This is a genomic window from Nostoc sp. LEGE 12454, assembly GCF_056620565.1.
The window spans coordinates 346,029-403,699 of the sequence record NZ_JBWQXL010000001.1; the positions used below are offsets into that span (position 1 = coordinate 346,029).

Annotated in this window: 46 protein-coding genes and 3 pseudogenes (2 of these 49 cut by a window edge); 31 read left to right on the forward strand and 18 right to left on the reverse strand. The window is 41.3% G+C overall.

Features of this window, described 5'->3' with window-relative positions; genetic code table 11:
• Nucleotides 1–1,199, reverse strand: the 5' portion of a protein-coding gene (gene ppk1 / locus AC1F2U_RS01520; RefSeq protein WP_480259526.1) for a polyphosphate kinase 1. The gene continues 973 nt to the left of window position 1, outside the view; only the first 1,199 of its 2,172 coding nucleotides appear in the window; its start codon is at nt 1,197–1,199; its stop codon lies beyond the left edge, outside the window.
• A gap of 836 nt (nt 1,200–2,035) precedes the next feature.
• On the opposite strand from ppk1, the gene AC1F2U_RS01525 reads away from it, so the two are divergent.
• Nucleotides 2,036–2,449: a hypothetical protein gene (locus AC1F2U_RS01525; RefSeq protein ID WP_480259527.1), complete on the forward strand. Its 414-nt coding sequence runs from the start codon at nt 2,036–2,038 to the stop codon at nt 2,447–2,449.
• Nucleotides 2,450–3,115: 666 nt separating this feature from the next.
• A complete protein-coding gene (locus AC1F2U_RS01530) occupies nt 3,116–3,547 on the forward strand; it encodes a hypothetical protein (protein WP_480259528.1) in 432 nt (143 codons plus the stop codon).
• A gap of 383 nt (nt 3,548–3,930) precedes the next feature.
• Here the strand turns inward: AC1F2U_RS01530 and AC1F2U_RS01535 are convergent, their stop codons facing one another.
• Nucleotides 3,931–6,789 (reverse strand): hypothetical protein, encoded by a 2,859-nt coding sequence (locus AC1F2U_RS01535; RefSeq protein ID WP_480259529.1) that lies wholly within the window; start codon nt 6,787–6,789, stop codon nt 3,931–3,933.
• A gap of 1,175 nt (nt 6,790–7,964) precedes the next feature.
• Between AC1F2U_RS01535 and AC1F2U_RS01540 the strand changes: the two genes are divergently transcribed.
• From AC1F2U_RS01540 to AC1F2U_RS01555, 4 genes are all read left to right on the forward strand, one after another.
• Nucleotides 7,965–10,538: a GAF domain-containing protein gene (locus AC1F2U_RS01540; protein ID WP_480259530.1), complete on the forward strand. Its 2,574-nt coding sequence runs from the start codon at nt 7,965–7,967 to the stop codon at nt 10,536–10,538.
• The gene (locus AC1F2U_RS01545; protein ID WP_292814634.1) at nt 10,523–10,972 is read left to right on the forward strand and encodes a response regulator; all 450 of its coding nucleotides are present in this window, start codon (nt 10,523–10,525) and stop codon (nt 10,970–10,972) included. Before AC1F2U_RS01540 ends, AC1F2U_RS01545 begins: the two co-directional genes overlap by 16 nt.
• A gap of 5 nt (nt 10,973–10,977) precedes the next feature.
• Complete coding sequence (locus AC1F2U_RS01550; protein WP_480259638.1) at nt 10,978–13,260, forward strand: PAS domain-containing hybrid sensor histidine kinase/response regulator; 2,283 nt, start codon at nt 10,978–10,980, stop codon at nt 13,258–13,260.
• A 129-nt stretch (nt 13,261–13,389) separates the two neighbouring features.
• Nucleotides 13,390–13,542: a hypothetical protein gene (locus tag AC1F2U_RS01555; RefSeq protein WP_480259532.1), complete on the forward strand. Its 153-nt coding sequence runs from the start codon at nt 13,390–13,392 to the stop codon at nt 13,540–13,542.
• 43 nt (nt 13,543–13,585) lie between these two features.
• On the opposite strand, the gene ychF is transcribed toward AC1F2U_RS01555, so the two are convergent.
• The 3 genes from ychF to yidD form a co-directional block, all read right to left on the reverse strand.
• Nucleotides 13,586–14,677, reverse strand: coding sequence for a redox-regulated ATPase YchF (gene ychF, locus AC1F2U_RS01560; protein WP_480259533.1), 1,092 nt, complete (start codon nt 14,675–14,677; stop codon nt 13,586–13,588).
• A 45-nt stretch (nt 14,678–14,722) separates the two neighbouring features.
• Nucleotides 14,723–14,950 (reverse strand): hypothetical protein, encoded by a 228-nt coding sequence (locus AC1F2U_RS01565; protein ID WP_196508711.1) that lies wholly within the window; start codon nt 14,948–14,950, stop codon nt 14,723–14,725.
• 203 nt (nt 14,951–15,153) lie between these two features.
• Nucleotides 15,154–15,390 (reverse strand): membrane protein insertion efficiency factor YidD, encoded by a 237-nt coding sequence (yidD, locus tag AC1F2U_RS01570; protein WP_179068601.1) that lies wholly within the window; start codon nt 15,388–15,390, stop codon nt 15,154–15,156.
• 61 nt (nt 15,391–15,451) lie between these two features.
• Between yidD and AC1F2U_RS01575 the strand changes: the two genes are divergently transcribed.
• Complete coding sequence (locus AC1F2U_RS01575) at nt 15,452–16,153, forward strand: diacylglycerol/polyprenol kinase family protein (protein ID WP_480259534.1); 702 nt, start codon at nt 15,452–15,454, stop codon at nt 16,151–16,153.
• Nucleotides 16,154–16,308: 155 nt separating this feature from the next.
• Here the strand turns inward: AC1F2U_RS01575 and AC1F2U_RS01580 are convergent, their stop codons facing one another.
• From AC1F2U_RS01580 to AC1F2U_RS01595, 4 genes are all read right to left on the reverse strand, one after another.
• Nucleotides 16,309–19,185, reverse strand: coding sequence for a BPTD_3080 family restriction endonuclease (locus tag AC1F2U_RS01580; protein ID WP_480259535.1), 2,877 nt, complete (start codon nt 19,183–19,185; stop codon nt 16,309–16,311).
• Between the two features lie 153 nt (nt 19,186–19,338).
• A complete protein-coding gene (locus AC1F2U_RS01585) occupies nt 19,339–20,079 on the reverse strand; it encodes an AAA family ATPase (RefSeq protein WP_480259537.1) in 741 nt (246 codons plus the stop codon).
• Nucleotides 20,080–20,104: 25 nt separating this feature from the next.
• Nucleotides 20,105–22,474, reverse strand: coding sequence for a site-specific DNA-methyltransferase (locus AC1F2U_RS01590; RefSeq protein WP_480259538.1), 2,370 nt, complete (start codon nt 22,472–22,474; stop codon nt 20,105–20,107).
• Between the two features lie 655 nt (nt 22,475–23,129).
• A complete protein-coding gene (locus tag AC1F2U_RS01595; protein WP_480259539.1) occupies nt 23,130–24,029 on the reverse strand; it encodes an alpha/beta fold hydrolase in 900 nt (299 codons plus the stop codon).
• 448 nt (nt 24,030–24,477) lie between these two features.
• On the opposite strand from AC1F2U_RS01595, the gene AC1F2U_RS01600 reads away from it, so the two are divergent.
• From AC1F2U_RS01600 to AC1F2U_RS01625, 6 genes and pseudogenes are all read left to right on the forward strand, one after another.
• The gene (locus AC1F2U_RS01600; RefSeq protein WP_480259541.1) at nt 24,478–25,032 is read left to right on the forward strand and encodes a thioredoxin family protein; all 555 of its coding nucleotides are present in this window, start codon (nt 24,478–24,480) and stop codon (nt 25,030–25,032) included.
• Between the two features lie 71 nt (nt 25,033–25,103).
• Nucleotides 25,104–25,832 (forward strand): UMP kinase, encoded by a 729-nt coding sequence (gene pyrH, locus AC1F2U_RS01605; protein WP_094348577.1) that lies wholly within the window; start codon nt 25,104–25,106, stop codon nt 25,830–25,832.
• Entirely contained in the window at nt 25,819–26,367 is a 549-nt protein-coding gene (gene frr / locus AC1F2U_RS01610; RefSeq protein WP_322708852.1) for a ribosome recycling factor, read from the forward strand. Before pyrH ends, frr begins: the two co-directional genes overlap by 14 nt.
• Nucleotides 26,368–26,562: 195 nt before the next feature.
• The gene (locus AC1F2U_RS01615) at nt 26,563–27,684 is read left to right on the forward strand and encodes a geranylgeranyl reductase family protein (RefSeq protein ID WP_480259542.1); all 1,122 of its coding nucleotides are present in this window, start codon (nt 26,563–26,565) and stop codon (nt 27,682–27,684) included.
• A 54-nt stretch (nt 27,685–27,738) separates the two neighbouring features.
• Nucleotides 27,739–28,164, forward strand: coding sequence for a hypothetical protein (locus tag AC1F2U_RS01620; RefSeq protein WP_480259543.1), 426 nt, complete (start codon nt 27,739–27,741; stop codon nt 28,162–28,164).
• Nucleotides 28,165–28,429: 265 nt separating this feature from the next.
• Nucleotides 28,430–28,982: pseudogene (locus tag AC1F2U_RS01625) on the forward strand (transposase family protein); the annotation flags it as partial.
• Nucleotides 28,983–29,083: 101 nt separating this feature from the next.
• Here AC1F2U_RS01625 and asnS read toward each other — a convergent pair.
• Complete coding sequence (asnS, locus tag AC1F2U_RS01630; RefSeq protein WP_480259546.1) at nt 29,084–30,475, reverse strand: asparagine--tRNA ligase; 1,392 nt, start codon at nt 30,473–30,475, stop codon at nt 29,084–29,086.
• 2 nt (nt 30,476–30,477) lie between these two features.
• Nucleotides 30,478–30,840 carry a sll0565 family protein gene (locus AC1F2U_RS01635; RefSeq protein ID WP_480259547.1) on the reverse strand — a complete coding sequence of 121 codons (363 nt, stop codon included), beginning with the start codon at nt 30,838–30,840 and terminating at the stop codon, nt 30,478–30,480.
• Nucleotides 30,841–30,884: 44 nt separating this feature from the next.
• Here AC1F2U_RS01635 and AC1F2U_RS01640 point away from each other — a divergent pair, with 44 nt between their 5' ends.
• On the forward strand, nt 30,885–31,160 hold the full coding sequence (locus AC1F2U_RS01640) for a DUF6439 family protein (protein ID WP_480259548.1): 276 nt from the start codon (nt 30,885–30,887) through the stop codon (nt 31,158–31,160).
• Nucleotides 31,161–31,238: 78 nt separating this feature from the next.
• Here the strand turns inward: AC1F2U_RS01640 and AC1F2U_RS01645 are convergent, their stop codons facing one another.
• Together AC1F2U_RS01645 and rlmD are read right to left on the reverse strand one after the other, a co-directional pair.
• On the reverse strand, nt 31,239–31,688 hold the full coding sequence (locus tag AC1F2U_RS01645; protein ID WP_322660494.1) for an ATP-binding protein: 450 nt from the start codon (nt 31,686–31,688) through the stop codon (nt 31,239–31,241).
• Nucleotides 31,689–32,079: 391 nt separating this feature from the next.
• Entirely contained in the window at nt 32,080–33,486 is a 1,407-nt protein-coding gene (gene rlmD, locus AC1F2U_RS01650) for a 23S rRNA (uracil(1939)-C(5))-methyltransferase RlmD (protein ID WP_480259549.1), read from the reverse strand.
• Between the two features lie 198 nt (nt 33,487–33,684).
• Between rlmD and AC1F2U_RS01655 the strand changes: the two genes are divergently transcribed.
• From AC1F2U_RS01655 to purF, 3 genes are all read left to right on the forward strand, one after another.
• Nucleotides 33,685–34,170: an allophycocyanin subunit alpha-B gene (locus AC1F2U_RS01655; RefSeq protein ID WP_094348587.1), complete on the forward strand. Its 486-nt coding sequence runs from the start codon at nt 33,685–33,687 to the stop codon at nt 34,168–34,170.
• An 867-nt stretch (nt 34,171–35,037) separates the two neighbouring features.
• Nucleotides 35,038–37,437, forward strand: coding sequence for a phosphoribosylformylglycinamidine synthase subunit PurL (gene purL / locus AC1F2U_RS01660; RefSeq protein ID WP_480259550.1), 2,400 nt, complete (start codon nt 35,038–35,040; stop codon nt 37,435–37,437).
• Between the two features lie 377 nt (nt 37,438–37,814).
• A complete protein-coding gene (purF, locus tag AC1F2U_RS01665) occupies nt 37,815–39,314 on the forward strand; it encodes an amidophosphoribosyltransferase (RefSeq protein WP_480259551.1) in 1,500 nt (499 codons plus the stop codon).
• A gap of 121 nt (nt 39,315–39,435) precedes the next feature.
• On the opposite strand, the gene lysS is transcribed toward purF, so the two are convergent.
• Nucleotides 39,436–40,959: a lysine--tRNA ligase gene (gene lysS, locus AC1F2U_RS01670; protein ID WP_480259552.1), complete on the reverse strand. Its 1,524-nt coding sequence runs from the start codon at nt 40,957–40,959 to the stop codon at nt 39,436–39,438.
• A 144-nt stretch (nt 40,960–41,103) separates the two neighbouring features.
• On the opposite strand from lysS, the pseudogene AC1F2U_RS01675 reads away from it, so the two are divergent.
• Together AC1F2U_RS01675 and AC1F2U_RS01680 are read left to right on the forward strand one after the other, a co-directional pair.
• Nucleotides 41,104–41,415 (forward strand): annotated as a pseudogene (locus AC1F2U_RS01675) (Uma2 family endonuclease); the annotation flags it as partial.
• A 36-nt stretch (nt 41,416–41,451) separates the two neighbouring features.
• Nucleotides 41,452–41,685, forward strand: a complete 234-nt coding sequence (locus AC1F2U_RS01680) for an EF-hand domain-containing protein (protein WP_334939127.1) — start codon at nt 41,452–41,454, stop codon at nt 41,683–41,685.
• A gap of 220 nt (nt 41,686–41,905) precedes the next feature.
• On the opposite strand, the gene AC1F2U_RS01685 is transcribed toward AC1F2U_RS01680, so the two are convergent.
• Complete coding sequence (locus AC1F2U_RS01685) at nt 41,906–42,679, reverse strand: Rpn family recombination-promoting nuclease/putative transposase (RefSeq protein WP_480259553.1); 774 nt, start codon at nt 42,677–42,679, stop codon at nt 41,906–41,908.
• 153 nt (nt 42,680–42,832) lie between these two features.
• On the opposite strand from AC1F2U_RS01685, the gene AC1F2U_RS01690 reads away from it, so the two are divergent.
• From AC1F2U_RS01690 to AC1F2U_RS01715, 6 genes and pseudogenes are all read left to right on the forward strand, one after another.
• Nucleotides 42,833–43,309 (forward strand): chemotaxis protein CheW, encoded by a 477-nt coding sequence (locus AC1F2U_RS01690; RefSeq protein WP_480259554.1) that lies wholly within the window; start codon nt 42,833–42,835, stop codon nt 43,307–43,309.
• Between the two features lie 21 nt (nt 43,310–43,330).
• Nucleotides 43,331–44,611 (forward strand): CheR family methyltransferase, encoded by a 1,281-nt coding sequence (locus tag AC1F2U_RS01695; protein WP_480259555.1) that lies wholly within the window; start codon nt 43,331–43,333, stop codon nt 44,609–44,611.
• Nucleotides 44,612–44,851: 240 nt separating this feature from the next.
• Nucleotides 44,852–45,304: a hypothetical protein gene (locus tag AC1F2U_RS01700; RefSeq protein ID WP_480259556.1), complete on the forward strand. Its 453-nt coding sequence runs from the start codon at nt 44,852–44,854 to the stop codon at nt 45,302–45,304.
• Between the two features lie 71 nt (nt 45,305–45,375).
• Nucleotides 45,376–45,840, forward strand: coding sequence for an MCP four helix bundle domain-containing protein (locus tag AC1F2U_RS01705; protein WP_480259557.1), 465 nt, complete (start codon nt 45,376–45,378; stop codon nt 45,838–45,840).
• Nucleotides 45,841–46,074: 234 nt separating this feature from the next.
• Nucleotides 46,075–47,187, forward strand: a pseudogene (locus AC1F2U_RS01710) (methyl-accepting chemotaxis protein); the annotation flags it as partial.
• Nucleotides 47,188–47,196: 9 nt separating this feature from the next.
• On the forward strand, nt 47,197–47,913 hold the full coding sequence (locus tag AC1F2U_RS01715) for a chemotaxis protein CheW (RefSeq protein ID WP_480259558.1): 717 nt from the start codon (nt 47,197–47,199) through the stop codon (nt 47,911–47,913).
• Between the two features lie 94 nt (nt 47,914–48,007).
• On the opposite strand, the gene AC1F2U_RS01720 is transcribed toward AC1F2U_RS01715, so the two are convergent.
• Nucleotides 48,008–48,217, reverse strand: coding sequence for a hypothetical protein (locus AC1F2U_RS01720; protein ID WP_480259559.1), 210 nt, complete (start codon nt 48,215–48,217; stop codon nt 48,008–48,010).
• 77 nt (nt 48,218–48,294) lie between these two features.
• Here AC1F2U_RS01720 and AC1F2U_RS01725 point away from each other — a divergent pair, with 77 nt between their 5' ends.
• The gene (locus AC1F2U_RS01725) at nt 48,295–50,553 is read left to right on the forward strand and encodes a hybrid sensor histidine kinase/response regulator (protein WP_480259560.1); all 2,259 of its coding nucleotides are present in this window, start codon (nt 48,295–48,297) and stop codon (nt 50,551–50,553) included.
• 105 nt (nt 50,554–50,658) lie between these two features.
• Here the strand turns inward: AC1F2U_RS01725 and AC1F2U_RS01730 are convergent, their stop codons facing one another.
• Complete coding sequence (locus AC1F2U_RS01730) at nt 50,659–51,060, reverse strand: hypothetical protein (protein WP_480259561.1); 402 nt, start codon at nt 51,058–51,060, stop codon at nt 50,659–50,661.
• A gap of 271 nt (nt 51,061–51,331) precedes the next feature.
• On the opposite strand from AC1F2U_RS01730, the gene cheB reads away from it, so the two are divergent.
• The 3 genes from cheB to AC1F2U_RS01745 all read left to right on the forward strand — a co-directional run bounded on the left by cheB (nt 51,332) and on the right by AC1F2U_RS01745 (nt 54,468).
• Nucleotides 51,332–52,324 carry a chemotaxis-specific protein-glutamate methyltransferase CheB gene (gene cheB, locus AC1F2U_RS01735; RefSeq protein WP_480259562.1) on the forward strand — a complete coding sequence of 331 codons (993 nt, stop codon included), beginning with the start codon at nt 51,332–51,334 and terminating at the stop codon, nt 52,322–52,324.
• A 182-nt stretch (nt 52,325–52,506) separates the two neighbouring features.
• On the forward strand, nt 52,507–53,901 hold the full coding sequence (locus AC1F2U_RS01740; protein ID WP_480259563.1) for an ATP-binding protein: 1,395 nt from the start codon (nt 52,507–52,509) through the stop codon (nt 53,899–53,901).
• 258 nt (nt 53,902–54,159) lie between these two features.
• Nucleotides 54,160–54,468, forward strand: a complete 309-nt coding sequence (locus AC1F2U_RS01745) for an NIL domain-containing protein (RefSeq protein ID WP_480259564.1) — start codon at nt 54,160–54,162, stop codon at nt 54,466–54,468.
• A gap of 77 nt (nt 54,469–54,545) precedes the next feature.
• Here AC1F2U_RS01745 and AC1F2U_RS01750 read toward each other — a convergent pair whose 3' ends face one another.
• Entirely contained in the window at nt 54,546–55,223 is a 678-nt protein-coding gene (locus AC1F2U_RS01750; protein WP_012407592.1) for a response regulator transcription factor, read from the reverse strand.
• Between the two features lie 1,105 nt (nt 55,224–56,328).
• On the opposite strand from AC1F2U_RS01750, the gene groES reads away from it, so the two are divergent.
• Together groES and groL are read left to right on the forward strand one after the other, a co-directional pair.
• Entirely contained in the window at nt 56,329–56,640 is a 312-nt protein-coding gene (gene groES / locus AC1F2U_RS01755) for a co-chaperone GroES (protein ID WP_100898362.1), read from the forward strand.
• A 103-nt stretch (nt 56,641–56,743) separates the two neighbouring features.
• A protein-coding gene (gene groL, locus AC1F2U_RS01760; protein ID WP_480259565.1) for a chaperonin GroEL crosses the window boundary here: on the forward strand, nt 56,744–57,671 show its 5' portion. 707 nt of this gene lie beyond the right edge of the window; 928 of the gene's 1,635 nt are visible here — the first part of the coding sequence; the start codon lies at nt 56,744–56,746; the stop codon falls past the right edge of the window.

Sequence of the window (57,671 nt, forward strand, 5' to 3'; positions counted from 1 at the left end):
GCTAACACATTCGAATCGTAGGCAGCATGGGTAATAAAGCGCACTACTGTAGCCGAAAAGGATTGATAGGGATGGTGTACTAGTAAATCCTTTTCTCGAATTACAGCAAAAAAGTCTTTTCCTTCGTCCGTCTCCAGCGCATCTGGGTCTAAACTCGGTTCTCTCAGCCTTTGCAGGCGTAACGGTACAACAGATTGGCGTGGTGGATCTTTTAGTTCCGGCAATGGTAGGGACATAAAGTACATTAAATCCCGCAGTCCCAAAAGACCATCTACCTCGTAAACATCACTTTCTGTTAATTCCAAATCATGCAATAATCGCGATCGCACTATTTCCGGAGTCTGGGATTGAATTTCTAGCCGGACTGGACTTCCACCCAGGCGCCGTTTTCGCAATTCCTGTTCGATCGCTAACAACAAATCATCTGCTTCATCTTCTTCTAAGACCAAATCGGCATCACGGGTAATGCGGAACGGATGATATTCTTGAATGTTCATCCCCGGAAATAGTGATTCCAAGTTATGAGCGATCGCCTGTTCTAAAGGTACTCCAGTCCAGTGGGCAGGTTTTTCGCTGTTCTGATCTCCCAACTCAGACGGTATCGGTAAAAATCGTGGTAGAACGCTAGGGACTTTGATTCTGGCAAAAAATTCTTCTTCGGTGTCTGGGTTCTTGACCACAACAGCCAGATTTAAACTGAGATTAGAAATAAACGGAAAGGGATGACTAGGATCGACAGCCAGAGGAGTCAAAACTGGAAAGATTTGTTCCTCAAAATAGCTGTTGAGATGAGTCCGCTGCTTTTGATTTAAATCTATGTAATTCAGAATATGAATGCCATGATTTACTAGGAGAGGACGAAGCACTTCCTCAAAATGTTGGTGCTGTTTATTGACATGGGGAGTGAGCGTAGACCTAATATCGTCTAGCTGTTGTTGTGGTGTGCGACCATCGGGAGTTAACAGGCTAACTTTTGCCTCTACTTGTTGCTTTAAGCCAGCAACGCGCACCATAAAAAACTCATCTAAATTAGAGTTAAATATTCCCAAAAACTTAAGACGTTCCAGAAGTGGGGTGCGATCGTCACAGGCTTCATGTAATACCCTGGCATTAAATTCTAACCAGCTTAACTCTCGGTTAAGATAATATTGTGGATCGCTGAGATTGATGGGGGTAGCGCTTTTCTTAGATTTTGCCATAATGACCTAATGCCAGGCAGATGTAGCCCATTGAACTGGGGGACAATAAATATAGTAGGTTAAATGGTGCTTGAGGTTAACGCTAAGGCAATTTTTTGCTGTGCTTACGATCTACCTCGCTACTGGGAAAGGACAGATATTATAACTTTCAAAAATCTATTTGTATTTAAATAACTTTAGTCAAAGACTCAAAAATCAACTTGTGTAGACACGAAAGCCAACATTCTTAAAAAATTTTTGGGTGCTTTGCGCGATCGCCTTGGGTATCTTCCAGATAACCACCCTATCCACTTAACCTATAACTAGATTTTATAGCCGTTTTCAATTTTGTGGAATATGGTATTGGCGTATAGTTATCTGCCCTTTCAAAATATTGCATCCATAGAATAACTGCGATCGGACTGGGATTCAAATCGTTGCCCACAGCATATTACCTATAAAGATGCACTTAAGATTTAGTAAAGATATGACTATGTCATATCTGACAAGTTTTAACGAATTATTAAGCAGTGTTTACAGGGGATTGGGGCATTGTAAGCAGTCTAAAGGCTTACCTCCAAGACTTTATGGATTTAGCTTTCCAAAACTCAAAGTTTGGTAGTCATTGCCACAACCCTCATACAGACATTTATTGGGCACAAGCCTTACTGCAACTCTATTTTTATGAGGCATTTGAAGCTTTTATTCAGAGCCACACCAATACTTCCATCCATTAGTTTTTTTAATTTATGACCTCTGCAATTTGTCAAAACTTCAGTATTATTTCTGAGAGGTTTCTGGCAGGCAATGGTTATATTGAGAACGTAAAGAAAAACAACACGGGGAGTTTGTTAATCATGAAAATTTCTGCAATTGTCAAAGGAAGCATCTGCTTGTTGGGTTTGGTTGGCGTTGGTAATATCCTGGCTGCGCCAGCAAGTGCAGATCAAGGGCAAGCTTCTGCTCGGGGTGCGGTTACAATAGTTAGACCATCAGGTTCTTCTCTCAGCATCAGTGCTGAGTTAGTTGCAGCTCCGGGTACAGACTTTACCGCACTAGATGTTGTTGTTAATGGTGGTGCTGATATGGGTACAAACCAAGAAGTTGCCACAGGCCTGACATTAACCCCAACTGCTGGAGCAGTTTCAACCACACCTCCCACCACAATTTCAGCAGCTATTGCAGCAGCTATTGCAGCCAATGCTCCTACAACTGTTGAAGACTTAGCAGCCCTTGTCAGAGCAGCTGGTGCTGGTGGCGGTCTAGACTAAATTGAATTTATTGCCTCGTAAGTACTTACAAAATTTTTAACAACTGACGCAACAGTTGAATAAATTAATAGATCGTAGGGAGGAGAAATAGCAATGCTATATCTGTTCCCTATATTTATTTTGTGGCTCAGATTCCCGGCTTCTTAAAAAAGTCGGGAATCTTGTTGTATGGGTCTTTCGTAGGGGCGTATAGCTGTCATTGGTGTCAATCTAACGTTAAAAGGACAGTTAGAAACCGTGTCTACACGAGGGTTTATCCACCTCCGTAGGTTCAAAGCCTTAATTTTTCCTTAGTCACCGAGGACGGACTTTGTTTGTGTAGCCGTGAATTCTATTCGCTGGGACTTAACTTAACATCAATGCACATCTATGTGTACCTACTGAAAATGCTCCTTATGATGCCTTTACATAACTCTAATGATATCAATATAAACCCTGAAACTCTCACTGAATAATGAGTAGAGAGCTTGCGTAAAAATACGAAGCCTCAAAATGTCCATCTTTAACAAAACCCCTCACAACAAAGGTTCTATATTTTTCTACACTGAAAAAATAAAAGCAAGAAAAAAGGTTCTTTCTCTACTTCTACTGGGCGATGCATATTCTGCAATGCCAAGCAAAATTTGGGAACGAGCTTAAGACGAAAACATGAGGGGTTTATAAAACATGAATAATTTTTCTAATAAATTATCTATACTTCTTCGGGGAACTATCTGCTTATTAGGTATATCGAGTGTGGGAAATTTTCTAGCCACGCCAGCAAATGCACAGCAAGCCAGTGCTCGTGGTGCTGTTACTCTGATTAGACCTTCTGGTAGTTTTCTCAGTGTGACTGGGGAGTTAATTTTACCTTCTGGCTCGGATTATAGCGGAGGCATCACAATTGCACCAACTTTTGGAGGCATAGCAGGTGGAAATGATGAAACCATCACTAGTCTGACTATAACCCCAGGAGTAGTTAAAACTACTACACTCTCTAGCCCAAACTCATTGATTGATGCACTAACAATTTCGCCAAATAATAGTCTTTCCATTGAAGATACAACAACTCTAATCCGAGCAGTTGGTGGTACTAATAGCTTAGGTGCTTTAGATTAAACTGATTTTTTCAATCGAAAGGTTTACTTCCCGGACTTCTTTGAAAAGTCGGTGAGCTTCCACATTTTTCTAACAGTGGTAGTCGTAGGGTGTGTTATGCTGTTAGGCTAACGCACCGTTTTTATAATCTATTGCGGTGCGTTCGCCTAACGCTATAATGTACTCTATTGGTTAATTTCTCTACTGTATCAATTTAGGGTTGTTAGGCCACTACAAAATTGGATATTTTTTAATTAACAGCGACTAAAAACTTGGGTGGCGTTACATTAATATTAGGTAAATCCAAAAAATAAATTATCCAATTTTTGGAATCAAAACAGCTTTTACTTCCGCTGCTCTTTGCCCTAAAAGCAATGGGATATTTTTCATTTAGAAGTCTCTTATCAAAACCGATAACCTCCTTGAAGCTTGAGGTCGAATCCATTCTCGCCTGTACCAATTTGAGTTTCTATAAATACACTATTATCGGGAAAATTCTGTCTCAGAATGAGTCCATAATTGAAGCCAGAAACTCGGCTGCTCAAACCCAAAATATTAACACTATAATTTTTTAGATAAATACCAGCAGAAATATTTCTGCTGACTTTTTGTAAACCCTGAAATTCAAAGAAAAATTCTTTGCCTATCTCTAAATTTGCCTCCAAATTCAAACCATGACTAGTACCAAATTCTCCATTGAAAAGGCCTAAAAACTCTCCATTACTATTCTCTTCAATATAAGCAATACTAGGAGCTAAGGAAAAACCAAAATTTCTTTCTTGATGCTGATATAAATAACTTAAAAAAGTTGAAAAAGGATTATTTTTATTAGAGGCGCTATTCCAGTTAACTCTCAAGTATGGTACTTGAGTATTAACAGCTACAGGCTTTTTGGCTGAATTTAAGCGCACATCAGTTTTAATATAGTTGACAAGTAGATTACTATAGATACCTACAGTTGGTTCTTCTATTCCTAAATTATTATTGGAAACCCCTGGTGCCGAGTTGGCATCTACATTAAACCACGTGCCTAAATTGGCAGTATAGTTAAAATTCCCAGAAGTACCTGCGGCTAGCAATTCAACTGTTGGTAAAGATAGATAACCGTTAAAGTTATTAAAACTAACACCTATTTTGTCAACTCTAGTGAGTTCCATGTAATCGAATGCTAAATCCGCAGCTCGTACTTGGAGTGGTATTATCGTAGTATCTTCTGAATTAAATTGCTGTACAAATTGTTGCCCTTGGGAACTGGTCAAAATTACTTCTACAGCGGAAGATTCATTAACAGGATTAATGGAAGTATCATTTAAAGGAATTGGGATTCCAATATAAGTTAGAGGGCCAAATTTCTCATTAGAAAGATTGAGATCGGAAAAAAATGTATTGCCTTCATTTAAAATAGAAATATTTCTTTCAAGAAACTGGACTGCTCGTTTGTGGTTTCCCGTTCTTACTTGCAAGATACTGGAATTCTTAGGGGTGACTTGACTGGGAAGTGTGTAAGTTCCAGATACTTGCTCTAGTCCACTACCTGTATTAGCGTAGGATAAGGTACGATTTAGCCTGTTATTGATTTGTCTTCTTTGTTCAGGCGTCGCAGATGTATTTAAAGGAGAAAAACTTTCTCCTTTCTTAAATTTTTCTTTTGCTTCTTCTAAACCTTGTTGAATATTATTAATTTTAATAGCTTCAAAGACTCCACCTAATAGCAAACCTAATGTAGAGTTTACTGATTGGATAGCATCGATGCTAGTATCGCTGAATTTACCTGTTATTGATAATCCAGGAGCAGAAAAAATATTAGAGTAAGTAGCTTTAACTGCCACTGGATCGTATTGAATTAAACTGCGATTATGAGGATGGCTAACATACAATCTGTGCCAATCAGAACTTTCTTGAGTTTGAGAGAGTGTCTGAAATTCAGGTTGTCTTCTCCCTAAAGATAACCACATTAAAGAGTTAAAATAATGAAAGTCTTTCTGAGGTTGAGAAAGAAAAGGATTGACTGCTACATTTAATAAATCATAGTTATCAAATTTGCCAAGTTGAGCAATCTTAATACCTGGTAAAGAAGAGATAGGAGCATTAAAACCAAAACCTTCTCCTGTCAAGATATTTCCCCAGGAGATACCGGTGGCTTCTAGGGCACTATTAGGAATGATTTCGCCTATCTTGAGTTTGACATTTCCATCATCTAGTAAAGGCTGTATATTCGTCGTTGGAAAGCCTTGCAAAATTTTAGGGGCATTGACAGCATCTAAAGCTTGAAATAAAGCTTGTCCACCGTTAACACTCAAAGTCGAGCCACTACCAATATTTGGTATAGGATTTCTTAGGACTGTGACATTAGGATCGTTTGCGTCAATTGCACTATTAATGATAACTCTGCCAGCAGGTATCCCTTCAGGATTTACTAGTTGTCCTGCTATTGAGGTTATGGAAAAATCCTGAGTATCAACGTCTCCAAATAAATTCTGAAAATCTGTAGGTATAGCGAACAGAGTTTGCAATCCCCAAAATGCCTGCTGTGAGGTAACATTTTGGGTAATATAAGTATTAGTTTCTCTACCTTGATAGAGGATACCTACTTGATCTCCTTTAGTTTCAACTACTACTCTATTCTTATCGAGAACCCAATAAAATTGGTCAGCTTTTGGAAATTTAGCATAGGTAAGTTTATTAATAATCTGATTGTCTCCAGAAAATCTTATACTTATATCCGTATCTATATAATTTTCATCATCATTTGGCTTAAATAACTCCGTGGAAAAAGTAAGGTTATCTGTTGGGTTAACAATCCAAGGATACTTATTGGCACTAAATGTAAGGGCATCAAGGATAATTTCTTTTTGGATTGCTTGTGGTTGCTTTTTTGTTCTGCGTAGTTTTTCTATTAGTATTTCTTGCTGAGGTGTGTATGGTTTTGATGGATTTGAATTTGATGGTTGAATTGTATTTGGCTGAGGCTTTTCTTCATCTTCTTCAGGTAGTTTAGGAGGTTTATCTTTGTATTCTTCAATTGGGATAACGTCAGCAATGATTAATTGGCGTAACTGTTTTGGTTTCTCTAGGTTAGAGTTAGACTTTTTTAAAGCCTGTTTTAACAGTTCTTGGCTTGGTAAGTTATTTGTTTTTCGATCGGAATTTATTAATGACTTGTTATGAATAGCGATTAAATCAATATTGTTTTGCCTGTTTATGCTTAGAGCGATCGCAGATAATTTAATAAATACAATTTTGTATATAATCGTTGAAGACAATAAACAAATACCAATAATTTTTGCTTTTTTTCTCAATCTCATTAGGGAGATATTGATGCTTTTTCGATTTGGATTTTTCAATGTTTTCAGAATAAAAATTTTGGCGATTCAAACTATGTGAGCATTGGCTAATGTCGAAACTTAACCATTATTTAATACTTGACCTTTGAATTGATTATTGATTTATTTGATTCGATGGATTCAACAGTGTTTCAGTAAATATAGATAGTTAAAAAAGTTTGATTTCTGATCCTGGCGCAAAGAATAAAATAGGATTAAGCAGATTTACTGCAACAAGAGTGTAATTCTTGAGCAAAAATTCAACCTCAGCAAAATCACCACAACTCAAAAATTGAACTATGGTTTAACCGTATAAATACTTAAGTTAAGACTATCAGCTTCACAAATAGAATAAAAAATATACTTTAGATACTCGCTGTATTCTGCAAATTTGATACACTTGCTGTTTTCTAGTGGAGTTTATTTATACATCCGTAGTACACTGATTTAGCGAATAGAGACTACCTTAGTCATGTAGTGGAAATACTAGAGCGATATTTCACAATCAGCCTCTGTGCATCGATACTGATGCAGATAAATTTCGCATTAATGTAAAAGCCAGTTTTCCTGAGAATTCCGACACAGTAGAAGAGGATCGCATCGACCTAGAATGGTTTAGTCCGCCTGGTAAATTACTCCGGTAAACTTACTAAATCTCCTCTGTCTAATAAATAAATCTAATCATGGACAGTAAATAATATCAGTCCTAAACTTGTCTACACTAGGATTAGTGCGATGTCGGGTGGTTCCTGAGCGTAGCCGAAGGGCTACGCCTACGTAATAAATTTGTGGCGTAGACAGGCAGTGGCTGATAAGAGCTTGTTGAAAAAGTTGTAAAGTATACTCAAAACCCTCTTCAAATTTCTCCCTGAAACGGAGCGAGACTTTGAAACGCCGATTATCTTGTAGGCAAAGGGGGCTGGGAGAGTTAAGTTTCTAAGGCTTAGATGTTACGAAAAATACTTTTCAAACATCCTTTAAGAATCGCTTTTAACAGACTTTCCTGAACAGCCAAAGGTAAGGAAAGGATTAAGAATTATTAAAAAAGTTAAGCTATTTTTCAGATAATCACGCTAATGACTGAATATCACATTTATATTTATTAAAAAAAGTTAATGAAACCTAGACATATTGATACAGAAATAGCGAGGTTAGAAGCCCTCCGGCAGTATCAAATTCTTGACACAGAACCCGAAGAAGCTTATGACAATCTTGCTCGGTTAGCGGCTTTTATTTGTGGCACTCCCATATCTTTGGTAAATTTTATTGATGAAAACCGTCAATGGTTTAAGGCAAAAATAGGTTTAGATGTATCAGAAATGCCTCGGAGTGTTGGATTATCTTATCTTTGCCAAGAGCAGCGTCATGTTGTGGTGGTTCCTGATACCCTTGTTGATGAGAAGTTGGCTAGTAATCCGGTAGTAACAGGCTATCCATATATACGGTTTTATGCAGGTGTACCCTTAATTACTCCGCAGGGAGATATGCTGGGAACTCTGTGCGCGATTGACCAAGTTCCACGACAACTAAGCCAAAAACAAGTGGAGGCGTTGGTGGGTTTGAGTCGCTTGGTAATTGACCAACTCGAACTTAGGCGTCATGTAAGTGAGGTATCTAAAGTTACTGAGAAACTAGTGGTACACGAGCAAGCAGCCCGCGCCCAATCTGAAGCCGCCAAAACCCGCATCACCAATCTTCTCGAAAGTATCACTGATGGTTTTTTTGCCCTAGATCAAAAGTGGCAATTCACCTATATTAATGGTCAAGCAGAAAGGCTATTACAAAAAACTTACAATGAGCTTTTGGGTCAAAATATCTGGGAGGTGTTTCCAGAAATTATCGGCACAACATTTGATTGCGAATATCGCAGAGCAATCTTAGAACAGGTTAGTGTCGAATTTGAGGAGTTATATCTGCCACAGCAGCAGTGGCTTAAAGTTCACGCCTATCCAGCAAAAGACGGCTTGTCTGTTTATTTTCAAGATGTTACTGAACGACGGAAAACAGCAGAAGCACTACGAGAAAGTGAAGAACGTTGGCAATTAGCATTACATGGTAATAATGATGGTATTTGGGATTGGAATCTCAAGACTAATGAAGTGTTCTTCTCAACTCGATGGAAGGAAATGCTCGGCTATAAAGACCACGAAGTTTCCAACCGTTGGGATGAATGGACAAAACGAATCCATCCTGATGAGCGAGATTGGGTACTTCAGGCTTTCCAAGACCACTTTGCCAAGAAAACACCGTTTTACGTCTGTGAATATCGAGTCCAGTGCCAAGACGGCAGCTATAAATGGATTCTAGATCGAGGACAGGCACTTTGGGACGCATTGAATGATATAGTGCGGATGGTTGGTTCTTATACTGATATCACAGATCGCAAGCGGGCAGATGAAGAATTAAAGCGGCAAAATCTGCGATCGCAACTATTTGCCGAAATCACCCTAAAAATTCGAGACTCTTTACAAATAGATGAAATTCTTCAAACCACTGTCACAGAGGTACAAAAATTACTGCAAGCTGACCGGGTGTTGATTTTTCGACTGGAACCTGACGGTTCGGGAACAGTTGTACAAGAGGCAGTGCTGCCTGGTTGGCCGGTAATTTTAGGAAAAAATCTTTTTGATCCCTGCTTTAAAGAAGAATATATAGAAAGATATCGCCAGGGAAGAGTAAGTGCCCTTGAAGACATTGAATCTGCTCATATCCAACCATGCCATCGAGAATTTCTTCAGCAATTTGCTGTCAGAGCTAATCTGGTAGTGCCGATTCTTGTCAGGGACGATATTTGGGGCTTATTGCTAGCTCATCAGTGTAGCGCACCTCGACAGTGGAATCAGTTTGAAATGGATTTGTTACAGCAATTAGCGAACCAAATTGGGATTGCTTTATCTCAGGCACAACTATTAGAAAAAGAAACCCAGCAAAGTCAGGAACTTACTCGTTCTAATGCGGAATTAGAACAGTTTGCCTACGTAGCTTCCCATGATTTGCAAGAGCCATTGCGGATGGTAACTAGTTATTTACAACTGCTGGAGCGGAGATACAAAAACAAACTGGATGCCAATGCAGATCAGTTTATTACATACGCAGTAGACGGGGCCAGCCGGATGCAGACCCTAATCAACGATTTGTTAAACTATTCCCGCGTCAGTACCCGTGGACAGCCTTTTGTGCCAGTTGATTGTAATGTTGTCTTAGAACAGGTGCTTGCTAATCTGCAAGTGGCGATCGCAGATCGAAAGGCAGTTGTCACTTACGATACTCTACCTCAAGTGATGGCTGATGCTACCCAATTGACACAAGTATTTCAAAACCTGATTGCCAACGCGATCAAATTTTGCGATCGTCAACAGCCATTAATTCACGTTGGGGTCAGCAAGGGAGATACAGGTATATTAGATGGAAAAAATTTAAATTTTATCCCCTCGGAGGATGAATGGTTGTTCTCGGTGCGTGATAATGGAATTGGTTTGGAATCCCAATATACTGAACGTATTTTTATAATTTTTCAGCGCTTGCACGGTAGAGACAAGTATCCTGGTACTGGAATCGGTCTGGCAATTTGTAAAAAAATTATCGAACGCCACGGCGGCCGGATCTGGGTTGAGTCGAAACCGGGTCAAGGCTCGACTTTCTCCTTCACAATTCCAGATAGAGCAGGTAAGCAATGGTTAACACCATAACAGCGATTATGCCTATTGAGGTTTTGTTAGTAGAGGATAATCCTGGCGATGTCCAACTTACACGCATCGCCCTAGAAGACAGTAAAATCTCAATTCACTTGAACGTAGTCGAGGATGGTGTAGAGGCAATGGCATTCTTGCGAAAACAGGGAAAATATGCTAAGTTACCTCATCCAGATATTGTACTGCTCGATTTTAACCTTCCGAAAAAAGATGGACGAGAGGTATTAGCAGAAATAAAAGGAGATGAAAACCTCAAACGAATTCCTGTAGTAGTTTTGACGACTTCCCAAGCTGAAGAAGATATCCTCAAAGCCTATAACCTTTTTGCCAACTGTTATATAACCAAGCCAGTAGATTTCGATCAATTCGTTAAAATTGTCCAATCAATAGAAAATTTTTGGTTTGCGATCGTAAAACTGCCGCCGGAGTAGTGGAAATGGCAGGTAAAAATATTATTAAAGTCTTGTTAGTAGAAGACAACCCTGGTGATGTCTTATTGTTACAAGAGTTATTTAAAGAAGTTACCACAGTTGTAGTTGAGTTAATGCCCGTTGAACGGCTTTATGAAGCAGTCAACTATCTGACAAACGAAATTTTTGATGTAATTTTGTTAGACCTCTCCCTACCAGATAGCCAGGGATTACAAACCTTTGTCATCGCTCACAATCAAGCAAAAGCAACTCCAATCATTGTGCTGACGGGTATAAATGATGAAACCCTGGCAACTAGCGCCATGCAACAAGGAGCGCAAGATTATTTAGTGAAGGGGCAAGTAACTGGTGACTTGCTGGTGCGATCTATGCGTTATGCCATCGAACGTCAAAGAGCAGACAACGCACTGCGGCAGAGTGAGGAGCGATTTCGGGTTGCTCTTAAAAACTCCCCAATCTTTGTCTACAACCAGGATAAAGATTTACGGTACACCTGGGTTTATAATCCGCCATCTGGATTGACAGTTGAGAAAATATTGGGCAAGCAAGACTTAGATATCATTCCAGTAGAAGATGCTCAACATCTGATCGCAATTAAACGTGGGGTGCTAACTACAGGCATAGGAACGCGAGAAGAAGTATCAATTACCGTCAAAGATACAACGCGATATTACGATTTAACTGTCGAGCCACTACGGAATGAAACCCAAGAAATTGTTGGAGTGACATGCGCCAGTATAGATATTAGCGAACGACAAGCTGCACTACGCGATCGCAAATTGGCAGAAGAAAAAATTCGCGAACAAGCAGCATTACTAGATGTCACCACAGATGCCATTTGCGTCCGAGATTTAAACAATCAAATTATCTTCTGGAACAAAGGCGCAGAAACACTTTACGGTTGGCAAGCTACAGAGGCTTGGGGGAAAAATGCTAGCGAACTTTTGTATGACGAACCTTCACCGGAAATTGAAGCAGCTCTATTGCAAGCTATTAGTAAAGGTAAGTGGCAGGGCGAATTAACAAAACTTACTAAAATGAACAAAGAAGTCCTTGTGGCTAGTCGCTGGACTCTGGTATGCGATGAACAAGGAAAACCCAAATCAATTCTTACCGTTGACACAGATATTACCGAGAAAAAGCACCTAGAAGCCCAATTATTTCGCGCTCAACGCCTGGAAAGTATTGGGACTTTAGCTAGTGGTATTGCTCACGACCTCAACAACATCCTGACACCGATTTTAGCAGGAGCGCAACTGCTACCGCTAAAATTTCCTAATGCAGATGAGCGGACTCGTCATCTCCTAGAAATTTTAGAAATTAACGCTAGACGCGGTGCTGATTTAGTCAAACAGGTACTGTCCTTTGCGCGGGGTGTAGAAGGGAAGCACATCACTTTGCAACTCAAACATATAATTGTGGAAATTGCCAAGATTCTTAAAGAGACCTTTCCCAAATCGATAGAAATCAGCACTAATATACCGCAAGATTTGTGGATGGTTTCTGGAGATAGTACTCAACTGCATCAAGTGCTGATGAACCTCTGCGTTAACGCCCGCGATGCTATGTCCAATGGTGGTACTTTGAGTATCTCTGCCGAAAATATGTTGATTGACGCAAATTATGCCCGCATGAACCTAGAAGCCAAAGAGGGGCCTTACATAGTGATTACTGTCTCCGATACTGGAGTTGGGATTCCGAAACAAATGCTAGATAGAATTTTCGAGCCATTCTTTACTACAAAAGATGTCGGACAAGGCACTGGTTTAGGACTTTCCACAGTATTGGGGATCGTTAAAAGTCACGGAGGTTTTGTGAACGTGTATAGTGAACCGGAAAGTGTCACTAGCTTTAAGGTTTACTTGCCAGCAGTGGGGGGAATAGAAACACTCAGCCCCGAAAATTTGCCACCACAGACAGGACATGGAGAATTGATTTTGGTTGTGGATGATGAAGCCGCCATTCAAGAGATTATGACAACATCATTAGAAGCTTACAACTACAAAATCTTAGTTGCCAATGATGGCATTGAAGCGATCGCACTATATGCTCAAAATAGAGACAAAATTAGTGCCGTCCTCATGGATATTATGCTGCCCTCGCTGGATGGTTTAACAGCCATACGTACCTTGCAAAAAATCAATCCCCAAGTCAAAATTATTGCCAGCAGTGGACTTATGTCTGACAATAAGCTCAGTGCAGTAGCAGCCATTGGCGTCAATACGTTTTTGTCAAAGCCCTATACTGTCAACGAATTATTGCTTTCTTTGCAGAAAGTATTATCATAAATCAAATATTTACGCAAGTATACCGTTAAGTCTGAGTATAAAACGCTGCTTTGTTAAGTGGGTGCAAATTGCTTGAATTTAATATGATTGAGCATCCGTTAACAGACTCATTTTACCGATACTCACACCTTGGCTATATTGTGGGTGGAAGTAGCTACTAGATTTGCAGGATTGCTGGTTTATTTGCGATCGCCTTGCATACTTTTATGCACATTAGACAATATTTGTCAATTTATTTATAGCGATGCCTACGCCGGGCAAAGCCTACGCAACTTGGTGTAACTTGACCATTATCTTATCGATAACGGTCACTCATTAATTACATCTACACATTAAATCGGAACAACATTACATCCCCTTCCTGCACAACATACTCTTTCCCTTCACTGCGAATCAACCCTTTTTCCTTCGCAGCACTCATCGAACCAGTTGTTACCAAATCTTTATAAGCAACAGTTTCGGCGCGAATAAATCCCCGTTCAAAATCACTGTGAATTACACCAGCAGCTTGAGGTGCAGACATTCCCGCATTAATTGTCCAAGCGCGGGTTTCTTTAGGCCCAGAAGTGAAATATGTCCGCAACCCTAAAAGCGTATAAGTTGCCCGAATCAATGATTTCAAACCGCCTTCTTCCACACCTAAAGACGCCAGGAAATCAGCTTTATCTTCCTCTGGTAATTCCACTAATTCAGCTTCAACTTGAGCCGAAACTATCACAACTTGAGCATTTTCTGTCGATGCAATTTGCCGCACTGTTTCCACAAAATGATTACCAGTCGCCAACTCATCCTCAGATACATTAGCGGCGTAGATAATCGGTTTATAAGTGAGCAGTTCTAATCCTTTAATAATTTCTGTTTCTTCTTCATTCAAGCTCACCTGACGCACCGATTTACCTTCATTTAAAGCCGCAGCTAATTTTTCTAAAACTGAGACTTCAAACTGTGCATCTTTGCTGGTACGAGCTAGTTTACGAGTACGGTCAATTCGCCGCTCAATTTGTGCTAAATCTGATAAACCTAGTTCTATATTAATGATTTCAATATCTCGCGCTGGGTCAACAGAACCAGCAACGTGGATAATATCGTCATTCTCAAAACAACGTACCACATGGACGATCGCATCAACTTCCCGGATGTGGGACAGGAATTGATTCCCTAATCCCTCACCCTGACTTGCACCTTTAACTAAACCGGCGATATCGACAAATTCAACCCGTGCCGGGATAGTTTGTGCCGAACTGGCAATTTTAGCAAGAACATTTAACCGTTCATCCGGTACTGCGACAACGCCGACATTCGGTTCAATCGTGCAAAAAGGGAAGTTAGCTGCTTCAGCTTTGGCATTAGCAACTACAGCATTAAATAAAGTAGATTTTCCGACGTTGGGAAGTCCGACAATTCCGGCTCTTAGCATTTTGGATTTTAGATTTGAGATTTTGGATTACATTACCAAGGTAATCTAAACAGGTTCCGGTATGGTTTGGGGAATTGGCCCTGGAACCGTCTGAGGAATGGGAGCAGGTACTGGTTCTGGTACAGGCCCCGGTAAGGGTTGAGGAATCGCTGGCCCCGGTACAGGTTCGGGACTAGGTAGCGGATTCGGCTCAGGATTGGGACTAGGTAGCGGACTCGGCCCAGGAGTAGGAATTTGTGGTTCAGGTATAGAAATCGCAGTAGGATTAATCATCGTAAGTCTAAATTAAATTATTTAACCTTCCCACGCTAGATGACAACCTCATCTGTTGACATCTCCCCAAATAGCTATCTATACCCACGAACACATCCTTTAATAATTTACCGTTCTTCTAATTCTCTGCGTCCCTCTGCGCTTCCCTCCGCGCCCCTTTGCGTTTAAACTCCAATCCTCAATTCCCCACCATTTGCACAAAACTACTCCTCCTTAACCTTTTCCACCACCTCTGGCACTGGATCGTAACCACCTGGATGAAACGGATGACAGCGCAAAATCCGCAGAGTTGCCATCCAGCTACCACGTAACACTCCAAATCGTTCAATAGCTTCAATAGCATACATCGAACAAGTTGGTTGAAAGCGACAAGTCGGAAGAAACAAAGGCGAGATAAACATTCGGTAGCCCCGAATCAGCCAAATAAATAATAATTTCATTGCAGCTACCCAAATCTTATAAATTAGTAACAGAGGTAAAAATTTTCATTTTGTTGCATCTTTGCTAATTACATTTTCTGACTTCACCTCAATTCCGGTTTTCTGGCTGCAAATTGCGATCGCTGCAATTTGGGTGTTACTCATCCTTCTGATTGCATGGGTAGTAAACCGCTTTGCCGACAAGCCAGAAATCGTGCGGAAGATAGTTCATATTGGCACTGGGAATGTGATTTTAATCGCTTGGTGGCTAGATATTCCCGCCAGCGTAGGGATTACAGCTTCTATTTTAGCGAGTGCAATCACCTTATTATCCTACCGATTACCCATTCTTCCTGGTATTAATAGCGTCGGACGCCAAAGTTTAGGGACATTTTTTTACTCCGTCAGTTTCGGTATTTTAGTTGCCTGGTTCTGGTACTTGCAACAACCCCAGTACGCAGCACTCGGAATTTTGATAATGACTTGGGGAGATGGATTAGCAGCCTTAATTGGGCAACGTTTTGGTAAACATAAGTATAAAGTTTTTGGGACAGAAAAAAGTTGGGAAGGCTCCCTAGCTATGATGCTCGTTAGCTATGTTGTCAGTAGTTTGATTTTAGTTGGAACTCAAGGAAACTTTTGGCAAACTTGGGCGATATCACTTGTGGTGGCATTTATAGCTACTGGTTTAGAGGCTGTTTCATTTTTGGGTATTGACAATTTGACAGTTCCCTTGGGCAGTGCAACACTTGCCTTCTTTTTAAGTCAGTTAGTTTTGAGTTAGTAATTACCTTGAGTACTATTCCTAATTGAGCCAACAAGAGATAGCGCAAAGAACTCATCATCAGTCAATAATTTTACTTTTGACAAAAAGTTTTTGACAGGGTAATAGCCTTGAAATTACGTTAAATTTTGAATATTTACGGTAAAATTTGAGGCTCATTTTGACAGAGAAACCGCTTTATCTAAAATCATCTTAACGTCAGCTGGATTTCTGGATATATCTCGTTGCCAAAAACCAAAGCCACCATGCTGATTAACTGCTTGAATCCATTGATCTAAAAATACACTTTTAGCTGCATCTTTTTGACTATAACGACCTTTAATTTCTAAAATCAAAAAACTCCCAGTTTTTATCCGAATAATAAAGTCTGGTCGATATTTGCGAACAACCCCTTCAAATATGTAGAGAATTTCAAACCCCAGGTGGTCATTCTTAACCCAAGCCTCAACATTGGGATTTCTATCTAGTTCAAATGCTTCACTAGCTTCCCATGTACTATCGAAAGTACAGCAGGTGATATGTGATTTCTGCGTGTATTCACATGGCTTACCCGTATACCATGAGCGCATATCACCAGTAGAGCGAATTGGATGATTTTGGTCAAAAACAGGTTCAATTGCTTCTGTATTTTCTAAATAAATAGCATTCCAAATGTGCTGAACTAATTTGCTCAGATTGAGAGTAATAATAATCCGCCGTCGAATTTCATCTAAATTAAATAATGGTGGATTAATTCGGATTAAACCTGAGTGAATAAAGTCTTCTACTAATCTAATCAGCTTGGCTAATAAATATTCTCGATTACCTTTCCATCCAGGTTTCATCTGATCAAAGATATCTCTGGCAGTCTCAAAAGCAATTTTCTGCATCCGAAATTTGCGCCCTAAATTTTCCAGATCAATCCCTTTAATTTTTGTAACATCTGGTTTACCATCAACAATTGGCGCTAATTCAGCCAGTGTACTATTATCAAAGGCATCTAGCTCTAAAGGCTCAATTTGACTTAAATTAAGCTTGAGTTCAGGCTTATAAATGTACTCAACTCGGATGATATTGGGAAAGCTAATTTCAAACCGTTGCTTTTCTGGGTCGGGTTTGATTTCAGTTTTAGGTTGAGGGGGTAAAGGTGTTATTTCTTCATTAGATTCATGGGGAATAAAGGTGAAGGGAACACCAAAAATGTTGACATACTCTGGTTCTAGTAAATTTGTTTCTGGGTTAATGTCGTAAGCTGTTCTTCTCAAACCACGGCCCACAACTTGTTCACAGAGAAGTTGGCTGGTGAAGGCTCTAATACCTATAATGTGAGTTACTGTTTTAGCATCCCATCCTTCAGATAGCATCGCAACTGAGATCACATTTTGAATTTGTTCACCTAACTTACCAACTTCACCAACCGTGTTAACTTTTTCTCTTAAAAGTTGTGCTTGTTGCTGTTTAGTTAACTTGGGCGTAATTTCTTCATCGGATGTATCGTCTTCATTAATATCTGAGGTTCTGTATTCGATCTCAGAACTTTCTTCTTGAGACTCTGCCATTTTCAGAACATTAGAGTCTATGTGGAGAGTACGTTCTGGAATACAAAGTTCTTCTATTTGAATTTTATGATGATTGAAGGCATAATTAATCCGGGCTGCGGTTTCGGTGCGGTTAGCAACAGAAATCATTACCGGAGGAACTTTATGTCCAGCTTGCTGCCAAGCTTTCGCTGTTTCTAACCAATCTTTACCTAATAAATAATAAGCATTAGTTAGTAAATCTGGTAAAGATTCATTTGGTTTTGCTTTGCGATTCAAATCATCTTTAAGTTCAACGTCATTATATAAATGATAGTAACGCGATTTAAAGTCTTTAACGTTAAGCCTACCATCATCACGAATTACAACACGGGGAGTTTTGACTAAGCCTGACTCAATTGCATCATTTAACCCGAAATCACTAACAATCCAGCCAAATAAACCTTCTTCAGAACTTTTCTTCCCAGAAGGTACAAAGGGTGTAGCAGAAAAATCAAAACAGGTGAGTATTCCTCTAGTTCTGTGGATGCGGTCAAGTCCTTTAATCCATGTATGTGCTTCATCAATATCTTCTTTGCTAATACCCTTTATCTTAGTTTCAGCAGGAATACGCCAAGCATGATGTGCTTCATCGTTGATGACTAGAATCTTACTAAACTTAGCAAGTTCACCCAAAACATCTCTTACATAATCTTCGTCACTTTTTTCTTTAGTAAAATTAGCAAGTTCACCTAAAACATCCCTGACATAAGCTTCATCACTTTTTTCTCCACGTTTATCTACTCCCTTCTTTTTCTCAATCTGTTCCTTAGTTTCCCAATTCAGAATGTGCCAATTACGAATTAACACTTTACCCTGACGCAGCTTATTGAACAAGCCAAGAGGAATAATGTTGAAAATATCATAGTAATTGTTTTCGGCAGAAGGAATTAGAACTTGTAGGCGATTCTTAACCGTTAATCCGGGTGCAACTATAAAGATAGCTTTGGAAAAACGGGGATCTTGGGGATAGGTGACTTTGTTGAGGATTTGCCATGCAATCAGCATAGCCATAACAATTGTTTTTCCGGAACCTGTCGCCATTTTGCAGCACAGACGTTTAAAGATTCCACCATCAGAGGGAATATCAATACCAAGCTTTTCAGATGATGGAGATTCAACCAGCCAGATTAAGGTTTCTATTGCTTCCAACTGGCAAAAGAAGAATGGTAAGTCACGTTCTTCTGGATTGTGCCAATGTTCTAACAGACGCTTGGTAATACCTGTAACGCCGGGATGTCCATTTTCACACCAAGCTTTGACCCGCAGACGGATTTGATTAACTAGAGGAATTTCAACAAACTTACCAGGATTATCAAAGGATTTTGATTTTTCAGAAGCAATTGTATAACCTGCGGGTCTTCTCCCTTCTACAAGTTTAAAAAGGCGAGTTTGGTAATTGTAGTGCCAGTATCTTTTTGGCTCCTCGTAGGGGGAATTTATAATAAGCGGGCGATTTTCTGATGGAGATATCATAGCTTTTTCAATATTCCCTAACAAGGATTCATAATCTTTAGTTTGTATTTATACAATAAGTAGAATGTGCTGTTTGGGAATTAATTAAGTTAATTTTTTTTAGCTTATTTCTTTTAATTTCCTTATTTATGGCTGTAGCATTATTCAAAATATCTACTCCATTCTCTCGGATTCTTCACGAACAGGTGATAGATGTCGCATAGATATAATTTCATTTCTTATACCATCTAGGTAAAGATTATCAAAAGCAGATTTGAGTATCTCTACTGGATCATTCGGAAGAGGAAATTTAAGAAATCTAGTGCGCCTAATATTTGTTTCTTCTTTGTGGAGAACTTTTTTCCCTCCTATCTTACAAATAACTGTGTGTTTAGCCTGTTTACCACTATATGGGATACTTCCGAAAATGTAAAAATCAGCTATTAAATCATTTGCAGTTATTTGTGAATCAACTTTTACGCTAGTTGCTTCTCCTAGTGAATATTCAGTTGCAACAGTTGAAAATGGGTTTAAATTAATTGCCAAATCAATGCTATTATTTTCTAGTTTTGGTATAGCTTTACTTTGTTGGAGTTTTTCTCTAATTTGTTGAACTCTAATATCAGGCAAGTCATTAGTTCTGAGATTCAAAATAAATTGAGTTACTTTACTACGAGACTTAGTATTTTTTAAATCTTTAAACGTGCCAAGGCTGACATGTCGCCCCTCAGGAGAAAAAAAATTACCTTCACTAGATTCGCTAGATTCTAAAGTTTGCTGGAGCATAAGTAAAAACTTAATAAGTGTAGATTTACCAGCACTATTGCGACCAATCAAAATTGTGATCGGTCTGATACGAACATCTATATCTTCTCGAAATGCTCGAAAGTTTTTTAGTTTAATATTGGTTAGCATAGATAAATTTAGATTAGTTAATATTCTAAGTGAGTCTGATAATTTTTAGAGATTCAATTCCTCGATCATCAACTATTTTTACAGCAACGCGCTGATAATTACCCATTTCAAAAGGCAATGAAACAGTTCCTTGATAAGACTCTATTAAATCTTCATCCATCTCGGCTTTAAGATTTCTAGCAAGACGTGACCAGCCATCTTTCTCTCCTGCTATTGGAAAGAAAACTTGGCTAGGAAAAATACTTCTGCCGTCATAATCATTATCCAGCATCCACATGGCAATTTTTTCAACACTGCCAGATTCAATATTTCCAGTTCTTGTGTTGTAGTAATCGAAGCCATGAACTTCTACTTCCCATTTACCTGTATCTTCTCCTCTATGAATACGACGAAGTGCGACATCGGGTTGACCAATGAGCCAAAAACTCTCGTTGCTGGCACGTTTTTTCTTCAGGTCTTCTGTAAGTAGATCCGCATTCATTTGTACTTTGAGTAGAGTAACACCAGGCCAGTTAGTTTCATCAATATCTTTTGCCGCTTCAGGATCAAATTGAAAGGCAGCAAAAATAACTAACTTGGGTTTGGGAACCAGGGTTTGTGCTTCTTCAATTGCCATTTCTACCTGACGTTGATCTAGAGGAGCATATTTTGTGCCAAATGAAATAACAGCCCGCATAGGCTTTTCTTCAGTACCACTGCTGGTTCGAGAAGTATTATATTCTTGATTACTAGGTTTAGTTTCGGCATCAGCATGGAGCCAACGCTTTTCTGGTAAAGGCTCAACTCTTGAGAAGAGAATATGTTGATCGCTTTTGCCTCGAATGCCCGTTTTTAATAGCTCATCACGCCATTCTGCCTGTCTTAAGGTTTCCCCAGAACGAGCAATAGATTGATCCGCAACTGGGGTATCGGCAAACTCTTCAATATCATCAAGAGGTTTAACGGTTGGTGCAGGAACAGCCTCAACTGTAAATAGCCCTGTAATTCTTACTTTTGATTTATCTACTAGAGGTTGATCGTAAAGAATTTCCTTAGCAGCGTATTTTTGAATCACTTCCTCAATTTTTTTTCCTGCCATTCCTTCTTTGATTTCTGGATTGTTGGCAATGGATTTCAGCGTAATACGAGATACTGTTTTATATTTGAAATTGTCACCTAAACCTTCTTTGAAATTCGCCAACTCATAATAATCAAAAACTGCCGTCATCAACCTTTGTTTTGTAAGAGTAATAGATACACGAGAAGTATCGCAAGTGATCCAACGTCTTGCCCAGCGTTCTGCAACATACGCTGTAGTGCCACTGCCACAGGTTGGATCTAGTACCAAGTCTCCTGGATCAGTTGTCATCAATAGACAACGCTCTATTGCTCTATGATCAGTCTGTAGAACATAAATTCTCTGTTCCCCAAATCCACCTGGTCTTAAATCTAACCAAGTACTATTTAAAGTCTTGTATGGAAACTCATCATGATAGACTTTCCATCGTAATGATTTACCAATAGGATGTAATCTTCCGGCATCTGCTAAACGTTTTAGACCTGTGATAGTGGTTTGCCAGCCATACCTTGCAGGCGGCTCATACTCAACATTATTAAAGGTATATTTAAATGAATTATCGCTGCCACGTCTTTGAGAAAATGTTGGCCATAATCTACAAATACGACCTTCTGGTAATGGTTCCTTGCCTGTTTTTTGTGCTAAAGAAAGATCAATAAGTTCTCCATTTTTTGTTTCAACGCAAATATATCGCTCGTTTGGATTTTCTATAGGGTCACATTCTGCGAACAATTCTTTATACTTTATCTGGCTTATATCCTTTGCAAACCATAGTAAGAAATCATTTACACCTGGCAATAATTTAGATGACTGACTGCTTGCTTTCATCAGAACAATTTCCATACAAAAGTTCTGACTGCCAAATACTTCATCCATTAAGCACCTAACTCGATGGACATTTTTATCACCTATTTGCACAAAAATAGAACCCCTTTCATGGAGTAAATCTTTTGCAAGCAATAAACGATCGCGCAAATAAGTTAAATAAGAATGAATTTCTAACTCCCAAGTGTCTCTAAATGCTTTAATAGTCTCTGGTTCTTGGGTTAAATCTTCATCATTGCGGTCTTTTACGTCCCGTTTATTCACGAATGGTTGAAAATTAGAACCATATTGAATTCCATAGGGCGGATCAATATAAATCATTTGCACCTGTCCTGCCATGCCTTCTTTTTCTAGCAATGAATTCATCACTAAAAGGGAATCTCCAGCAACTAAGCGGTTTGTCCAGTTATGCTTGTGCTTGTAGAACTCAATAGCCTGTCGAATCGGGGGATTTTCTTCTGGGGTTTGAAATAAAGACAGTTGTTTAATCTTTTCATCTTTACGCTTCCGCACTGCCTCAATAATTGTGCGCGGATCTATGCGTTCATGCACGTGTAGCGAAACTGTAGGTACTTCAAAACTGGTATGCTCTGCTTTCCCCGCCCAAACTAACTGAGGATCAATGTGGGGATCGTAGGTATACTTCTTAGTACTCTCTTCTGGGTCAGTGTTTGGGTTAACTAGTCCAATAGGTGGATTATTGACCCGTTGCTGGTTTTCATGTTTATACTGCTCAATTTCTCTTTGCTCTGATTTCCTCTGCCTTGCCATATCAGTTTCCCTTGCCTCAGAGCTTTTAATTTACAATCTATTTGACCTGTTAGACCACTTCGTTGAAATTTTTGCAATTTAGCTGTTCAGCTGGTTTAGACTCGTTGGTAAATTTTCTCCAACCAAATGGGTATTACAGGTTTACTGCATCTAAAGAGGATATTTGAAAAGTATTGGACGAATATAATTCGCTACGACACAAAGGAAGTCCGCCTAGAATATCTGTCAACTTATCCGAAACGATTGAATCAGATTCATCTGATTAAGTTGACAAAATGCATATTTATGATTTTAGCTTTCGATTAGCTTGGAAAGCATCTTTCCCCATTGTATAAAGACTAACCAGCAATAGTTTGCTTTTCCCCAGCATTGAAAGCGATCGCATCAAAATAGTCTATTACCGCGATCGCTCCAAAATCCAATCGAGTAAAATCGGATTGACTAACTCCGGCGCTTCATCCTGCGGACAATGCCCCACTCCCTCTAAAGGAATAAACTTTTCTACTTGCCCAAAGTTAGCTAATTCTCTCCCTAATTTAATTGGTTCCCACGGATCGGCTGTTCCCCATAAGATAATCGCCGGACACTGTAACAGTGGTAAAAGGTCTTCTGGTAATGGCCCTGTAGAATAAGAAGTAAAAGCCAGAAATACAGCCCCAGCCCCGACATCGCTTGCTGGTGAAGTGAGAATATCTACCAACTCATCTGTCACCATCTCAGCATTTGCATAAGCTTGCAGCAGAATTTTCCGTACCGTTTTCGGTTTGGCGAGTTGATTGAAAAAGAAATCACCAACTGGTTTGATAGATAACAGGCGTTGCAGTAGAGGCGCTCCGTAACGACGAGATAAAGGTAAAGTTTCCCGTTTGCGATCGTGCAACAGCCGTAAAGAACAGTTGAGTAAAGCAACTCCTAAGGCAATATCTGGATTACTTACTGCTGCTTGCATGGCGACAATACAGCCAATGGAATTTCCCACTAAAAAAGCTGGCTCACCCACTACTTCACGGCAAAAATCTGCGACTTGCTGTCCCCAAGTTTCTAATGTGTAGGTAATTATTTCACCAGGTTGAGGTTTTGCAGAAGCCCCAAAACCAATCAAATCGATCGCATAAACACGGCAATTTTCCGCTAATACAGGAATATTTTTTCGCCAGTGCCACCAAGAAGCGCCAAATCCATGAACCAGGACAACAGCTGGCCCAGTGGTTCCTTGGGTTTGGTAACAGATCGGAAAATCTTGCCAAATCCAGGTTTTTGTAGAGTTAAGTGCTGTTTTTGAACTTGAGGTTGTCATGATAAATTTGATGTAAAGAATGCTAAAAGCTTTTTAGCAGTAAGGGACAAGTAAAATTGTTTTGAATTTGCATAAAATTTATCAGATTTTCAAAATAAATTCTTGGCTCTAGTGATAGCCTATACATATACCACAAAAGCTTCTAAGCTGATAGTTTTATCCAGTATAGAGAGTTTTCTTCTTATTGATAGAGGTAATTTACTCACAACTGAGATTATGTCAGTATTAAAAATCATAACGTTTCTAATGTGAGTAATATTTGGGCTATTTTTTAGATGTGAGCGAATTAGCATCCGTGCTAGATTCAGTAGTTTCACAATTTACGATCGCAAATTTGGTCTATAAGATTGGCGAATATGAGGCATCGGCTAAGGGGTGGTTTGCAACTGGAAACTGACGCTGAATTTAACAATATTTTTCTTGTTCCTAGTTCTGCGAGCCAGAAATTATGAATCTACTAGAAACAATTGATACTCCCGTTGGGAGCTACGCACCAGATTTTGAACTGCCAGGAATTGATGGTCAAGTACACCATCTCAGGCGTTATCTTGAGAAGTTCCGAGCAGTCGGCGTTATTTCTATGTGTAACCACTGCCCTTATGTCGATCGGTATTTAGGCAGGCTAAAAAACATTCAAGCCGAATTTGCCCCAAAAGGTTTCACACTAATTGGACTCAATGGTAGTAATGTTGACTACGACACTAAGTCAAGCTTTGAAAATATGAAAGCTTTTGCCCGACGTCACCAGTTGAACTTCCCCTACCTGTGGGACTCAACGCAAGATGTGACCGGTAGTTTCGGTGCAACAAAAACCCCAACAGCCTTTCTCATAGATACTAACGGTATAGTCCGCTATAAAGGTAAAATTGATAATCATCCCCAAGATCCATTTTCAGTGGGAGAGGATTATTTGAGAACTGCGATCGCTTCTCTGTTTAAAGGTGAAGAAATAGCCATACCACAAACAGAACCAGTAGGTACTACATTGATTTGGCGTAACTAGACATAGATAGTCCCTGTAACTGCTATCTTAAATTGGAGGCAATTGCAACTTTTTTGATAAAGCGGAACTTCATGGGAACGAATTACCGACGGGTTTTACTCAAACTGAGCGGTGAAGCCTTAATGGGCAACATGGGCTATGGCATTGATCCCGAAGTGGTCAAAGGAATAGCGCAAGAATTAGCAGAGGTGATAGCCACTGGCACTCAAATCGCCATAGTTGTTGGCGGCGGCAATATTTTTCGTGGCGTCAAAGCAGCGTCGGCGGGGATGGACAGGGCAACCGCTGACTATATTGGGATGATTGCCACGGTAATGAATGCCATGACGCTGCAAGATTCGCTAGAACGCATAGGAGTACAGACGCGAGTGCAAACCGCGATCGCTATGCAAGAATTAGCAGAACCATATATTCGTCGTCGTGCCATCCGTCATCTTGAAAAAGGACGGGTGGTAATTTTTGGTGCTGGTTCTGGAAATCCCTTTTTTACTACAGATACAACTGCGGCATTAAGAGCAGCAGAAATCGATGCTGAGGTGATTTTTAAAGCCACCAAAGTAGATGGAGTTTATGATGCCGATCCTCATATTTATCCTGACGCCAAGCGTTACAATAGCTTAACCTACGCGCACGTTTTAGCCCAAGATTTGCGGGTGATGGATAGTACTGCGATCGCCTTGTGTAAAGAAAATAATATCCCAATTCTGGTATTTGACCTAACGGTGCGAGGAAATATCCACCGAGCAGTCTTGGGAGAATCCATCGGCACCCTTGTGGGAGGTTCTTGTGAAATTAGCTGAAGCTGAAAGTACGATGCAAAAAACCGTTGAGGCAACTCAACGAGCTTTTAACTCGATTCGCACTGGTCGCGCCAATGCGAGTCTATTAGATAAGGTATTGGTGGACTATTACGGTTCGCCTACTTCCTTGAAATCACTGGCAAATATTAGCACGCCAGATGCTACGACGATCTTAATTCAACCCTACGAGCGCAACACCCTAAACATCGTTGAGAAGGCTATTTCCCTCTCAGATGTGGGTTTAACACCCAGTAACGACGGTTCTGTAATCCGGTTGAATATTCCGCCCTTAACCAGCGAACGCCGTAAAGAATTTGTCAAAATGGCATCCAAGTATGCTGAAGAGGGTCGTGTTGCTATTCGTAACATTCGCCGCGATGCTATAGACGCCATTCGCAAACAGGAGAAAGCCTCTGAAATCTCCAAAGATGAATCAAAAGACCAACAAGACAAGTTGCAAAAATTGACAAATGAGTATACTGCCAAAATAGACTCGCTGTTGGCAGAAAAAGAAAAAGACATCACGACTGTTTAAAGTCTAAAGTCTTAAGCATAAAGGCTGAAGGATAATGGATAAATTCTTCAGCCTTTATCATTTCTTAACTTATTGCATAAATCTTACGAAAAATTGATCGAGTAAGTAAGTGGACATGAATAATAAAAGTAGGAACAATTCATAAATTGTTCCTACTCAATAGAAAATAAACTAATTCTGGAGCAAAAATTCAATATGTACGACTGCATCATCGTCGGCGCTGGGCCAGCTGGTGGAACAGCTGCATATCATTTAGCCAAGCAAGGTCGCTCAGTATTAGTGTTGGAAAAAGAATCTCTGCCAAGATATAAACCCTGTGGTGGTGGTGTATCTCCAGCGATCGCTCAATGGTTTGATTTTGATTTTAGCCCAGTAATTTCTGTAAAAGCCGACTCCCTTCGCTTTACCTGGAATTTGGGCGACCCCGTAGAAGCAAAAATCGCCACAAAAGAACCAGTCTGGATGGTGCGACGAGATATTTTTGACCATTTCCTAGTGCAGCAAGGGCAAAAGCAAGGATCTGAACTACGAGATAATACGGAAGTAACGGGTATTGAGTTTCAAAGCGACTACTGGCAAGTTAACACAGCTAATGGCTCAGTTACAGGTCGCTACTTAATCGCGGCTGATGGTGTCAAAGGGCCAATGGCAAAATGGCTAGGCTTCAAAGATCGTAAACGCCGTTTAGCAGGAGCTTTGGAAGCAGAAGTTGCGGCAGAGGTCAAGGATAAATCTACAATTCATTTCGAGTTTGGCTTGGTGAAAAACGGCTACATTTGGAACTTCCCGAAGGCGGACGGTTATTCCATTGGTGTCGGTACATTTGTCGGCGGCAAACCCCAGGATTTTAAGAAAATTTTAGATGAGTACGCGCGATCGTTTAATGTAGATATCAAAACTGGCAAGCAATATGGTTATCCTCTTTGCTTGTGGGATGGCAACCAAAAGTTGCATACCCAAAATGCAGTTTTAGCTGGGGAAGCTGCTTGTGTAGTCGATCCAATGACAGCAGAAGGCATTCGTCCGTCAATTTTTAGCGGTTTGATGGCAGCAGGAGCCATTAATGAGGCACTTTCTGGTGATACCAACGCCTTAGAGAAATATAGCGAAGCCATTAATGAAGAATGGGGTACTGAGATGGCTTGGGCACAAAAATTAGGTGGAGCATTTTATCGTTTTCCAAACATTGGCTACAAAGTTGGTGTTAAGCGTCCTTCCGGTGCGAAAATCATGGGTAAGATTCTGTGTGGAGAACTGCGCTATGGCGACGTTGCCGGTCGTGCCCTGAAGCGTTTAATTCCTGGTTTTGGGACTTGAGCAACTTGTTAAAGTAAGCAAACTTCCGCCGCAGTATACTAGATATTTCTCAATATGGCAATTTACTTGACAAAACGGCTATCTGTGTTCGCTAATATTCTTGCTCTTGTCCTCTTCATGCCGGGAATTACCTTAGCTGCACCCGTTCGAATCAATACTACTTCTGGTATTATTTTCGCCCAAACTACCAAAACTGCTAGCTACTCCACCTCGTCAGAGATTAACCTGACTCCTTTACAACGACAAGAACTCCAGGCTGTGCGTCAGAGAAGAAACAGGGAAATTGCGGCAGTGTTAAACTCATCCCAGCGTGCCCAACTTAATCACAATCTCCGGGCTGGTAATAATATCAATCAAGCCCTAGAAAAACTGCATTTGCAACCAGAACAGCAAGATTTTGTAAAGGCGATAGTGCAATTTACTAACTTGAAAATGAAGGCTATTTCATCTAGACATTTGCTAAAAATAGCAGAGAAGTAAAGGTTTGATCTGTAAAAATTATGGAAACATTTGACTAATCTGGACTTCAATTTCTGGAAAGGCAATCAAGGATAACGTTGCATCCTCCTGCAAAATAAATTCAAGATTGTAGCCTTCCAAACCTGGTTTGCGGAAAACATAAAGCTGACGCTGATTCCTGACGGGGCGACAAAATAGGCTAAAAAGCTTATGAGATAAAGAAAGCAGCAATTTATGGTAGAAAAAGCTCGGTCTATTTTTGTCAATAAGACCAATAAGATTGATAATGTTACCTAAATTCTACCAAACACATCTCAAAAGTCAACTGAGTACAGCCGAATATCTCTTACTGCAAATTTTGATTAACGTGCTGCAAGTGATTAAGAAAGTCAGTTTAGAAGCTGTGGCCAATGCTTTACCAATACCCATCGAATTTGAAAGTAGAAGAAAGAAAGTCCAGAGATTCTTATCAGTACCAAATCTCGACATAAAAAAATTGGTTTCCGATAGTTATCGAATGGTTAGAAATATATTTTGAACCCCAAAAAATAATCTATTTAGCAATTGACCGCACAAATTGGGGTTGTATAAATCTGTTCATGGTAAGTGTAATTTGGGACAAAAGAAGCTTCCCAATATATTTTGAGTTATTACCAAAGCTAGGTAGTAGTAATTTAGATGAACAGAAAAGAATTTTATCTCAAGTTTTCCCAATTGTGAAGGATTATAATATTTGTGTATTAGGAGACAGATAATTTTGTTCAGTCAATCTAGCAAACTGGCTCTGCGAGCAGAAAGTGTATTTTTGTTTACGTCTCAAAAAGAATCATTTTATTGAAAGAGAAACGTATACTCATGATAAATTTTTTCAGTTGGATTTCTCTTTATCCATAAAAGTCAAAAACCTGGCGATTATAAATGGCCAGGTCTAAAATTTAAACTAAAACTCAGCACTTTGCGGTGTACGCGGGAAGGGAATCACATCACGAATATTTCCCATACCAGTTATAAATTGCACGAGTCGTTCAAAACCCAATCCAAAACCAGCGTGGGGGACAGTACCATAACGACGCAAATCCAAATACCACCACAAGTCTTCTGGGTTTAATCCTTGCGCTAATACACGGCGTTCTAGAACTTCAAGGCGTTCTTCGCGCTGGGAACCACCGACAATTTCGCCAATTTTCGGTGCGAGAATATCCATTGCGCGGACGGTTTTTTCATCGTCATTCAAGCGCATATAAAAGGCTTTGATTTGCGCTGGGTAATCTGTGACAATTACTGGCTTTTTAAACTGTTGTTCAGCTAGATAGCGTTCGTGTTCTGATTGTAAATCTAAACCCCAACTCACTGGATATTCAAATTTAACATCGGCTTTTTCTAAAAGTTTGATGGCTTCTGTATAAGTTAAGCGTTCAAACTGATTATTAATAATATTTTCGGCTGTCGCCAACACAGATTTATCAATGCGTTCATTGAAAAACTCCATGTCTTCTGGGCAAGTTTCCAACACATATTTAAAAATGTGTTTGAGAAACGCCTCAGCTAAATCCATATCGCCTTCTAAGTCACAAAAAGCCATTTCTGGCTCAACCATCCAAAATTCTGCTAGGTGGCGGGAAGTATTGGAATTTTCTGCACGGAAGGTAGGGCCAAAGGTGTAGACGTTAGAAAACGCCATCGCCATGACTTCCGCTTCTAATTGGCCGCTAACTGTTAAATATGTGGGTTTAGCAAAAAAGTCTTGGCTGTAATCTACTGCTTGGTTTTCTGTGCGGGGAATATTCTTTAAATCTAAACTGGTAACGCTAAACAGTTCACCCGCGCCTTCGCAATCGCTAGCGGTGATGATGGGTGTGTGTACCCACAAAAAGCCTCTTTCTTGGAAAAATTGGTGAATTGCTGCCGAACAAGCATTTCTGACGCGGAAAACTGCACCAAAAGAATTAGTACGCGATCGCAAATGTCCAATGGTTCGCAGAAACTCAAAGGAATGGCGTTTCTTTTGCAGGGGATATGTATCGGGATCAGCTTCACCGTAAACTTTCACGGACTCGGCTTTCAATTCAATTCGCTGTCCTTTACCCAGAGAAGCCACCAGTACCCCTGTTGTTTCGACAGCAGCACCTGTATTCAATTTTTTCAATATAGCTTCGTAATCTAGCAAATCCTGATTAATGACGACTTGCAAATTAGCTAGTGATGAGCCGTCATTGACTTCAATAAAAGCAAACCCTTTGGATTCGCGCTTCGTCCGCACCCAGCCTTGAACTTGGAGGGACTCATCAGGTTGGCCACTTCGCAATATTTCTGCAATCCGTCGATTTACCATATTTACCCAGCATAAGACTTTAATATCCAGCCTATGATAACGCCCATTCCACCAAAGCGGACGACTTGCCAGAAAGGTTTTTTGAGGCTACGCCAAGAAAATAACTGGCTTTCTAAGTTCACTTCTAGCCTTTCCAACTGCTGTTGAATTTGCCGTAACTCTACTTTGATTTCTGGTGTCTGAGATTTATTGTGCTTTAGTCGATCGCGGCGCTGTTGCCATTCTGCCTGTTGCTGGCGATCGCGCTGCACTTGCTCGTAACGTTCTCTTAAGGATAGGAGCGATCGCTCTACTTCCTCTAGTTCTTGTTCAAAATCTGGTTCTGGATTTTCTGCTGACGGCTGTGATTGTTTTGGCGGCTTCATTTACAAGTAGTACATTAGAAGTAAATGCAAATGTGCCAATAGTTATGTCCCAATCTACCCAGCTGCCGATAACCAGTCAACTGAATGAACTTAGTACTCTGGAACTAGCTCAAGCCCTGATGGAAAGACTGAGCATTTCCCCTAACGATTGGCATCGCCTCAAGTCTAACCGCAATTCTCGCGCTAATGAACAAGTGGCAGCAGCTATTGTGTATCTTTTAAAGAATCAGCCACAAGAAGCTCAAGCTAGATTAGAACAGGCAATTGGTTGGTTAGATCGCTCTATTTCTGCCCCTCCCTGTCCAACTCACGGAAAATAGAGAGTAGGCAATAAAATAATCAATCAACCAATAACTTTCTCTACTCCCTAGACGCGATTAATCGCGTCTCTACCCCTCTTATCGCCGCAGAGATAATCCCCGGCGATTTTCCATTTGTTTACAAAGCCTCAATTCTGTGCCTTTACGGTTCCACTCTACCTGATCAAAAATTTGATGCAGAAGACATAAACCACGACCATTTTCTGATTCATCTGGTGGAAGATAGTCTGTTGGTTCTTCATTAATAGTAGATGAAGGAGTAAAGCCACTACCCTGGTCTGATATTATCCACCAATATTGATTATCTATTACGGAAAAACGAACTACAACTGTTTTACTAGGATCGAGATTATTACCATGTTTAGCTGCATTTACTAGGGCTTCTTGAAGCCCTAGCCGCAGTTCAGCTTGTAATTTTGCTGGGATTTCTGCCAACAGTAAATCTAATATTGGACAAAGGTAGAGGGTTGAGGCAAAACTAATAGTGCCCCAATAACGTCCAACTGGACGGAGTGAAATAGTAATCACAAGAGAAACCCCATAGCTTTCAGTTAGCTAGACATCAGTTTGCTATTACAGTCACCCTGATAAAACTTGAGGTGGTCATGCTGCCTTCAAACTTGCGTCTTTAAAACTAAATTTTGAAAATGCTAGGGAGCATTAGGTCTATTGTATGAATTAGGATTGTTTAGCTGTATATCGGCTGAAATAACTTTGATCGGGAAGTCAGCAAATTAAGAATATGCTGTTAATTCTTAGAGAGTATTGACATACTCTAGGTAGTTGCCGATTTATAATTTACACAATCTTCTTCATGTTTTTAATAACCCATGCAACTTGAATTTATTTAAACAAAATGAATTTTTATTTTTGCCTTAATTCAATTTTAGCATCTTTAGTATGCACTAGACTAAAAATTTCAAATTTCAGTTTTTTTGAAGGAATTACTACCCTTGTCAAAATGTGATAGCACAAGAAAGGCGGCAGCTTCAACATGAGCAGTTTGAGGAAAAAAATCAGCAGGTTGTACCCGTGTGATGGTATATTGCCCATCTTGACAAAGCAATTTCAGGTCGCGGGCGAGGGTAGCTACTTTACAGCTGACGTAAACGATCCGAGATGGTTTCAATTGCCGTAAAGTATCTATGACTGCGCGATCGCACCCCTTACGTGGCGGATCGAGTATTACTACTTCTGGTATTGTGCCCATTTGAGGAAGCAATTTCTCTACTGCCCCGACTTGGAATGTTGCATTATCAATTCCGTTGCGGTGGGCATTCAAAATCGCTTGTTCTACTGCTGCTGCTTGCACTTCTAATCCTCTAGCAATACGTACTTTTTTGGCGAGGGGTAAAGTTAAAGTCCCAATACCACAGTAGGCATCAACTAGCAACTCATGCCCTTGAAGATTGAGTTCTGATTGAATTACCTGCAATAGTGCCTCTGCTGTTTCGGTATACACTTGGAAAAATGTATCTGGGCGTACTTGAAATTCCAGTCCAGCAAAATTTTCACGCAGGTGGGGTACTCCAGCGATGCAACGGGTGTCCGATCCAAAGATAGCATTTGTGCGATCACTATTGCGATTGAGCGACACTCCCACTAACTGCGGATAGCGCTTTAACCATTCCTGGGCTTGGGTTTCAATTCCTGCTAAATTCCATTCTTTCACTACCAAAGTCAGCAACATTTCCCCAGTGTGTCGGCCAATGCGTAAACTGAGATGGCGAATTTTTCCTTGATGGCGCTGTTCGTTGTAAATTTGCCAACCTTGCTGTTGAATATCCTGCTTAACTTCGGCAAGTAAGGGATTTAATCGCGCATCTTGGACTGGACATTGATTTAAATTAATTAATTGGTGACTACCTTTTTGATAGTAGCCAGCCTGTACTTGTGCTGTTGCCGATAGCGAGAGAGGATATGTAGATTTGTTACGGTAGCCGAAAGCAGAAGGGGCAGCAAGTACCGGATCTACTGGTGGTTTAATAAAACCGCCAATGCGTTCTAAAGCTTGGATAACTTGATTTTGCTTGGCTGCTAGCTGGTAATCATAATTAATATGCTGCCACTGGCAACCACCGCACTTGTCAGCCACAATACAACTGGGTCGAATACGGTGGGCGGATGGTTCCAATAGCTCCTGGAGCTTACCGTGGGCGTATTTGGGTTTAACATGTACTAAACGGACAATGGCGCGATCGCCTGGGACAGTATCTGGGACAAACACTACACGTTCATCAGCGCGTCCTACACCATCGCCTGTATCACTTAGGTTAGCGATCGTCACTTCAATTAATTCACCCTGTTGCCAAATTATTTTAGTCATTTGTCATTTGTCTTTGGTCATTAGTCTTTTGTTATTGGGCATAGGGCATTGGGAATTGTTAGTTATTTTTTCTTGCTCCTCCTGCTCCCTACTCTTCCCAAATAGATAAATTCAATACATAAGTAGCTCCGATCCCTTCACTTGTGTACCTCCAACTCGCTAAACTAACAGATAATATTTCAGGTGATTTCAATCATCATGACTGTAATTAGCCAAGTTATTCTCAAAGCCGACGACGAACTGCGTTATCCCAGCAGTGGCGAACTTAAAAATATCAAAGACTTTCTGCAAACCGGTGTACAACGGACGCGGATTGCGGCGACTTTAGCCGAAAACGAAAAAAAGATAGTTCAGGAAGCAACTAAACAACTTTGGCAGAAGCGTCCTGACTTTATCTCCCCTGGAGGTAATGCTTACGGAGAACGCCAACGCTCTCTATGTATCCGTGATTTTGGCTGGTACTTACGCCTAATTACTTATGGTGTACTTGCCGGTGACAAAGAGCCAATTGAAAAAATCGGTTTGATTGGTGTGCGGGAAATGTACAATTCATTGGGCGTTCCCGTGCCTGGAATGGTAGAAGCGATCAATTCCCTTAAAACAGCCTCCCTTAGCTTACTAAGTGCGGAAGACGCTGCCGAAGCAGCACCTTACTTTGATTACATCATTCAAGCGATGTCTTAATACAAAGTGTGTGCTGGTTCTAGGAATATACTTTCGGTCTACTAGAGTGAGTGCGAGGTATTAGCACTCGATAGGCATAAAATCCCCAATTTGATCATACCTTCCCCACATTTGGTAGTGGCTGTGGCAAAATCTCTGTCAAGTTACCAACCAGTTGTGGGGAAATTTTATCGGTATGGGGCAAAACAGTTCCGTTAGAAGTAGCGGAGTGTTTAGCCTGTTGCGAATTCCAAGTTGAAATTTTCCCTACTCAGCACTCATTACTCAGGACTCTTGAGGGGCATTGCTCAAAAGATAGGGGATAAGGACAAATAGATACAAAAAACCGACAGTCCTTGATTAAGGCTGTCGGCTATTAAGTGTGTTCCCTATTAATGACTCGGCTAGAGTTCAGTTGTCATTAATTATGCCTAGTTACCGATCGCTGGGAGACGATCCTAATCATCGATATGTGTGATTCTCGTCACTTGATTGTTACATCTAAACTGCATATACCCGAATAATCTCTGAGTGGACACTAGATTCACGTAAGTAAAGGAGCTAGAAATTTCACTAAGATTAAAAAATCAAGTTATCTTTAAAGATTAAAGCATTTGGTGTGCTAATGATCTTTATCTTGTCTACCTCATGGTCGAAATAATCCTGTTAAGTGCATTCTGAGGTTTTACTACTCCCCCATCCAAGAAATAAGTTTGCTTGTAAGAAAGGCTGCACAAGCATTTTCTACCAATTATTTACCAAGATAGAAATACATAGCATTTAGTTAAAGTTTAATTGAAGAGCGATCGCGCTTCAATTAAGAACTGTACTTACAGGGCAAGTAAATCGATAGAATAATGCTCTGTCCCCCCAGAGTGCATTACTTCCATGACTGCAACCTCAAAACCAGCCTTTTCCCCCCAAGAAATTGCTGCTGAAGGTCTTAAACCAGAAGAATACGCAGAAATTGTCCGTCGGCTAGGCCGTCATCCCAACAAAGCTGAACTAGGAATGTTTGGCGTGATGTGGTCAGAGCATTGTTGTTACAAAAATTCTCGACCTCTACTCAAACAATTTCCCACCGATGGTCCCCGTATCCTGGTGGGGCCTGGTGAAAATGCTGGTGTTGTAGACTTGGGTGATGGACTTCAACTAGCTTTTAAGATTGAATCTCACAACCACCCCTCAGCGGTCGAACCCTTTCAAGGAGCTGCAACGGGAGTCGGAGGTATTCTCAGAGATATTTTTACAATGGGTGCGCGTCCCATTGCCCTATTAAACTCGTTACGCTTTGGTTGCTTAGAAGATCCCAAAACCCAACGGCTGTTTAGCGGTGTGGTGGCAGGAATCTCTCATTATGGTAACTGTGTGGGAGTACCCACTGTTGGCGGCGAAGTTTACTTTGACTCTGCTTACTCTGGAAATCCTCTAGTGAATGTTATGGCATTGGGGTTGATGGAAACTTCAGAAATCGTCAAATCTGGAGCATCTGGCTTAGGCAACCCTGTGCTGTATGTTGGTTCCACCACTGGGCGCGATGGTATGGGAGGCGCGAGTTTTGCTAGTGCAGAATTGAGCGATCAATCCATAGACGATCGCCCTGCTGTACAAGTGGGCGATCCATTTTTGGAAAAGTCGTTGATTGAAGCTTGTCTGGAGGCGTTTAAAACGGGTGCAGTTGTCGCCGCCCAAGATATGGGAGCTGCGGGAATCACCTGTTCTACCTCAGAGATGGCGGCAAAAGGCGGTGTGGGAATTGAATTAGATTTAGATAAAATTCCCGTCAGAGAAACGGGGATGGTTCCTTATGAATATCTGCTTTCGGAATCTCAAGAACGAATGCTGTTTGTTGCTCATAAAGGGCGCGAGCAAGAATTAATTGATATTTTCCACCGTTGGGGACTTCAAGCCGTTGTTGCTGGTACAGTCATCGCTGAACCTATTGTGCGGATTCTCTTTCAGGGTGAAGTAGCAGCAGAAATTCCTGCTGAGGCTTTGGCGGAAAATACCCCACTATATAACCGGGAGTTATTGGCAGAAGCACCAGAATATGCACGTCAAGCTTGGGAATGGACTGCTGATTCCCTACCTCCTTCTACAACTGCTGGAATAGAACTTCCAGAAGGACTGCAAAGTTGGAATGATATTCTCTTAATTTTGCTCGATACACCCACGATCGCTTCTAAAAATTGGGTATATCGTCAGTATGACCATCAAGTACAAAATAATACAGTAATGCTTCCAGGTGGCGCAGATGCGGCTGTTATCCGTTTGCGCCCCCTTGAAGAAATCCCCAATCTCAAATCCCAAATCGATCGACTGAGCGTAGCCGAAGTCCCAAATCTCAAATCAGGAGTGGCGGCGACGGTAGATTGCAATCCTCGTTATGTATATCTTGACCCTTACGAGGGAGCTAAGGCAGTGGTGGCAGAAGCTGCACGCAATCTTAGCTGTGTGGGTGCAGAACCTCTGGCGGTGACGGATAACCTAAATTTTGGATCTCCAGAAAAACCCATTGGTTACTGGCAATTGGCAGAAGCTTGTCGCGGTTTGGCGGAAGGTTGCCGAGAATTGGCAACACCAGTCACGGGCGGAAATGTCTCTTTGTACAATGAAACCTTAGATTCTCAAGGCATTCCACAACCCATCTATCCCACCCCAGTAGTGGGTATGGTCGGCTTGATTCCCGATATAACCAAAATTTGTGGTCAAGGTTGGCAAGCAGCCGGCGATGTGATTTATCTTCTTGGATTGCCTCTGGCATCCGAAATCAGTTTGGGAGCATCTGAGTATTTAGCCACTATCCACGATACTGTTGCCGGAAAACCACCACGCATAGATTTTGACTTGGAACGCCGCGTCCAGAAAGTTTGTCGTGAAGGAATTCGTAATGGTTGGGTACGTTCAGCCCACGATTCTGCGGAGGGAGGAGTGGCGATCGCACTAGCCGAATCTTGTCTTGCTGGCAATCTTGGTGCCGAAATCAATTTAGAAATAGCACCTACACAGTTAAACCGCCTTGACGAGGTGTTGTTTGCCGAAGGTGGTGCCAGAATTTTAGTTTCTGTAGCATCAGCACAACAAGAAATTTGGGAATCATATTTACAGGAGCATCTGGGTCAAGAGTGGCAAAAACTGGGTGTAGTTAGTAATTTTGAGACGGGTTTGGGGGTTTTCACCACTGATAACCAAACCTTAATCAAAGTTAGTATCGAAGATATGAACGATCGCTATTTCCATGCGATCGCTAAACGTCTCGCCATCCATACCACTACTTCTGAGCGCTGAATGCGGAGTATTTAGACTTCACTCACAACTTTTAGCGTCTCTGAGCAAATTTACGGTACTGTTTTAATGGATGGTTAAAGATTTGTTAAGAACTCCCCAGCCATCTATATAATTCCAGTGACTGACTACCAATTTTAGATTTTGAATTTTAGATTTTGGATTAGAGGCGTTGCTTCTAGTTCATATCTTGCTCTTACTGGGCAAAAAATCTAAAATCACCATTCTAAAATCCCAAGCCGCATCTTTACTACGGTGCGATCAATCCAAAAGACGCTCGCGGACTCGCTAACGCTCCGCTATCGTCAATCGTTCGACTGAGCGTAGCCGAAGTCTCAAATCCAAAATTGATTGACCCCCCCACCAGGAGCAAAGCTAGCATGATTTCTATTCATTCTGTCACTTCGGATGAATACCCCGACCAGACCAACAACCCAATAAATAGTCATGAAGATCAGCCTGACAAGCCAGAAGAAGCTTGTGGTGTTTTTGGCATCTACGCCCCAGGAGAAAACGTTGCTAAACTGACCTACTTTGGATTGTATGCCCTCCAGCATCGGGGTCAAGAATCAGCTGGTATTGCCACCTTTGAGGGAACACAAGTACATCTCCACAAAGACATGGGTTTGGTGTCTCAAGTTTTCAATGAATCTGTCTTAGATCAATTGCCCGGCAGTCTTGCTGTTGGTCACACTCGTTATTCCACCACAGGTTCTAGCCGCAAAGTTAATGCCCAACCCGCAGTACTTGAAACCCGCTTAGGTTCATTAGCGCTTGCACACAATGGTAATTTAGTCAATACTGTGCAACTACGTCAAGAGTTGCTTGAAAATAAATGTAACTTAGTCACAACAACAGACTCAGAAATGATCGCTTTTGCGATCGCAGAAGCCATAGATACGGGCGCTGATTGGCTAGAAGGTGGAATTCAGGCATTTCAACGTTGCCAAGGAGCCTTTAGTTTAGTTATTGGCACTCCCGTCGGCGTTATGGGTGTCCGCGACCCTAATGGAATCCGCCCCTTAGTAATCGGCACTTTGGCTGGTAATCCAGTCCGTTACGTTTTGGCTTCCGAAACTTGTGGTTTAGACATCATTGGAGCCGAATACCTGCGAGACGTAGAACCAGGTGAATTAGTTTGGATTACTGAAGAAGGTTTAGCTTCTTATCATTGGAGTAAAAAGTCCGAGCGGAAATTGTGTATCTTTGAGATGATTTACTTTGCCCGCCCTGATAGCGTCATGCACAACGAGAGTTTGTACAGCTATCGAATGCGATTAGGACACCAGCTAGCTAAAGAATCTTTTGTAGATGCCGATATTGTCTTTGGTGTTCCTGATTCTGGTATACCTGCTGCCATTGGATTTTCCCAAGCGTCTGGCGTCGCTTACGGCGAAGGACTGATTAAAAATCGCTATGTTGGGCGAACCTTCATTCAACCAACCCAAACCATGCGGGAATCGGGTCTGCGGATGAAACTCAACCCCCTCAAAGATGTGCTGGTAGGTAAACGAGTAATTATTGTAGACGACTCGATTGTACGAGGTACTACCAGCCGTAAACTAGTCAAAACCTTACGTGACGCAGGTGCAGTAGAGGTACACATGCGAATTTCGTCTCCGCCTGTAACTCATCCCTGCTTCTATGGCATCGATACCGATTCTCAGGATCAGCTAATTGCTGCTACCAAGTCAGTAGCAGAAATTGCCAAGCAACTGGAAGTAGACAGCCTCGCCTATCTGAGTTGGGAAGGAATGCTAGAAGCGACACGAGAAGACACCAATAGTTTCTGTTCTGCCTGCTTCACTGGAGATTATCCCGTGACGATTCCTGAGCAAGTGAAACGTTCTAAGCTGATCTTAGAAAAGGTAGTGGTGTAGGGGCTTCAAACAGAAGAACCCCACCCCGCCAAAGCTACGCTTTGTCTCCCTGCCCCTAATCCCCAGAGGGGGCCCCACCCTCCCCGCAAGCGAGGAGGGGATTAAGGAATGGGGTGTAAGATTAGGATTCTTCTGGGGATGATTCTGATTTTTCTGGCTTGAGTAAGGGGAAGGCGATCGCATCCCGAATACTGGCACAATCGGTTAATAACATCACCAAGCGATCGATCCCAATCCCTAAACCCCCTGTAGGCGGCATCCCGTATTCTAAAGCTGTCAGAAAGTCCTCATCTACACCTTGGGCTTCTAAGTCACCAGCAGCTTTCCGCGCCGCTTGTGCTTCTAAACGTTCTCTTTGCTCAATGGGATCGGTAAGTTCTGAGAAGCTATTCCCAGTTTCTCGCCCGACTATAAATAACTCAAATCGTTCTACCAAACCAGGCACAGAACGGTGAGGTTTTGCTAAGGGCGAAATTTCTACAGGGTAATCAATTACAAAGGTAGGTTGAATTAAATTAGCTTCTACTTTCTCTTCAAAGGCTAAATTTAGTAACTTACCAATTGATTGGGCTTCATCTATACCAGGAATAGCAGCATTTTTACTTGCTGTTTTTGCTTCTTCCAAACTTTGGAACGAATTAAAATCCAAGCCCGTAAATTCTTTAACTAAATCGTGCATTGTCACCCGCCGCCAAGGTGGTGTCAAATTTATCGGTTCCCCTTGGTAGGTGATTTCCAATGTGCCGAGTACCTCTTGGGCGACAGTAGTAATAATCCCTTCAGTCAACGCCATCATATCGTTGTAGTCGGCGTAAGCTTGGTAAACTTCAATCGTCGTAAATTCGGGATTGTGTCGAGTCGAAATTCCCTCATTGCGGAAAACCCGCCCCAATTCAAATACCTTTTCAAAACCACCTACAATCAACCGCTTGAGATGGAGTTCTGTGGCAATTCGCAGATACAACTCCATTTCTAAGGTGTTGTGGTAGGTGATAAATGGACGCGCATCTGCACCCCCAGTTTCACTTTGCAAAACTGGCGTTTCAATTTCCAGAAAATCTCGCTGTTCTAAATAACGGCGAATACCCGCAGTAATTTGAGCGCGACGGCGGAAAGTTTGCCGCACTTCTGGGTTAACAATCAAGTCAACGTAGCGCTGACGATAGCGCTTGGCAACATCCGTTAATCCATGCCACTTGTCGGGTAGAGGCAACAGGGATTTCGTGAGGATAGTATATTGTTTAACGTAGACAGATAACTCGCCCTTTTCAGTCCGTTTAATAGTACCTTTGGCTCCTAAAATGTCGCCTGCATCTGTAAGTTGCTTCAGGTGATTGAAGGCATCGGCATCAATATCTGCCATACCTTCTTGGATACGATTTTTATCCAGATAAAGCTGAATTGTACCGGTTTCATCTTGCAAAGTGAAGAAAGCCAATTTACCGAAAACGCGACGCGCCATAATGCGTCCGGCTATAGCAACTTCTAAATCAACTTCTTCACCACTGACTAAATCGGCAAACTTTTCTTGCAACTGGGCTGCATGATGGGTAGATTCCCAACGATAGGCATAAGGGTTAGTCCCTAGCTGCTTGAGTTGTTCTACTTTCTCCAGCCTTGCGGCTCGGATATCTTCTTCCGACATGGTAACGAACTAAATAGGGCAAGATTAATTATAGATGCTGCAAAAGTTGAGAGTAAGAGATATTTGCACTTTGCAGATGACAATATCGCCAAACCAAATACAATGACACAAACTAAAGTGCGCTTGTAGAATGTAGATGAATATCACCGGATGCTTGAGACGGGTATTATCACAGCCGATGAATGGGTAGAACTGATTTATGGGCAAGTTATCCCCATGAGTGCCAAAAATCCTCCCCATGCAGCGACAACGCTGTGCGCGTCTGATTATCTCAAGCGGCTGCTAGCAGAAGTTGCCTTAGTTCGGTTACAAGATCCCATTCAGTTGAGTCAATACTCCGAACCTGAGCCAGATATCGCTGTTGTCCGCATCGATTCGCGAAAGTATATCGATCGCCATCCCGCACCCAATAAAATCTTTTTATTAAGTGTCCTTGCGTATTTGTCAAGATTTTGAGATATTAAATTGAAAAATCAATTCAGATAGAAACTTATGACAACCGAGCAAGAGCTTCAATCTCTTTTTAATACCTTAGATAGCGATCGAGACGGCAAAGTATCCATTAATGATCTTTTTTTAAGTCCTGGCTTAAGTGCAATCATCTCATCAGAAACAAATACCACTAGTCCCCAGGAATTACTAGTAAATTATGATTCAGACAAAGACGGTAGTATTACCTTTGAAGAGTTAAAGGAAGCAGTTGAGAAAGCAAATAATTTAAACTAGCAGTCATTTATGACGGGGATGGGAAATATCGGTGATGTGATTCCGTTCCCGCGTACATTGCAAAGTGCTGAGTTTTAGTTTAAGAATTTGAAAACTAGGCGATTATAAATCGCATCTACACAAACCAAGTCCGTCTGCACGGACTTATAAAAACTTTGAAACCCGCATTAGCGGGTTTTGCTTGTATAGGCACCTACTTTTATAAAGCGATTAATTAAAATTAATAATTTTGAATCTCCTCTTGTAAAACTTGAACTTGCTCAATAGATAATTCAGTAACTTGAGCAATTTGTTCTAAATTCATTCCAATTCGCAACAAATTTAAAGCCAACTTTCTTCTTGTTTCTGCTTCACCTTTAGCTTCACCTTCTTCTAGGATTTGTTGATAAATGACTGATTCGCGCATAATCTCACTCCTTAAAATCTTGCTAATTACATCTTTCTTTAACACCAGACCTGCTAAGATGCCACTGGCAGCAGTTATATTTCTTTGTAGCTGGCGATCGCTAATCGCTTCAACTGCTTTGGCTACTTGGGTTAATACCATTGTAGGATCGTTTGTTTGACTTAGCACGGCAAAGGGTAATAGACCTGGAATACTCATAAACCTGTCTGTTGGTTGTTCCCACAGACGTATTACTTCAAACTGATGGTAAGTGTTATTTAATCTAAAACTATTTTCACTGACTAATTCTGAACTGGTTTTTCTCAAATAGATTACTATTTGACGCATTTCTTTGTTAGGAAAGCGGCGATAAACCCTAACTCGATAATCTAACATCCGAAAGGGAATATCTTCGTCAGGATCGGTTTGAAATTCGGTATGTAGAACTAAATTATCAGATTGCAATAAAATTAACGAATCGGCGCGAATTGGTTCGCTTGATAATTCAGTAGGGCTAACTTCTGTTAATTTTATCGGTGAACCTAGTAACCATGTTGCCAAGTCATCTTTGAAGTTTTCGGCAATGAATTTACAGATATTGTCATACATAGCAGCCTTCAAGTAAAGGTATCGAGTATTTTTGAAAAAAATTAAATTTGTTGGTATTGGGTTTCCTTTAGTTAACCCAATCTATTGCTACGATTTTATTTTATGTTAAACAAGTAATACAAAAGCTAGCACTGGAGATGAAAATTAGTGTTAATGTTACTTCTCAATATTGGGAATGAGCGATATGCCATAGAAAGCCGACAGGTTGTAGAAGTAATACCACTTGTTGTCCTCAAAAGTTTGCCCCACCAGCCTGAGCAGATCGCTGGTGTTTTTAACTATCGCGGACGCATTGTACCAGTAATTGATTTATGTCAGTTGATGCGTGGTAAACCTTCTAGTGAGTACCTGAGTACTAGGATTGTATTAGTCAATTATTGGGGGAGTAATAATACAGAACTTCAGGCTCCCTATATTTTGGGTTTGATGACAGAACAAGTTGTAGAAACATTACATAAGTCTGAGTCTGAATTTGTTAATCCCAATATCCAGATAGATACAGCGCCATATTTGGGCAAGATGATTGTAGATGATCGAGGGATGATTCAGTGTCTTCGCATTGAGTACTTGTTGTCAGAAGCGCAGCAAGTCAATCTCTTGCCAGAAAGTCATCACAATACTAGGTTTTAGATTGGTCTGAAGACTCTATAAATGGCACAATCTGTTATTGAAGCTTTACTAAAAAGCAAGATTGGTTTAGATGCAAATTCTATTGGTGCTGATGCGATCGCTAGTGTGATTTATCAACGCATGGCAGATTGCGGCATCACAGATATTGCTCACTATCTGGGGAAGTTACAGGTATCTACCCAGGAATGGGAAGCACTGATTGACAGTGTAATTGTTCCAGAAACTTGGTTTTTTCGAGAACCAGAGTCTTTTGCATTTCTGAAGCATTACGTATTATCTGAATGGTTGCTAAAAAATCCCCAAGGCGTACTGCGGGTTTTGAGTGTACCATGTGCAACGGGTGAAGAACCATATTCCATTGCGATCGCTCTTTTGGAAGCAGGATTAAATGCGACAAACATTCACATCGATGCTGTTGATGTTAGCAACAAGTGCCTATTAAAAGCCCAACGAGCAATCTACAATCAATACTCGTTTCGCGGCAATAGCCAATCGTTTCAAGAGCGCTATTTTCAGGGAACTGAGGCAGGATATCGCCTGTGCGAACAGGTGAAAAGTATGGTGAATTTTATTAATGGCAACTTGGCAGATCCGGCTTTTCTAGCTGACACGCCGCTTTATGATGTAGTCTTTTGCCGTAACCTGTTGATTTACTTCGATGTGACAACAAAAGAGCGCAGCATTCAAGTCTTAGAAAGGTTGCTAAGGGAAGAAGGCTTGCTATTTGTGGGACACGCTGAAACTTGGTTATTGTTTAAAACTCAATTGATCTCAGTTCGTCAAAATTCAGTAGTTGCTCATCGAAAGTCCACGGGAGGCGAAAATGTTCGCAAAAATCATCATCCAAATCTTCAGAGACAAGACTTTACAGACAAAAATATAGATGTTCTCAACAAGCGACAGCTACCGAAAAAAAACCATTCCAAATTTGTCGCCCAAGATAGGTTAAATGTTGCTTCCCAGAACCCCGTATCGCCAATAGACTTGAAGGTAAATTTGTTAGAAACAGCTAGAGCTTTAGCCGATCGAGGTCGATTAGATGAGGCGGTTAAACTATGCAACGACTATCTCAACCAAAATCAGGCGAGTACTGAAGCATATCTTTTACTAGGTCAGGTGCAGCAAGCAATGGCACAAAATGAGCGCGCGGCACAATCTTTTCAAAAAGCAATTTATTTACAACCGACTCACCAAGAGGCGCTGACTCATCTAGCATTACTCAAAGAAAATCAAGGGAATGCGGATAGTGCTAATCTTCTCTGGCAAAGAATTCACCGATTAACGAAGGATAAACAGTTCTGAGGAGATCGAGTAGGAGGCAATACTGTGTAGGTTTTGCCTAAAAAATAGAAATGTGTAGGTTAGGTTCTCGTTTGTATGCAATAAACTTTGACCTCTCTCCAAACCTCTCTCCTAAAAGGAGAGAGGCTTTGAGTCTTACTCCCCTTCCCTTGTAGGGAAGGGGCTGGGGGTTAGGTCTGTATTGGACTCAACTGAGAACCGCTATATTCTTAACCGAGCAGTATTGGGATTCATCCACCTTTGAACTGGATTCATCCACCTTTGAACTGGATTCATCCACCTTTGAACTGGATTCATCCACCTTTGAACTGGATTCATCCACCTTTGAACTGGATTCATCCACCTTTGAACTCCGTTCATCCACCTTTGAACTCCGTTCATCCACCTTTGAACTGGATTCATCCACCTTTGAACTGGATTCATCCACCTTTGAACTCCGTTCATCCACCTTTGAACTCCGTTCATCCACCTTTGAACTGGATTCATCCACCTTTGAACTCCGTTCATCCACCTTTGAACTGGATTCATCCACCTTTGAACTCCGTTCATCCACCTTTGAACTGGATTCATCCACCTTTGAACTGGATTCATCCACCTTTGAACTGGATTCATCCACCTCAGATACTCAAACTTCTTACTCAGGATTCAACACTTTCACATCAGAAGGAAAAGCTAGTCTCTGAACTAAGCTAGCTACTTAATAAATTGTTTAAAAATAAAAATACAAACTGTTCATCTTGTTTATGATTTGGGAATTTTAAGAGATGAACGCGTTTTACAGCAACAGAGGAACAATAGGATATCCAATGTTCAAGAACATTACCTTGCAAACCCGGTTGATCGGTTCATTTTTATTCATAGGATTGATTGTATTCGTAATGGCCTTCCTGGCATGGTTCGTTACCAACGAGTTAAATCAGTCAATTAACTCACTAACCTTGAATGACATCCCCAGCTTGACTGGGGTATGGAAGATTAAGGAAGGCCAGACACAAATTCAATCCGCACAACGATTATTATTTAATCCGGAAATTACTGTTAGTGAAAGAGAGAATGCAATCACTGAAATCCAGAACGCTTGGAAACAGATTAACGAAGGTATTGCACAGTACGACGCAACTCCATCCACTGAAGAAGAATTAAAAGAGTATAACTTACTTAAAGAAAACTTGGGAGATTGGAAAAAAGTCCATGAAAAATTATTAGAAATTGAACAGAAAATAAATTAAGATGGAATTAAGAACCCTTGGAAAAAACAGCTTGAATTAATTCTTCAAGGGAACCCAGAAACTATTACAGCTAATATTCAAAAGAGGTTAGAGTTACGCAATAAAATTGATTTTGAGATAAAAAAACAGGAAGAAGCATTATTTAAAACAACTATAGAACAAGCAAAAAAAGTTGTAAAATTCAATGAAAATTTCATATCAGATACACAAAAAGAAGTCGAACAGAATGTGGGTCGCAGTATTTTCTGGATTTCTGTCGGAATTGCCATTGGCCCCATAACTGCGATTACTCTTGGGTTTGTAATCGCTCGACAAATTACTTCTCAGATTTTTAGTGTTATTAGAGTTGCAGAGCAAATTTCTCTGGGAAACTTAACAACTAAAATTGCGGCTGACTCCAACAGCAAAGATGAAATGAATAGACTCTTAACTGCTTTCCAAACTATGACTCAGAATCTCAACACTCTGATTCGTCAGGTACAGCATTCAGGCATACAGGTTACTTCCTCAGCGACTCAAATAGCAGCTTCGGGTAAACAATTAGAAGGGACGCTCACGGAACAGGTAGCTTCTACTAATGAGGTAGCTGCCGCTACTAAAGAAATTTCCGCTACTTCTAGGGAATTAGTAAGTGCAATGGAACAAGTTGCAACTATTTCCCAAATCACAACTACAGCAGCGAATGATAGTCAAAAAGATATAGTGCGGATGGAAACCACTATGCGGCAGTTAGCAGAAGCCACTAATGCGATCGCTGCCCGATTGGGAGTAATTAGCGAAAAGGCAAATAGCATTAATACTATTGTCGTCACAATTACCAAGGTGGCAGACCAAACGAATCTGCTGTCGTTAAATGCTGCAATTGAAGCCGAAAAAGCTGGAGAGTATGGCTTGGGCTTTGCTGTCGTTGCTAGAGAAATTCGGCGATTAGCAGATCAAACCGCCGTTGCTACCCTCGACATTGAGCAGATGGTGAAGCAGATGCAATCGTCAGTCTCTACAGGTGTGATGGAGATGGACAAGTTTGCCGCAGAAGTTGGGCGGAATATAGAAGATGTTGCCAGTATTAGTACACAGGTTGGGCAAATTATCCAGCAAGTGCAAGACCTGAATCCGCGATTTGAGTTTGTCAACCAGGGCATGGAAACCCAATCTGTGGGAGCGCAACAAATTAGTGAAACGATGGTGCAGTTGAGCAATACCTCCGTGCAAAGTACAGATTCTTTGCGGGAAATTAATCACGCCATAGCCCAACTTAACCAAGTGGCGCAGGGATTGCGTCAAGAGATTGCCCGCTTTCAGGTGGAAGCAGAAAACGCTGTACCCCTGATTCCCCAATTCTCTTGAGCAGCCCTTATGAACCCCGCTACGCCATTAAATATTGAACGTTGTTGGAATTTTATCGGCATTGAGGGCGATCGCTCTTGTCCGCAATTAGCCACCTATACCCATTGCCGCAATTGCCCTGTTTACTCTACTGCTGGACGCTATTTGCTAGAGCGTTCCATACCTGAAGATTATCGCCATCAGTGGACTGAGTTACTGGCTAAATCTAGAACTGATGAAAATTCCCAGATATCCCATACTTTACGCACAACTCAAATCACGGTTGTGATTTTTCGTCTGCAACGGGAATGGCTGGCACTTTCTGCCCAAATCTTCAAAGAAATTTCTCCTGCGAGTGTGGTTCATACCCTACCGCATCGCAGCAACCAAATCTTGCGGGGATTGGTAAGTATCCGAGGCGAATTGCGATTGTGTATTTCTTTGAACGATCTGTTGAATCTGGAAACTGCCGATACAGCAGTACAAACCCTCAGTCCAGTGGTGTATTCGCGCATGGTGGTGCTGGAAAAAGCAGATAAAACTTGGGTGTTTGGTGTAGATGAACTTTATGGAGTACACCGATTTCACCGGAGTGAGTTACAAGATCCGCCTAAGAGTCTGACTCAAACTTATACAAAAGGATTATTTCACTGGCAACCTGGCGTGTCACCAATGGAGCGATCGCACAGTGTCAGCTATTTGGATGATGAATTGTTATTCACCACCTTAGCTAGGAAGGTGCTGTAATCAAAAACCTAACCCCCCAACCCCCTTCCCTACAAGGGAAGGGGGAGCTAAACTCTTCTCTCCTCGTAGGAGCTACCGTGTATACACAAGTGTTTTAAAGTTGCTGCGTAACGTAGGGTGGGTTAATTTTTGTAGGTCGATGCAACAAAGGTGCGGGGCGATGCAACAAACGTGCAGGGCGATGTAACAAACGTGCGGGGCGATGCAACAAACGTGCGGGGCGATGCAACAAACGTGCAGGGCGATGCAACAAACGTGCAGGGCAATGCAACAAACGTGCAGATGAAGCGACTTGTGTATACACCGTAGCTTCGTAGGAGAGGGGTAGGGGGAGAGGTTCTTCCAGGATTAATGAATCGGTGTGTCTAGGAAGGTGCAGTAATGTTAGAAGAATTTGATGTCAGCAATCTTTCCTTGCTTGATTTATTCAACATGGAAGTAAAAGCTCAAGTTGTGGTATTGAACGATCGCCTGTTGGCACTGGAGACAAAGCCCGATCCCCAACCAGAACTGGCAGCTTTAATGCGGGCAGCCCATTGCATCAAAGGCGCTGCGCGAATTGTCCAAATCGATCCGGTTGTCAACCTTGCCCACGTCATGGAAGACTGTTTTGTGGCGGCTCAAGAGGGAAAAGTTACCTTAACTGCCGATCGCATTGATGTATTGTTGCAAGGGGTAGATATGCTCCTGCGAATAGCGGAAACGGTTACAGCCAACCCAAATTTGCAGGTGTTAGAAGATGTTGGCATTCAATCATTGGTGAGTGCGATCGCTAATATCTTAACTTTAGAAGCAACCTCTACAGAAATTCATCCCCTAGTAACAACAGCGCAGTTAGAAGACAACCAACAGACAACCCTTATTTCTCCATCCCCATTAGAAGAACTGGGCATCACCCAAAATCGGGCGGTGCGAATGAGTACTGAAAATCTGAATCGCTTAATGGGTTTAGCAGGAGAGTCTTTAGTTGAAGCGAATTTATTAGAACCATTTGCTAACTCTTTGCTGAAACTGAGAAGCAATCAGGGGGAATTGTCCAACCTGCTGGAGAAGTTGCAGGAGTTATTGGGCAACTATCATCTGGATCGGCAAATTAAGGAAACCTTGAGTGCAACTCATCAAAAAGCTAACGAATGTTACCAGATGATGAGCGATCGCCAAAACGAACTAGAACAATTTTCTCAGCGTTCTGCTAACCTTGCCCAGCGCCTATATCAAGAAGTTATTGCTACTCGAATGTGTTCCTTTGCGGATGGGGGACAGGGATTTCCGCGAATGGTGCGCGACTTAGCTAGACAATTGAGTAAACGGGTGAAACTGGAAATCGTTGGTAAGTCTACTTTGGTAGATCGAGATATTCTAGAACGTCTGGAAGCTCCGTTGACTCATATCCTGCGGAATGCGATCGATCATGGCATTGAATTGCCCCAGGAACGTCTAGCAGCAGGAAAGCCAGAAGAAGGAATTATTCGGATTGAAGTTACCCATCGCGCCGGAATGCTGTTTATCACCGTTGCAGATGATGGGCGGGGAATCGATATCGAGTTTTTGCGCCAAGTTATCATCGGCAAACAACTGACAAACCCGGAAATGGCAGCCCAACTTACCGAAGTTGAATTGATGGAGTTCCTGTTTTTACCTGGTTTCTCCACAACCCAGACTGTAACTGAAATTTCGGGTAGAGGTGTGGGGCTGGATATCGCCCATAGCACAGTGCGGGAAGTTGGCGGCACGCTGCGGGCGGTTTCTGTGTTGGGAAGGGGTATGACCTTTCACTTGCAGTTACCATTGACGTTATCTGTGATTCGCACCCTGTTGGTGGAAATTGCTGGCGAACCTTATGCTTTTGGACTGACACGCATTGAAGAGGTGTTGATATTATCGAAGTCTAAGATTGCTGTATCGGAAAATCGCCCATTTTTCGTCATAAATAATCAACCTGTGGAGTTGATTTTAGCAAGTCAAGTTTTAGAGTTAGCCTCGCCTGCGGTGAATATAGAATCGCTATCAGTGATTGTAATTAGCGATCGCTTCAATCGTTATGGATTAGTTGTAGATCGGTTTCTCGGCGAGTGCAATTTGGTTGTCCGCCCCCTAGATCCCCGCCTTGGTAAAGTCCCGAATATTAGCGCCGCCGCCCTGATGGATGATGGTTCCCCGGTGTTGATTGTCGATGTTGAAGATTTGGTACGTTCCATTGCTAAAGTATTTTCCAGTGGACAACTTTCTCAGGTAAATCAGTCTGCTCATCAGGCAGTTACCAAAACTTACAAGCGAGTATTAGTAGTGGATGATTCAATAACTGTGCGCGAAATGGAGCGCAAACTTTTGGAAAACAATGGTTACAAAGCTGAAGTGGCGGTTAATGGCATTGATGGTTGGAATGCAATCCGCAGTGGCGATTATGACTTGGTAGTGACAGATATTGATATGCCCCGGATGAACGGCTTTGAACTCACCAGCCAGATAAAAACTCATGCCAAGTTGAAGCAAATACCTGTGATTATCGTTTCTTACAAAGACCGGGAAGAAGACCGACTGCAAGGGTTAGAAGCAGGTGCAGACTACTACTTAACTAAGAGCAGCTTTCATGACGACACTCTGTTAAAGGCGGTGATTGATTTAATTGGAGAGGCTTGATAATAATTCGTAATTACCAAATTTCATCACCTTGAAAGGGCTGAATCTAGAACTTACGCATTGACAAAAAATCTCATCCATCTCCCTGTACTGTCTGTCTAGTAATCAGGATTCTTGCCGAATTTTGTTTCTGATAAAAAGTTGTTCTGCATTAAGTAGGATGACCAGTAGCCCTATAGATGATCTGGCGATTACCGGAGTTGCCCAGTTGTGATTCACCAGGTCGGGGATGGTTATAACAAGCATGAATGCAATGAGGAATATCGGTATAATCATGACAATATTCCGATCCCAAGCAGGTTTATCGCGCAGTCTCGCTTCGCTTTGTAGTACGCGATTACGCCAAAATGGAAAAGTACTTAGGACAGAAGTAAGGTATAACAGTCCAGCATTAATTAGCAGAATTGTTTTAAGGTTTGGAGCGATGTCAGAATGTCCAAGGAAGATCGCTGTTAGGCAAGCTCCTGCTGCTAAATACAGAAAAGTAAACAGGGTAAAGTGCTTCATTGGTTACTCCTTGTGCTTTATAAACTGGAGTTTAGACTATATGGCAAAGGCATCTAAATTATATAGGACTAGCCCTTTCAAAATGACGAGCAAAGATACGTTGTTTCAGTGCTACCATTTTGAATCCTCCGCTCAGATTTTGGGCTTTTTGAATGTTGAAATTACCAATTTTCGTTTCAAATTTCACCACCTTGAAAGGGCTGATTCTAGATTTAATCTGGGTTTCTATCTGTTGTATTTGTCGCGTTATTTTGGAGAAATGCCATAACTTGTGAGAATTGCGATCGCTAACGATATGTTCATGGCTGTAGAGGCACTGCGGCGGGCTGTGGTAAAAATACCAGGTTACAAGCTGGCGTGGGTTGCCTACGATGGTGCGGAAGCTGTGAGCAAGTGTGCGGCTGATACTCCTGACTTGATTTTGATGGATGTGCTGATGCCCAGTATGGATGGAGTAGAAGCTACACGGCATATCATGAGGCAATCTCCCTGCGCGATTGTGATGGTAACAGCTAGCGTTAATCGCTATGCAGCCAAGATTTTTGAAGCAATGGGCTATGGAGCCTTAGATGCCATCAATACGCCAATCTTAGGTGATGATGGGCTACTAAATAAAATTGCCACGATCGCCCGCTTAATTGGCAAATCTTCACATCGGCGATCGCCGCCTGTCCATCACTCAAAATCACTTCCACCTCTAATCGTTATCGGGGCTTCCACTGGTGGGCCCCAGGCATTGAAAACTATTCTCTGCCAATTTCCTCAAGACTTTCCGGCGGCGGTGGTTATTGTTCAGCATATAGATGCCCAATTTGTTCAAAGTTTAGCCGCTTGGTTGAATGAGCAAATTCCTCTACCTGTGCAACTAGCGATCGCAAACTCTACACCACAGCCTGGTAAAGTTCTGCTTGCTGGCACAAACCATCATTTAGTGATGCGTCCCGACCTCACCATTGGCTATGACAAAGAACCACTACATTTTTTCTATCGTCCATCAGTTGATGTTTTCTTCAAGAGTGTGGCTAAAAATTGGACTGGAAAGGGGGTTGGGGCGTTGCTGACGGGGATGGGTGGAGATGGCGCTCAAGGCTTAAAACAATTGCGCGAAGCAGGTTGGCATACTATTGCTCAAGACCGCAAAACTTGCGTTGTTTATGGTATGCCGAAAGTAGCAGTGGAATTAAAAGCTGCGGTGGAGGTTTTGCCAGTTGAGGCGATCGCATCAGGCTGCATCAATTTTACGGGAAAATACTTAATTAAATAGCAAAGTTTATATCACGGCAATGCACATATTTGTGTTAAGGCAAATACTTAAAATATCTTTACGAAGTATTTCAAAACACTAATACAATGATTTACTGAGATATAATTGCGACAATCAGAACTTAGTATATTTAACTTATTAGTTTGTAGTCGTGAAAACAAAGACCTATTTAGAGGTGCTAAATGAACCCGCAAGAAACAGCACTCTTACAAATATCTCAAAAGACAGAAAGATTATCACCAAAGTGGAGTGAACCACAAACCCCACAAGCTATGCCATTTATTCTGGATGCCAAAATATCCACAGTCAGACTTTTGCTAATTGACGATCAGGTAATTATCAGCGAAGCCTTCCGTCGGATGGTTGCGACAGAAACAGATATTTCCCTTCACTACACAAGCAATCCAGCTAAAGCTATTCAAGATGCGATCGCCATAGAACCAACGGTGATCTTTTTGGATATGATCATGCCAGATATCGATGGATTAATGTTACTGCGTTGGTTTCGCTCTCATCCAGTAACTCGTGATATTCCTATCGTCATGCTATCCAGTAAAGAAGAAGCAAAGTTGAAAGCCGATGCTTTTGCTGAGGGTGCAAATGACTACCTAATTAAGTTACCTGATGCAGTTGAGTTAATTGCCCGCATTCGTTATCATTCCAAAGCTTACAATAATCTCAAAGCACTCACTACTGCAACTGCTACTGCCCAACTTCAAGCCCAACAGTTAGAAAATACCTTACGAGAATTACAAACTACCCAAGTTCAATTGATCCAGACAGAGAAAATGTCTAGCTTGGGCCGGATGGTTGCAGGATTAGCGCACGAAATTAATAATCCTGTTAATTTTATTCACGGGAATTTTAATCATCTTAATAACCATGTAAACTGTCTTTTAAATTTAATCCAACTATATCAACAAGAACATCCAGATTCGTATTCTTTATTTGAAGAAAAGTTTGGTGACTTTAATATTGATTTTATCATCGATGATTTACCAAAAATTCTTTCATCCATGAGGATAGGAACCGATCGGATTCGTGACATCGTACTATCGCTAAAAAACTTTTCTCGACTCGATCAGTCAGAGAAAAAAGCTGTGAATATTCATGAAGGTATTGAAAGTACTTTATTACTTTTAAATCATCGACTACAACCAAAAATCGAAATTATAAAAAAATATGGAAATCTCCCACCAGTTCAATGTTATCCAGCACAACTAAACCAAGTATTCATGAATATCCTTAGTAATGGCATTGATGCTTTACTAGAGCTAGATAATCAGATCCAAAAGCAAATTGTGATTCAGACTGAAGTAACTAAATTAGAAACAGTGATAATTACATTCAGAGATAACGGTGATGGAATAGATGCGGAGATTAAAAGCAAGATATTCGATCCTTTCTTTACAACTAAACCTATCAACAAAGGAACGGGACTAGGTTTAGCAATTAGCCATCAAATTATTCAGAAACATCAGGGAAATATCCAGCTAAAGTCTGAACTTGCTCGTGGAGCAGAATTTACGATCGAAATTCCAATAGCATTACCTGTTAATAATAAAAGCAACACTTAAATTAAGATTTAATCGGAGAATTATTCTCCAAGATGTTTATTCATCTTTCAACAAAGATTTACTTATAAGTTAATAAATTTATAATCCACTTAAATGCGATCGCAGTTTTTTATAGTAATCCATAATTTATATCATCGAATCTTGATGATGAATTATGAATCATTTGCTACCATTTGCGTGCATAGGATGAGTAACGCTAGTGTTAAAAGAATCGTGCAAAGTAAAACCCTCATCCCAGAAGTCGAGTAGGAAGCTAGAATGGCAATTCCAAAAAAACAAGTAAAATCTAATATAGATATTTTAGATAATAGACGCACCCAAACTCGCATCCAAGTTCGCATTCCTAAAGATTTGCATGAGGAACCAGTCATTTCACGACTGGTTTCTCACTATGGGGTCACAATCGTTATTGCTGATGCTCAGGTAAGCACAAACGTACCACAATATAGCTGCTTCGACTTGGAACTACAAGGTACTACTTCCCAAATAGAAAGCGCCTTAACTTACCTGGATGAACTGGATTTAGAAGTTTTGCACCAATCCAGCCCTGAAGAAGATGGTTGGTAAATTGAGTGCTTAGTCCTGAGTTATGAGTGCTGAGTCAAAAACACTCAGCACTCAGCACTCAGCACTCGTTGCTGATTTTAGGCCATTTGATTTTCAATCGCCCACCGCGCTAGTTCAGTGCGATTGTGGAGATTAGTTTTGCCCAACATATTGGACACATGGCTTTCAACCGTGCGCTGACTAACATTGAGTTCTTCAGCAATTTCACGGTTAGCTAAACCCCTAGCAACAAACTGAACTACTTTCAGTTCGGTTGGGGTTAATTGCACATCGAAGGGAACCTGGATACGGGAACCGTTTTCGCCTCCTTTTGCTTGGTGTTCTTTCCAACGGATAGTTTGTTTCAGCGAGGACTCAACTTGCGCTACGAGTTCTTCTGGTTCAAAGGGCTTGACCATATAAACATCAGCACCTTTGTTCAGACCTTTAACTCGGTCTGCACTTTGTCCCTTAGCTGAAAGGAAAAGAACCGGAATCCAGCTGGTGCGTTCGTTTTGCCGGACTTGTTCCACAAAAGTATATCCGTCCATTTCCGGCATCATCACATCGCAGATGATCATGTCTGGAACATCTTGCTCTAAAATTTCCAGAGCTTCACGTCCATTTTCAGCGGTGATGACTTCATATCCCCGGAATTCTAAGTAATCCTTCACCAGCAAGATGAGGTTAGGGTCATCATCAATCAATAGAAGTCGTTTGTGATCTTTCATGCTGGGCTCTTTCATAGCAGTGGCACTTGTCGCGCTTCGGTCCATCAAAGTCTTGAATATTTATCCTCTATGGTGGGTTATTCGAGATGTTGTCCTTTTTCCTACTTAACTTGCCTTTGCTGTCTCGAAGTCTCAAAAATGCCGAGCACTTTCAATAGACTAGTAGCTCGATAGCAAAAGTCCAGCAAGGATACGTATAGCAGTAGTATCTATAATGCGCTATTATATATCGCTTTGAAAGTGGCAGGGTAAAAAACACTGATTAAATAATAATCTTTCGGACTCACAAGTAAGTATTGGCTTAAAGATGACCCTACCTCAAAACCAACCCGCACTTTCTTAAAGCTTACTGCTATACCATATCCTTTGGTTGTTAAGCCTCTATGAGGTGTTCACAAGAAACTAGGGAAGTTTCTGGCAAAAGATGGATTGAAAACGCATATTCTTCTACCACCTTATTGCCTATTCAGTGTTCTCGGACGATCCGCAGAGTAACTTCCGGGTTTGCTTGGCGATACCAGACACCATCAGCGTAAATCACCATTATGGATCTAGAACCAGAAACACGCAAGCAGTTGGCTTTAGTTTTATAGACGCAAATAGAATGACTTTAGTACGGCTCATCGAGTTTTAAATCTTTAAGTCGCTTTTTTAAGTAATCCCAGAATTCCAGACTAGCTCGTTTTGAGTAGCAATTGCCTGGTCAGCGCAAATAAATAAAAATGTCTCGCTGAATTTTTGCAAGTCCTAAACTTTCTACACAATTACTCAGGGTCTTATGTTCCAAAGATTGAGTTTTTTGGGAATTTCATGGTTGGACTGGATCGCTGTCACTGTATTGTTACTCATCAAGCGGCTCCCTGATTACACTTCCATAACAATTTGCAAGCTTTGCAAATAAAGTTGACTGGAGAGTAGGGAATGGGGAATAGGGAAGAATTTTCATAACTCTTAATTCTCCACTCCCTACTCTCTTCGTAACTTACAGAACAAAACCCGCAAGGTATAAATAATTAAGCATTTATACTTAAGTACATCTATGACCTTCTAGTTCGGGAACCCGTACTCAAGGCATTCTTGCCATTGGACGCCACTTTTCGGTAAATTAGCACTCAGGAGTTGAGAGTGCTAAACTCTGGAGAAAATAATTATGGCAGCTTTATCTTTAAGCGTTTCTACAGTTAAACCTTTAGGCGATCGCGTTTTCGTAAAAGTGAACGCCTCTGAGGAAAAGACCGCTGGTGGTCTGTATTTGCCCGATACCGCCAAGGAAAAGCCCCAAGTAGGGGAAGTAGTGGCCCTTGGTCCTGGCAAGCGTAATGACGATGGAAACCGTCAGGAATTGGAAATCAAAGTCGGCGATAAGGTGCTGTACTCTAAGTACGCTGGCACTGACATCAAGCTCGGCACTGAAGAATATGTACTGCTTTCTGAAAAAGATATTTTAGCAGTTGTTATCTAGTGGTCATTGGTCATTAGTCATTAGCCAATGACAAAGGACAAAGGACAAATGACAAATGACGAAGAACAAAAGACAAATGACAAAGGACAACTAACAATAAATTATGGCAAAGCGCATTATCTACAACGAAAACGCCCGTCGCGCCTTGGAACGAGGCATTGACATCCTGGCTGAGGCTGTAGCTGTTACCCTTGGCCCCAAAGGTCGTAACGTAGTCCTAGAAAAGAAATTTGGCGCACCGCAAATTGTTAATGACGGTGTAACGATCGCCAAAGAAATCGAATTAGAAGACCATATTGAAAACACTGGTGTAGCCCTGATTCGTCAAGCTGCTTCTAAGACCAATGATGCTGCGGGCGATGGTACTACCACCGCTACCGTTTTAGCTCATGCGATCGTCAAAGAAGGCTTGCGGAACGTTGCAGCTGGTGCTAACGCAATTTCCCTGAAGCGCGGTATTGACAAAGCTACTGGCTTCCTCGTAGAAAAAATTGCTGAACACGCCCGTCCAGTGGAAGATTCCAAAGCCATTGCCCAAGTTGGTGCGATCTCGGCTGGTAATGACGAAGAAGTTGGTCAGATGATTGCCCAAGCAATGGATAAAGTGGGTAAGGAAGGCGTAATTTCCCTAGAAGAAGGGAAATCTATGTTCACCGAGTTGGAAATCACTGAAGGGATGCGCTTTGATAAAGGCTACATCTCTCCTTATTTCGCTACCGACGCTGAACGGATGGAAGCTGTTTTTGATGAGCCTTTTCTACTGCTGACCGATAAGAAAATTGCTTTGGTACAAGACCTCGTACCAGTTTTAGAGCAAGTAGCTCGTGCTGGTCGTCCTTTGGTGATTATCGCCGAAGATATTGAAAAAGAAGCTTTGGCAACCTTGGTAGTAAACCGTTTGCGCGGTGTACTCAACGTGGCTGCTGTTAAGGCTCCTGGCTTTGGCGATCGCCGCAAAGCACTATTAGAAGACATCGCCGTTTTAACCGGTGGTCAACTAGTTACCGAAGATGCTGGTTTGAAGCTAGATA

Coding starts and splice junctions, on each gene's coding strand:
- AC1F2U_RS01525 (WP_480259527.1), top strand. CDS start 2,036: ATGAAAATTTCTGCAATTGTCAAAGGAAGCATCTGCTTGTTGGGTTTG.
- AC1F2U_RS01530 (WP_480259528.1), top strand. CDS start 3,116: ATGAATAATTTTTCTAATAAATTATCTATACTTCTTCGGGGAACTATC.
- AC1F2U_RS01540 (WP_480259530.1), top strand. CDS start 7,965: ATGAAACCTAGACATATTGATACAGAAATAGCGAGGTTAGAAGCCCTC.
- AC1F2U_RS01545 (WP_292814634.1), top strand. CDS start 10,523: ATGGTTAACACCATAACAGCGATTATGCCTATTGAGGTTTTGTTAGTA.
- AC1F2U_RS01550 (WP_480259638.1), top strand. CDS start 10,978: ATGGCAGGTAAAAATATTATTAAAGTCTTGTTAGTAGAAGACAACCCT.
- ychF (WP_480259533.1), bottom strand. CDS start 14,677: ATGCTAAGAGCCGGAATTGTCGGACTTCCCAACGTCGGAAAATCTACT.
- AC1F2U_RS01565 (WP_196508711.1), bottom strand. CDS start 14,950: ATGATTAATCCTACTGCGATTTCTATACCTGAACCACAAATTCCTACT.
- yidD (WP_179068601.1), bottom strand. CDS start 15,390: ATGAAATTATTATTTATTTGGCTGATTCGGGGCTACCGAATGTTTATC.
- AC1F2U_RS01580 (WP_480259535.1), bottom strand. CDS start 19,185: ATGATATCTCCATCAGAAAATCGCCCGCTTATTATAAATTCCCCCTAC.
- AC1F2U_RS01585 (WP_480259537.1), bottom strand. CDS start 20,079: ATGCTAACCAATATTAAACTAAAAAACTTTCGAGCATTTCGAGAAGAT.
- AC1F2U_RS01595 (WP_480259539.1), bottom strand. CDS start 24,029: ATGACAACCTCAAGTTCAAAAACAGCACTTAACTCTACAAAAACCTGG.
- AC1F2U_RS01600 (WP_480259541.1), top strand. CDS start 24,478: ATGAATCTACTAGAAACAATTGATACTCCCGTTGGGAGCTACGCACCA.
- pyrH (WP_094348577.1), top strand. CDS start 25,104: ATGGGAACGAATTACCGACGGGTTTTACTCAAACTGAGCGGTGAAGCC.
- AC1F2U_RS01615 (WP_480259542.1), top strand. CDS start 26,563: ATGTACGACTGCATCATCGTCGGCGCTGGGCCAGCTGGTGGAACAGCT.
- AC1F2U_RS01620 (WP_480259543.1), top strand. CDS start 27,739: ATGGCAATTTACTTGACAAAACGGCTATCTGTGTTCGCTAATATTCTT.
- asnS (WP_480259546.1), bottom strand. CDS start 30,475: ATGGTAAATCGACGGATTGCAGAAATATTGCGAAGTGGCCAACCTGAT.
- AC1F2U_RS01635 (WP_480259547.1), bottom strand. CDS start 30,840: ATGAAGCCGCCAAAACAATCACAGCCGTCAGCAGAAAATCCAGAACCA.
- AC1F2U_RS01640 (WP_480259548.1), top strand. CDS start 30,885: ATGTCCCAATCTACCCAGCTGCCGATAACCAGTCAACTGAATGAACTT.
- rlmD (WP_480259549.1), bottom strand. CDS start 33,486: ATGACTAAAATAATTTGGCAACAGGGTGAATTAATTGAAGTGACGATC.
- AC1F2U_RS01655 (WP_094348587.1), top strand. CDS start 33,685: ATGACTGTAATTAGCCAAGTTATTCTCAAAGCCGACGACGAACTGCGT.
- purL (WP_480259550.1), top strand. CDS start 35,038: ATGACTGCAACCTCAAAACCAGCCTTTTCCCCCCAAGAAATTGCTGCT.
- purF (WP_480259551.1), top strand. CDS start 37,815: ATGATTTCTATTCATTCTGTCACTTCGGATGAATACCCCGACCAGACC.
- lysS (WP_480259552.1), bottom strand. CDS start 40,959: ATGTCGGAAGAAGATATCCGAGCCGCAAGGCTGGAGAAAGTAGAACAA.
- AC1F2U_RS01680 (WP_334939127.1), top strand. CDS start 41,452: ATGACAACCGAGCAAGAGCTTCAATCTCTTTTTAATACCTTAGATAGC.
- AC1F2U_RS01685 (WP_480259553.1), bottom strand. CDS start 42,679: ATGTATGACAATATCTGTAAATTCATTGCCGAAAACTTCAAAGATGAC.
- AC1F2U_RS01690 (WP_480259554.1), top strand. CDS start 42,833: ATGTTACTTCTCAATATTGGGAATGAGCGATATGCCATAGAAAGCCGA.
- AC1F2U_RS01695 (WP_480259555.1), top strand. CDS start 43,331: ATGGCACAATCTGTTATTGAAGCTTTACTAAAAAGCAAGATTGGTTTA.
- AC1F2U_RS01705 (WP_480259557.1), top strand. CDS start 45,376: ATGAACGCGTTTTACAGCAACAGAGGAACAATAGGATATCCAATGTTC.
- AC1F2U_RS01715 (WP_480259558.1), top strand. CDS start 47,197: ATGAACCCCGCTACGCCATTAAATATTGAACGTTGTTGGAATTTTATC.
- AC1F2U_RS01725 (WP_480259560.1), top strand. CDS start 48,295: ATGTTAGAAGAATTTGATGTCAGCAATCTTTCCTTGCTTGATTTATTC.
- AC1F2U_RS01730 (WP_480259561.1), bottom strand. CDS start 51,060: ATGAAGCACTTTACCCTGTTTACTTTTCTGTATTTAGCAGCAGGAGCT.
- AC1F2U_RS01740 (WP_480259563.1), top strand. CDS start 52,507: ATGAACCCGCAAGAAACAGCACTCTTACAAATATCTCAAAAGACAGAA.
- AC1F2U_RS01745 (WP_480259564.1), top strand. CDS start 54,160: ATGGCAATTCCAAAAAAACAAGTAAAATCTAATATAGATATTTTAGAT.
- AC1F2U_RS01750 (WP_012407592.1), bottom strand. CDS start 55,223: ATGGACCGAAGCGCGACAAGTGCCACTGCTATGAAAGAGCCCAGCATG.
- groES (WP_100898362.1), top strand. CDS start 56,329: ATGGCAGCTTTATCTTTAAGCGTTTCTACAGTTAAACCTTTAGGCGAT.